This is a genomic window from Microbacterium sufflavum (assembly GCF_023091155.1).
Classification (GTDB): domain Bacteria; phylum Actinomycetota; class Actinomycetes; order Actinomycetales; family Microbacteriaceae; genus Microbacterium; species Microbacterium sufflavum.
The window spans coordinates 112,489-168,559 of the sequence record NZ_JAHWXK010000002.1 but is presented as its reverse complement, the minus strand read 5'-3'; the positions used below and the strand labels follow the sequence as shown (position 1 = coordinate 168,559).

Here is a 56,071-nt window from a genome sequence, read left to right as displayed (position 1 = left end):
CGGCGCCGAGGTGACGGTCGACCCAGGCGTTGTCCTCTCCCAGCCCCGAGCGGTTCGACAGCAGCTGCTCCCCCGTCACCGTGCACTCCCGGCCGTCGTGGAGCAGTCGCACGCCCGGTACCGACGTGGTGATCGGCGCGTGCAGGTCGAGCAGTCCGCGGTCGCGCAGCACCAGGACCGTCGCGGCGAGGAAGCTCTTCGACATCGAGGCGATGCGGAACACGGTGTCGCGCGTGGTCGGGCGCCCGTCGCCGTGCGGGTGTCCGTGCACCGCGACCGCCCGCACCGTGCCCCGGTCGCACACCGCCGCGACGGCCGCGGGGGCCCCGCGCCGCGCGTCGTCATCCAGCCCGAGCCGGAGGACGCCCTCGTCCGTCGCCTCCGCCGGCCCGCGGGGCCCGGGGGACGTCATGCCGAGACCCCGGCAAGCACCTCGTCGGCGAAGGCCTCGATGAGCGCGCGGCTCGCGGCGGTGTTGTGGTCGTGCACGCGTTCGGCCTCCGCGATCAGGGCCGGCAGCGACCGTCCCTCGCCACGCAGCGCCGCGTCGTCCCAGCGCTCCAGGTCGGCGGCGGACGCCTCGGGGTGGAACTGCACGCCGCGCACGTGCGCGCCCAGCCGGAAGGCCTGGTTCTCCACCGCCGCGCTGGAGGCCATCAGCACGGCCGCGGGCGGGAGAGCCGTGATCATGTCCTGATGGTTCTCGATCATGGGGGCCTCGTCACCGAGGGCGGCGAACACCGCGTCCTCGCGCCCCGCGTCCGTGGGCTGGATGGGCGTGGCCCCGCGTTCGACCGGCCCGGTCTTGGCCCGCACCTCGCCCCCCGCCACGTGCGCGAGCAGCTGACCGCCGAGGCAGATGCCGAGTGTCGGAAAATCGCGGGCGATCGCCTCGGCGGCGAGCGCGCGCTCGGCCGCCAGCCACGGCGCGCGGTCGTCGTCGTCGGGCATGAGTCCCCCGCCGAGGAGCACGAGCCCCGCGTAGCCGTCGAGCGAGGTCGGCAGCGGCTCCTGCGCTCCCACGACCGGGTGGACGTCGAGGCCGCGCTCCGTGAGCCACGCACCCAGACGTCGCGGGCCCGAGCTGGCGGAGTTCACGACCACGAGCACACGGGCGCTCATTCCGCCCCCTCTCGCGCGGTGGTGTCGACCGCGGGCACCAGCGCCGCGGGGGCCGGAGACCCCGCGCGGCCGGCGAGGAACGCCTCGTGGTCGGGGTCGGAGGCGGCGAGCACGCGCAGCACGTTCTCGTGGGCGGCCGCGGCCAGGTCCTCCTCCGACCAGCCGCGTCGCCGGAGCTCGGCGAACAGAGCCGGGTAGCACGAGACGTCGCCGAGACCGTCGGGCATCGCATCGGAACCGTCGTAGTCGGCGCCGATACCGACCGCGTGCGCACCCGCGACGCGCCGGACGTGGTCGAGGTGATCGGCCGCGTCGCTCACCCCGACCGCCGGGGCCTCGCCCGCACCACCCGCCTCCCACCAGTCGCGTCTGGCCTGCGACAGGAACGTCGGCACGAACGGCACCATCACCACGCCGCCCTGCGCACCGATGGCCGCGAGCACGTCGTCCGGCACGTTGCGCGGGTGGTCGCACAGCGCGAGCGCTCCGGAGTGGCTCACGATCACGGGCCGCGTGGTGATCGCGAGCGCGTCGCGCATCGTGCTCGGCGCCACGTGGGACAGGTCGACCAGCACGCCGATGCGGTTCAGCTCGCGCACGACCTCCCGCCCGAACTCCGTCAGTCCGCCGTGACGCGCCTCGTCGGTCGCGGAATCCGCCCAGGCGATCGTGCGCGACCACGTCAGAGTCAGGTAGCGCGCACCGAGCCGCGCGAACTGGCGCAGCACCGCGAGCGAGCCGCCGAGCTGGTCGCCGCCCTCGATGCCGATCAGCGAGGCGATGCGCCCCTCGGCCATCGCCGCCCTGACGTCCGCCGCGGTCCGGGCGAAGGCGAGCCGATCGGGGTGGGAGTCCGCCAGCCGGTGCACGAAGTCGATCTGCTCCAGCGTCGCCACCACCTGCTCCGCACCCTCCAGCACCGGGTCGACCCACACCGACCAGAACTGGGCCGCCACGCCCCCGGCGTCCAGCCGCGGAAGGTCGGTCTGAGTGGCCGCGACCGGCCCGGCCAGCTCGTCCACCCGGTACCCGAGCAGCGTCCTGCTCGCCCAGGCCAGGTCGTTGTGCCCGTCGAACACCCCGTCCAGAGTCCGTCCGTCGCCGGTCATGTCAGTCCTCCCGTGCATCCAGCACCGCGTTCATCCGCGCGGTGAGCTCATGGTCGATCGCCAGGGCCGCGCCGTCGAGGGCGCGCACCGGCACTGCACCGCGTGTGCTGGAGCACAGCCACAGGGCATCCGCCCGCCGCAGATCCTCCCGCGTCACGGGCACGATCGCGGTGCGGCGGTCGGCGAGCCCCGCGAACACATCCCCCTGGGTGGTGCCCGGCAGCACGCCGAACTCCGGCGGCGGGGTGACCAGGGTGTCGTCGATGCGGGCGATCAGGGTCGACCGCGGGCCCTCCAGCACGAACCCGTCTGCGCTGACGAACACCACGTCGTCCGCACCACGGCGTGCGGCCTCCCGCAGCGCCGCCTGGTTGACCGCGTAGGCGAGCGACTTCGCGCCCTGCAGCAGCCAGGGCGCCGTGTGCATCACGTCGTGCCGGTACCCGCGGTCGAGCACCACCGCGGTGACCCCCGCGGCGCGCACGGTCGAGGGGTCGGTGCCCGCGAAGCCGAGCACCCAGCCGGTGGGTCCCGCGTGGTCGAGCTCGTCCCCGCGGGTCATGGCGAACTTGATCGAGGCGATCTCACCGTCGCGCAGCACGCCGGGTCGCGACACCTCCGTGGCCGCCCTGCGCACAGCCGCGCGCCAGCGGTCGAGCGACGGCGCCGGCAGCTCGAGCAGCGCAGCCGACCGTTCCAGCCGGTGCAGGTGCGCCTCCAGCGCCTGGGGCACGCCGTGGCGCACGACCGCGGTCTCGAACACGCCGTCCCCGCGGGTCACCCCCAGGTCGGTGGCGCGGATGATCGGGGTCGCGGGGTCCACCTCGACGACGGCGTCCGCGGGGTCGGTGTCCGGGGACAGCTCCAGCCGGTACAGCAGCAGTGCGCGCATGGGTCCACTCCTCGCAGCGGTCCGGGGCCGTCAGCCGAGCGTGAGGGCGGTGTCGCGCACGTCGGACGCCGCGGAGTCGTACACCCGCGCGGCGTCGCGCTCGATGCGCGCCACCCGCACCTCATGGCCCAGCCCGGGGCCGGTCGGCACCCGCACACGTCCCGCCTGAGCGGTGACGGGCGGCTCGATGATGTCGCTCTCGTAGTACTTGTCCGATCCGGACACGTCGGAGGGCAGCAGGAAGCCGGGCAACGACGACACCGCGACGTTCGCGGCCCTGCCGACGCCGAACTCGTGCATGCCACCGCACCACACGGGGATGCCGGCGTCGAGCGCGATGTCGTGCGCGGCGCGTGCCACCCCGAGCCCGCCCATCCGCGAGACCTTGATGTTGAGGATGCGCCCGGCGCCCAGACGGATCATGGCGCGCAGGTCGCCGAGCGCCACGACCGACTCGTCCAGGCACACGTCCGTGTCGAGGCGCGCCTGCAGCTCCGCGTGGGCCACCAGTTCGTGGGGGCCGAACGGCTGCTCGATCATGGTGAGCCCCTCGCGGTCGAGGCGCGCGAACACCGCGGCCGCCTCGTCGTCGTCGGGGTAGGCGCCGTTGGCGTCGACGTGGAGGTCGAGGTCGGGGTGGGCGGCGCGCACGGCCCGCACGGGCTCCACGTCCCACCCCGGCGCGATCTTGAGCTTGACCCGCGGGTAGCCGGCCGCGCGCTGCAGCTCGACCTGCGCGAGGAGCTCGTCGATCGACGGTTCGATGCCGAGCGAGACCCCCGCGACCACCTCGTCCCTGGTGCCGCCGAGCGCCGCGGCGAGCGCGATGCCGTGCGTGCGGGCGTACAGGTCCCACACCGCGCCGGAGAATCCCGCCTTCGCGAACTCGTGTCCGCGCACGCGCGACCACGTCGACTCCAGGTCGGCCGGGTCGTCGCCCGTCGCTCCGAGCAGGGCGGGGACCAGGTACCGCGTGGCGATCTCCCACGCGGTCACCGTGGTCTCCGCGCCGAAGTAGGGGTCGCTCGGGGACGCGATCTCCCCCCAGCCGGTGCGCCCGTCCGCGTCGGTGACCTCGACGAGGATGTGCTCGATGCCGGACTTGCGGTGCGAGCTGGTCTCGAAGCTGTGCCGCAGCGGCTGGCGCAGCGTGAACAGGCGGATGCGGTCGATCTTCACGCGCCGCCCTCCTCGCTGCGCGGCCGCGGCTGCTCCGGGCCGTAGAGGCCGAGGCGGGCCACGAGCCGGTCGCGCTCGGCCAGGCGGCGACGCGCACCCTTCGCGCTCGCCGTGGTCAGGGCGCTGAGCAGGTGGCAGACCGCCGCGACCGGGGTCGGCGAGTCGGCGTACGACGCCGACCCGGTGCGCACGCGGATGAGCGACGTGGCGATCGGTGCCAGCGGCGCGTCCTCGCTGTCGGTGATCACGACGAGCTGTCCGCCCGCCTCGTGGAACAGCCGTCCGAGCCGCACGGTCTCCTCGCGGTAGCGCCGCAGGGAGAACGCGATCAGCACGTCGGAGGCACGCACATCGGTCAGCACGGTGAGCGGCTGCAGTGCGTGCCCGTCCACGAGGAACACGTTGGACAGCGTGGCGGAGAGATCGGCGGTGAGGAGCTGCGCGTACGCGGCGGCCTTGCCCTCGCCCGCGACGTAGCGACGGCGGGCGCCGAGCAGGAGCGCGGCCGCCTGCGGCACCTGCGCCGAGCGGCTGAGCTCCTCGAACGTCTGCGCGAGGGTGCGCTGCTCGGTCTCGATGATGCGCGCCTGGATGCTCTCGGCCGACTGGTTGGTGCGGATGCGCTCGCCGAAGCGGTCTCGCGGTGAGACGAGGTCGCGGTCCTCGTGGTGGTGGTCGCTCATGCCGGGCCCTCCCCTGGTGTCGCGCGGTAGACCGCCGTCTGATCGTCGAGGCGCGTCGCCGCCACCAGGACCTCCCCGCGGTGGAACACCCCGGTCACGCTGCGCTCGAGGTCGCGGCGCAGCGCCTCGCGCTCGGCCGGGCTCAGGCGGCCGGGGTGCACGGGGATCGCGATCCAGGTGCCGTCCGGTGCGGCGACCGCGCAACCCCAGTCGTCCGGCCCGAGCGCCGGGGCGGACGGCGGCGTGGCACGCGGAGACGGCGTGGCGGCGGTGAGGTCCCACGAGACCACGAGCCGGTCGGTGTCGGGGCGCGCGTAGTAGTCGCGCTCGAACGCGATGCCGACGGCGCCGAGCGAGCTGAGGTTGAAGTGCGCGTTGCGCGCCAGCAGCGGGTCGAAGGTCCAGCGCATGGTGCGCTGCCCCCACCGGAGGGCGACCGCGCGCTGCGCGAGCTTGAGGGCCTGACCGACGCCGCGGCCCTGCTGGGCGGCCTCGACGGCGGCCGCCTGCGAGTAGTGGAACAGCGTGCCGTCGGTGTCGCACCCGGCGAAGCCGTAGGCGAATCCGATGAGCGCGCCGTCGTCGGCGAAGGCCCCGATCGCCGAACCGCCGTTGCGGGCGAGCGCGGTGAGCAGGTTGGCGTTCAGCGCGTACTCGCTCTCGGTGTAGGCGAACACCCTGGCGTACAGCGCCGCGGCCTCTCGAAACTCGGTGTACTGGGTCAGCTCCCGACAGCCGTAGCCGATGCCCGCGTCAGCGGCCACGGAGAAATGAGGCACGATACGTTTCCTAAGATTGAAGAGTCCTGCTGCTCTGAGCGATGTTATCGGCGGCTTGCACCGGGATCAAGAGGCAGATACGGTTCGTAACTGTGACCACTTCTCCGGCGGCGCAGCACGCGGACCACTCTTCTGACGACATCATCGCACTCGTGCGCGAGCTCGTGTCGATCGAGTCGCCGAGCCGCGACACCGCCGCCAGCGCCCGCATCGCCGACGTCCTGAGCGCCCGCTTCGAGGCCATCGGCGGCACCGTCCGCCGCGAGCCCACGAGCGCCGGGACCGACCTGGTGATCGACGTGCCGGGCACGGGCGATCCGCTCCTGTTCATCGGGCACACCGACACCGTGTGGCCCGTCGGCGCCCTCGACGGCGAGGTGCCCTGGGTGGAGGACGGCGACGTCGTCCGCGGACCGGGCGCCTACGACATGAAGGCCGGGATCGCGGTGATGCTCGAGGCTCTGCGCACCCTCCAGCCGCTCGCGGTCGAGCGGCGCCGGGCCGTGCGGGTGGTGCTCGTGTGCGACGAGGAGATCGGCTCCCCCGTGTCCGGGCCGCTGCTGGCGGCACGCGCGCGCGGGGCCGCGGCGGCGATCGGCTTCGAGTCGCCGCACCCCGACGGCGCCCTCAAGGTCGGCCGTCGCGGCAGCGCGCGGGTGCGCCTCTCGGTCACCGGGCGCGCCGCCCACGCCGCCCTCGATCCGGAGCACGGGATCTCGGCCGTGGACGAACTCGTCGACCAGCTGCTCGCGGTGCGACGCATCGTCGCGGATCCCGCCCTGCCCGGTCCGGTGCTGTGCAACGTCGGCACGATCGCCGGAGGAGCCCGCACGAACGTGGTGCCGGCGGAGGCGGCGGCGGAGATCGGCCTGCGCTTCACGGATCCCGTGACCGAACGCCAGGTGCTCGACGCCCTGGCCGCGCTGCACCCGGTGCGCGAGGGCGCGACCGTGACGGCGGAGGTGCTCAGCGCGCGGCCGGCCTGGCGGGCCTCCGCGCAGGACGCCGCCCTGCTGGAGCAGATCTCCGAAGCGGCGGCCGGTGTCGGTCAGCGCATCGAGGGTCGTCCGGCCGCGGGCGCCGGGGACACCAACCTGCTGGGCGGGCTCGGGCTGCCGACCGTCGACGGCTTCGGGCCACGGGGCGGGGGCGCGCACGCGGTGGACGAGCATTTCCTGCGCTCCTCCCTGCACGACCGGGTCGCGCTCCTGCGTGCCGTGCTCACGATCGCCGCGGACTGACGATACGATTCCCGTTCGCGTGCCCCGGGACCCCTGGCGAGGATACGTTCCGGATCTCCACGGTGACGATGCGACGCCGTCTCGGCGGTTCCCGCACGTGCGCATCCTGGCAGCCCCGTGTTTCCGCCGTGTTACACCCGAACGGCGCCGGGGGGTCTTCTCCACGACCGCAGTTTTTCTTCCGCGATACGCATCGAATCTCTTGACCCCGGGCCCGACTTCCGCTTGCATGGTCTCCACCGACCCGGCTTCATCGTGGATCCGGGCGGCGCCCGAAGGGACTTCTTCCATGCGTCTTGCCCCCCGCTCGAAATCAGTGCGAAGTCTGACCGCCGCCGCGATCGCGACCGCGCTTCTCGTCGCCGCGCCGGTCGGTGCCGCCCAGGCGCAGACCGCGAGCGCCGCCACCGAATCCCCCGCATCGGACACCACGCTGCGCATCGCGACGTCCGGGTTCGTCGACACGTTCAACCCGTTCATCTCGATCTACCTCACGCCGACCAACATCATCCGGTACGTGTACGAGTCGCTCGTGCAGAACGACGCCGAGGACGGCTCCCCGACCAAGGGTCTGGCGGACTCGTGGGAGGCCACCGACGGGGGCCAGACCTGGACCTTCACGCTGCAGGACGACCTGGTGTGGTCCGACGGCGAGCCGATCACCTCCGCCGACGTGAAGTACACGTACGACCAGATGCTCACGGTGCCCGCGCTGGGCACCGCCAACGGCAACCTGGTGTCGAACTTCGACACGGTCGAGACGCCCGACGACAAGACCGTCGTCATCACCCTGAAGACCCCGCAGGCCCCGAACCCCGGCTCCGAGATCCCGATCGTGCCGAAGCACATCTGGGAGAAGGTCGACGACCCGACCACGTTCGCCAACGACTCCGAGGTCGTCGGCTCCGGCCCGTTCGTGCTCGACAGCTACTCCGCCAACCAGTCCATCACCCTGAAGGCGAACGAGAACTTCTGGCGCGGCGCCCCCAAGATCGACGCGATCCAGTACGTGTACTACACGAACTCCGACGCGCAGGTGCAGGCCCTCAAGGCGGGCGACGTCGACCTCGTCACCGGTCTCACCCCCACCCAGTTCGAGGCGCTCGACGGCGTCGACGGCGTCACCACCCACTCCGGTGAGGGCCGCCGCTACCACTCGATCAGCATCAACGTGGGCCAGCAGACCCGCGACAACGTCCCTTACGGCACCGGCAACGCCGCGCTCAAGGAGCTCGAGGTGCGCCAGGCCATCCGCCTCGGCACCGACACCGCGACCCTGCTCGACAAGGTGCTCGACGGCGAGGGCACGCTGGCGACGAGCTTCATCCCCGCGTCCTTCCCGAAGTGGCACCTGTCGGAGGACGACGACGTCGTCGGCTTCGACCCCGAGGCCGCGCAGGCGAAGCTCGACGAGGCCGGCTGGACGCCCGGGGCCGACGGCATCCGCGAGAAGGACGGGCAGCGTCTCGCGCTGCGCCTGCTGATCGATGCCGACGACGCGAACGAGCAGTCCATCTCCGACTTCTTCGTGCCGTGGATGAAGGACATCGGCATCGAGATCACGGTCGAGTCCACCGACTCCGACACCATCAGCGCGAAGGCCACGTCCGGCGACTACGACCTGTACTTCAGCGGCTGGTCGGTCAACCCCGACCCCGACTACCAGCTCGGCATCAACACCTGCATGAACCTGCCGACCGCGACCGACGGCACCGGCGGCACCACGCAGGACGGCTACTGCAACCCCGAGTTCGACGAGATGTACGCCCAGCAGCGCTCCGAGATCGACGAGGAGAAGCGGCAGGAGATCGTGCACGACATGCTCGCGCTGAACTACACCGACACCGCGCAGGTCGCCACCTGGTACGCCAACTCGCTCGAGGCGTACCGCTCCGACCGCTTCACCGGGTTCACCCTGCAGCCCAAGGACGGCGGCATCATCGCCAACCAGGCCGGCTACTGGGGCTACCTGACCGTGGAGCCGGTCGAGGGCGCGACGGCCGGCGGCACGGGCACCAACACGGGCCTCATCATCGGCGGAGTCGTCGTGGGAGTGATCGTCGTGGGCGCCCTGGTCTTCTTCCTGATCCGACGCCGCAACATCGCCGACGTCGAATGAGCCCCGTGAGACGTCGCGGGCGGCGGCAGCCCGCCCCCGCGACGTCTCCGGCTCCGCAGCAAGGAGACCCCCATGTCCAACGCGGTACCCCCCTCCACCTCGGCCATCGCCACGAGCGCGGCCGCCGAAGAGCAGCCGACCGGCGTCGGCGCCCTCCGGTACATCCTCGGCAAGCTCGGCGGCGCGGCCATCAGCCTCGCGATGGTGATCCTCCTCGGATTCTTCGCCTTCAAGATCCTGCCCGGCGACCCGGTCGCCTCGATCGCCCGCGAACGCGGCATGAGCGCCGAGCAGGCCGACCAGCTGCGTGAGCAGCTCGGCCTGAACAAGCCGCTGTGGCAGCAGTTCTTCGACTACCTCGGCAACGTCTTCACCCTCAACTTCGGCACGAGCTACGTGTACCGCACGTCGGTGTCCGAGCTGATCGGCCAGTACTTCTGGAACACGATCCTGCTCACCGGGACCGCGGCGGTGATCGCGATCGCGCTCGGCCTGTGGCTCGGCCAGAAGGCGGCGTGGAAGCACGGCTCCACCTTCGACCGCATCGTCTCCGGCACCTCGCTCGTGTTCTGGTCGGTGCCGACGTTCTGGCTGGCCCTGCTGCTGCTGATGATCTTCGGCGGCACGCTGCACTGGTTCCCCACCGGCGGCATGGTGTCTCCCAACCCGCCGACCGACCCGGTGGGCATCGTGCTCGACGTGATCTCGCACATGGTGCTGCCGGTGATCACGATGGTCGCCGTGGTGTACGCGCAGTACCTCATGGTGATGCGCAGCTCGCTCCTGGAGGAGATGGGCGCCGACTACCTCACCACCGCACGCGCCAAGGGCCTCCGCGAAGACCTCGTGCGCCGCCGCCACGCCGTGCCGAACGCGCTGCTTCCCACCGTCACCCTCGTGTTCATGCACATCGGCGGCCTGATCGCGGGAGCCGTGACCGTGGAGACGGTGTTCTCCTGGCCCGGCCTCGGCAAGCTCACGTTCGAGGCGATCTCCGGCCCCGACCTTCCGCTCCTGCAGGGCACCTTCGTGGTGTTCTCCACGATCATCATCGTGATGAACCTCATCGCGGACCTCATCTACCGTCAGCTCGACCCGAGGGTGAGGCGCGCATGACCACGGCATCCCCGACCATCCGTTCGCCCCGCGCCCTGGCATGGCACCGCCGCGGCGTCGCCTTCACCGGCTTCTGCCGGGAGTTCGCGCACCACCGCGCCGGCATGGTGGGGCTCGTCTTCCTCATCATCGTGGCGCTCGTCGCGATCTTCGCGCCCGTCATCGCCCCCGCGAGCATGCTCGACGTGACGAAGCTCGTCGACGTGCAGCGGTTCGCCCCGCCCTCGTGGGAGCACCCGCTGGGCACCGACCACCAGGGTCGCGAGATCTGGGTGCGCATGGTGTGGGGCGCCAGGGTGTCGCTGCTCGTCGGGCTCGCCGCCACCGCGATGTCGATGATCATCGGCACGCTCGTCGGCATCGCCGCCGGACACTTCACCGGCTTCTTCGGCGGCCTCATGATGCGCATCATCGACTTCTTCCTGGTGCTGCCGTCGCTGATCCTCGCGATCGTGCTGTCGTCGGTGCTGAGCCGCGGAGTGTGGACGATCATCATCGCCATCGGCCTCACCTCCTGGGCGGGCACGGCCCGCGTGGTGCGCGCGCAGACGCTGTCGGTCGAGTCTCGCGACTACATCGAGCGCTCGCGGGCGCTCGGCGCCGGCCACTGGCACATCATCCTCAAGCACCTGCTGCCCGGGGTGCTGCCGCTCGTGCTCGCGAACACGACCCTCACGGTCGGCTCCGCGATCATCTCCGAGTCGACGCTGGCGTTCCTCGGCCTCGGCGACACGACCCTGCAGTCCTGGGGCTCGATCCTGAAGAACGCGATGGACGTCTCCGCCGCGACCAGCGGCTACTGGTGGTACGTGCTCGTGCCCGGTATCGCGATCGTGCTCGTGGTGCTGGCCTTCACCGTGATGGGCCGCGCGGTCGAGAACATCACCAACCCCACGCTGAGGAGCCGCTGAGATGCCCGACCTGATCTTCGACGACGTCTCCATCACCTACCGCACCTCCGGCCGCTCCGGCCGCGACGAGGTCGCCGCGGTGCGCAACGTCTCCCTCACCCTCCCCGCCGGGCAGACCCTCGGCATCGCCGGCGAGTCGGGGTCGGGCAAGAGCACCCTCGCGATGAGCGTGCTGCGCCTGCTCCCCCGCAACGCCCGGCTCAGCGGACGCGTGCTGCTGGGCGACCAGGACGTGGCGACGCTGTCGTTCGGACAGCTGCGCGCCGTGCGGTGGGCGCAGACCTCCATCGTGTTCCAGGGCGCGATGCACTCGCTGAACCCGGTGCGCACGGTCGCATGGCAGCTGAACGAGGCGCTGGAGCTGCACGCCTCCGATCGCTGGAAGACCGAGAAGGCGCGGAAGGAGCGGGTGCGCGAGCTGCTCGACGTCGTCGACCTTCCGCCGCAGAAGGGCGAGGCGTATCCGCACGAGCTCTCCGGCGGGCAGCGGCAGCGCGTCATGATCGCGATGGCTCTCGCGTGCGACCCCGAGGTGATCATCGCGGACGAGCCCACCACCGCGCTCGACGTGATCGTGCAGAAGCAGATCCTCGACATGATCTCCCGGCTGGTCGCCGAGCGCGGCATCTCGATGCTGATGATCAGCCACGACCTGTCGGTGCTCGCGACCGCGTGCGACCGCATCGCGATCATGCGCAACGGCGAGCTGGTCGAGGTCGGCGAGAGCTACGCGGTGTGCACGACGCCCGAGCAGGCGTACACGCGCCAGCTCGCCGACGCGTTCCCCACCATCGGCGACCCCGCCTCCCGCATGGCGCCGGTGACCCGGCACGGACGCGACGCCGACGACGTGCCGGAGATCGTCCACGGCGACGAGGTGCTGCTGGAGGCGAAGGGCCTCAACGTCACCTACCGCTCGGGAGGCCGGCCCGTGCACGCGGTGCGCGACGTCGACCTCGCGGTGCGGCGCGGCGAGATCGTGGCGCTGGTCGGCCAGTCCGGCTCGGGCAAGTCGACCCTCGCCCGCGCCCTCATGGGACTGCAGCCCGCCGACCCGGGGTCGCAGATCCTGTTCGAGGGCTCTCCGATCGCGGCGAAGGGCCGGGCGCTCGCGCAGTTCCGCTCGCAGGTGCAGCTGGTGCTGCAGGACCCGTGGGCGGCGCTCAACCCCAAGCACAGCGTGTACGAGTCGGTCGCCGAGGGCCTGCGCGTGCAGCGCTACCCCGGAGACGAGCGCGAGCGCGTGGCGCAGAGCCTCGCCGACGCCGAGCTGACGCCGCCCGAGCAGTACTTCGGCGCGATCCCGCAGGAGCTCAGCGGCGGTCAGCGGCAGCGCGTCGTGATCGCCGGGGCCCTGGCCGTGCAGCCGCAGATGCTGATCGCCGACGAACCCGTCGCCTCGCTCGACGCCTCGGTGCGCGGCGAGATCCTGGGACTGCTGCTCGACCTGCGCCGCCGCCTCGGGCTCTCGGCGCTCGTCATCACGCACGACCTCGGGCTCGCGTGGAACATCGCCCACACGGTCGCCGTCATGTACCACGGGCAGATCGTGGAGCACGGCCCCACGGAGGAGGTGCTGCTGAACCCTCAGCACGAGTACACGCGGCACCTGCTCTCCGCGGCACCGCGCATCGAGGAGAGGACCGCATGACCGACACGATGGAGGGCACCGCGATCGGCACGGACTCGCCCTACCTGGACTCCGCGCCGCTGCGACCGGGCGACACCGTGGCGATCGTGTCGCCCTCGGGCCCCGGCAACGAGGAGAACACGCAGCGCGCCGTCGACTACTACGAGTCGTGGGGCCTGAACGTGAGGGTGGGAGAGCACGTGCTCACGCCGCACCCGCGCGCCTCCTACCTCGCCGGCCCCGACGACCTGCGCCGCGCCGACCTCGTGGCCGCCTGGCTGGACCCCGAGGTCGACGCGGTCGTCACGGCCCGCGGCGGCTACGGCGCCCTGCGGCTGCTCGACGGCATCGACTGGGCGGCCATGCGGCGGGGAGCCCTCCGGCGGGACGGACGGCCGAAGCTGCTCACCGGCTCGTCCGACGTGACCGCGCTGCACGAGACCTGGCGCGCGCACCTCGGCGTCGCCACGCTGTTCTGTCCGATGGCGGGCAACAACGTGTTCCGCGACTCGCCGACCGTGCGCGACGACGTGCAGCGCTGGCTGTTCGAGCCCTGGCGCGGACGGGAGCTCATCGGCCCGAAGACCGAGATCATGACGCGGGGCCGGGCGGAGGGACGCTTCACCGGCGGCAACCTCAGCCTCCTGGCGGCGGGACTGGGGGCGCCGGAGGCCTCCGTCGCCGCCCCGGGCATCCTGTTCCTGGAGGACATCACGGAGGAGCCGTACCGGCTGGACGGCTTCGTGACGCAGCTGCGCCGGGCCGGGCGGCTCGCCCAGGCCTCGGGCATCGTGCTGGGCTCCTGGCACGAGTGCGGCGACCTTGAACTCGTGCACGCCCTGATGCGCGACGAGTTCCAAGACCGCGGGGTGCCGGTGCTGTGGGAGCAGGGCTTCGGCCACGACCCGCACGCGCTGACGATCCCGCTCGGCGTGGACGGGGTGCTCGACGCGACCGGGGACGAGCCGCGCCTCACGGTCGGGCTGCCGGCATGATCGCCCTCCCCCCGCTCGACCCCCGGGCGACCTGGTCCGTCCGGCTGCTCGACGCGGACACCGGGGCGACCCTGGCCGAGCACGACCCGGACGTGCAGTGCGAGACCGCGAGCATCGGCAAGATCTTCCTGCTCATCGAGGTCGCCCGGCGGCTGGAGGACGGGACGCTCGCGGCGGACGCGCGCATCGACATCCCCGACGAGCACCGTGTCGAGGACTCGGGGCTGCTGTACCGGATGCACGACCAGCGCGTCACCGTGCACGACGCGGCACTCCTCGTCGGCGCCGTGAGCGACAACCTCGCCACGAACGCGCTCCTCCACCTCTGCGGACTCGACGCCGTCCGCGCGGTCGCCCCGGAGCTCGGCTACCGCGACACCGCGCTGCACGACTACATCCGCAACGAGCGCACGCCCGACCTGCCGTGGACGCCGTCGTTCGGCACCGCGGCCGAGCTGTCCGACGTGATGCGGCGGCTCGGCGCCGGCGAGGTCTTCTCCCCCGCCGTGAGTGCGCGCGTGCTGGACTGGCTGGCCGCCGACACCGACACGTCGATGACCGCCGACGCGTTCCTGCTCGACCCCCTCGCGCACGTCGAGGCCGAGTACCAGGGCCTGGTGCTGCGTCACAAGACCGGCAGCGTGGGCTTCGCTCGGGTGGACGTCGGACTGCTGCGCGGCCCGGAGGGCGCGGTCGCCTACGCCGTCGCGGCGAACTGGAAGACCGCGGGCACCGATCTGCGAGCGCCCGTGCTCGACGGCATGCGCGCGGTCGGCGAGCTCATGCGGGCGCACGTGACCGGACGCCCGCGCGACGACGGAGGGGACGCATGAGCGCGATCGACGTGGAGCTGCCGAGCGGGAACGGCACCGTGTGGTCGGTGCTCGTGCAGGACGTCGACACCGGCGAGGTGCTGCTGCGCCACGACCCCGAGGCCGTGCAGGACACCGCGAGCGTTGGCAAGATCTTCCTGCTGCACCGGCTGCTCGCCGAGGTCGACGCGGGCACCCGCACGCTGGAGGAGCGCGTGACCCGGCGCCCCGTGGAGGCCATCGAGGACTCGGGGCTGTGGTACCTGCTGCAGGCCGACGAGCTGTCGCTGTACGACGTGGCGGCGCTGATCGGCGCGGTGAGCGACAACGCCGCCACCAACACCCTGGGCCGCGTGATCGGCATCCCCGTGGTGCAGGAGCACACCCGGGCGCTCGGCTACACCGCCTCCGCGCTCGACGACATCGTGCGGTGGCCGATCCCGCCCGGCGCTCCCCGGACGCTGTCGCACGCGAACGCCGCGGAGCTCGTGCGCTTCATGTCGCGGCTCGCCGACGGCGCCGATCTCTCGCCCGCGTCGGCCGACACGCTGCGGCGGTGGCTCGGTGCCGGCATGGACCTGTCGATGGTCGCCTCGGCGTTCGAGCTCGACCCGCTCGCGCACTGGGGTTTCGACCGTGGCGTGTGGCTGCTGAACAAGACCGGGACGATCTCGCGGGTCCGCGCCGACACGGGCCTCGTCATGTCGCCCACCCGGCGCATCGCCTACGCCGTGCTGGCCACCTGGAACAGCGGTGCGGACGGCCGCGGCCCGGTGCTCGCGGCCATGCGCCGGATCGGCGAGGGCATCCACGCCGCGCTCGCCGACTGAGCACCGCTCGCACCGCGGGACATCCGGGCGCGGTTGCCGTAACACGTCGCGCGTCCGTCCTCCACGGCGACGTTTCCCCCCCCGCCGGTCAGACGACCCCGGCGCGCGCCAGGCGCTCCCGCACCCGATCGATCGGCACCGCGTGCGCCGTCCGCCCCTCGGGGCCCACGGTGGTCTCGGCGGCCAGCACGGAGTTGATCAGCGCCTCCTCGACCGCGTCCATCGTCGCGGCGAACAGCGGCGAGAGCTCGTCGTCCGCCGCGAGCCCGCCCGTCGCCGGGTCGTGCACGGAGAACGCGATGGCGTAGTCGCCGCTGCCCTGCGCGTAGTCGGCACCGACGCCCCGCATCGCGAACACGGCGCGGTTGGCCACGCGCCCGAGCTGGCGGCCGTCGACCGGCGCATCGGTGGCGACGACGATCATGCAGGAGTTCCCGACCGGCTCCGCAGGGTCGTCCGTGAGCAGCTCCTCCGCGGGCAGGGGCACCCCGGCGATGCGCAGCGTGCCACTGAAGTTCGTCTGCACGAGCGCGCCGACCGTGCACGGGGTTCCGGCCACGTCGACCACCCGTGACGCCGTGCCGATGCCGCCCTTGTAGCCGAGGGCGACCGTCCCGGCACCCGCACCGACACAGCCCTCCGCGACGGGACCGGACGCCGCCGCCTCCAGTGCCGCGACCACCTGCTCCTCGCCCACGGCCCGCCGACGGATGTCCGAGAGGAACCCGTCGTTCGTCTCCCCCACCACCGGGTTCAGCGTCGTCGTGTGCGCGTGCGCGGGTGTCGCCAGCAGGTGCCCGAGCAGCGCGTCGGCCACGCGGAACACCGACAGGGTCGACGTGAGGAGGATCGGCGTCTCCAGCGCGCCGAGCTCGCGCAGCTGCGTGGCACCGACGAGCTTGCCGTAGCCGTTGCCCACGGAGAGGTTCGCGGGAAGGCTGCGGCGCCGCGCGGTGAGCGCGTCCGGCACGATCGCCGTGACCCCCGTGTGCAGACCGTCGCCGTGCAGCGTGGCGTGGCCGACCCGCACCCCGGGCACGTCGGTGATCGCGTTCTCCGCACCGCGCGCGAAGGCTCCGGGCGCGACGCCGAGGTCGGCGAGCCGGGGACGGGTGGACGAGGACGACGGCGATGTCATGCTCCGATCCTCCCAGTCGCGGCGGGTGCGGGTCCGCGCCGCGCCGAGTGCCCGCCGCGGTCGAGCGACCCGCCCGCACGCTCGGTAGACTGGGCGGCACCACCCACACTCAGGCACGCTCACACAGTGCCGCATACATCGCTCGAGGAGACCTCCATGTCCGCCATCCCTGACAAGCCCGCACTCGAAGGTCTCGAAGCGAAGTGGGACGCCGCCTGGGCGGAGCAGGGCACCTACCTGTTCGACCGTCTGCGCGCCGCGGAACTCGGCCGTGAGGGCGTGTACTCGATCGACACCCCGCCGCCCACCGCCTCGGGCAGCCTGCACATCGGGCACGTGTTCTCGTACACCCACACCGACGTCAAGGCGCGGTACGAGCGGATGCGCGGCAAGACCGTGTTCTACCCGATGGGCTGGGACGACAACGGCCTGCCCACCGAGCGCCGCGTGCAGAACTACTACGGCGTGCGCTGCGACCCCTCGCTCCCCTACGACCCCGACTTCACCCCGCCGTTCGAGGGCGGAGACAACAAGTCCAGCCGTGCGGCCGACCAGCAGCCCATCAGCCGGCGCAACTTCATCGAGCTGTGCGAGCGCCTCACGATCGAGGATGAGAAGCAGTTCGAGGCACTGTTCCGGCAGCTCGGCCTGAGCGTGGACTGGACGCAGACCTACCGCACGATCTCCGACGACACGATCCGCCAGAGCCAGCTCGCGTTCCTGCGCAACATCGACCGGGGCGAGGCTTACCAGGCCCTCGCGCCGACGCTGTGGGACATCGACTTCCGCTCCGCCATCGCGCAGGCCGAGCTGGAGGACCGCGACCAGCAGGCCGCGTATCACACGATCGAGTTCCCCTTCGCGGACGGCTCCGGCTCGATCGCGATCGACACCACGCGTCCGGAGCTCCTCCCCGCGTGCATCGCGATCGTGACCCACCCCGAGGGCCCGCACAAGCACCTGATCGGCACGAAGGTGCGCACCCCGTTCTTCGGTGCCGAGATCGAGATCCACGGTCACCACCTCGCCCAGCCCGACAAGGGCACCGGTGCCGCCATGGTGTGCACCTTCGGCGACGTGACCGACATCGTCTGGTGGCGCGAGCTGCGCACGACCGATGGTCGCGACCTGCCGAACATGACCACGATCGGCCTCGACGGCCGGTTCCTCCCGGAGGCTCCGTCTCTCGTGGCCGACGCCGACGCCCGCGCCTGGTACGCGGCCGAGGTCGCCGGCAAGACCGTGTTCAGCGCCCGCAAGGCGATCGTCGAGAAGCTGCAGGAGACGGGCGACCTGACCGCGGTCGGCAAGCCCTTCCAGCACGCCGTGAAGTTCTTCGAGAAGGGCGACCGTCCGCTCGAGATCGTGTCCACGCGCCAGTGGTACATCCGCAACGGCGCCCGCGACGGCGAGCTGCGTGACCAGCTACTCGCGCACGGGCAGGAGCTCGCGTGGCACCCCGACTTCATGCGCGTGCGGTACGAGAACTGGGTCGGCGGTCTCACCGGCGACTGGCTCGTGTCCCGGCAGCGCTTCTTCGGCGTGCCGATCCCCCTCTGGTACGCGCTGGATGAGAACGGCGACCGCGACTACGACCGCGTGCTCGTCCCCGACACCGCGAGCCTGCCGATCGACCCGACCACCGACGTGCCGGCCGGGTACACGGAAGACCAGCGCGGCGTGCCGGGCGGGTTCGACGCCGAGGCCGACATCCTCGACACGTGGGCCACGTCGTCGCTCACGCCGCAGCTCGCCGGCGGCTGGCAGCGCGACGAGGAGCTGTGGCAGCTCACGGCCCCGTTCGACCTGCGTCCGCAGGGGCAGGACATCATCCGCACCTGGCTGTTCTCCACCATGCTGCGTTCCACGCTGGAGGACGGCAGGGCCCCGTGGAAGAACGCCGCGATCTCCGGCTTCATCGTCGACCCGGACCGCAAGAAGATGTCGAAGTCGAAGGGCAACGTGGTCACCCCGGCCGACGTGCTCGACGCGCACGGCTCCGACGCGGTGCGGTACTGGGCGGCCTCCAGCCGACTGGGCATGGACGCCGCGTTCGACCCGCAGAATCCGACCCAGGTGAAGATCGGGCGGCGCCTGGCCATCAAGGTGCTCAACGCCGCGAAGTTCGTGCTGTCGTTCCCGGTGCCGGAGGGGGCGCAGGTCACCCACGCGCTGGACGCCTCGATGCTCACGGCCCTCGACGCCGTGGTGGCGGAGGCGACCGCGGCGTTCGACCGCTACGACGCCGCGCGCGCGCTCGAGCTCACCGAGGCGTTCTTCTGGACGTTCTGCGACGACTACCTGGAGCTGGTGAAGGAGCGGGCGTACAACCAGAACGACGTGGGACAGGCGTCGGCGGCACTGGCGCTGCGCCTGGCGCTGTCCACGCTCCTGCGTCTGCTCGCGCCCGTGCTGTCGTTCGCGACCGAGGAGGCGTGGTCGTGGTTCGAGCAGGGTTCCGTGCACACCGCCGCGTGGCCGGAGCCGCTGGGCATCGAGGGCGACGCCGCGGTGCTGGCCGCCGCGAGCGAGGCCCTGATCGGCATCCGTCGTGCGAAGACCGAGGCGAAGGCGTCGCAGAAGACCCCGGTGTCGCGCGCGGCGATCGCCGCCCCTGCCGCGAAGCTCGACGCGCTGCGCGCCGCCGCCGACGACCTCCGCGCGGTCGGCCGCATCGCCGAGCTCGAGTTCACCGAGGCCGAGGAGTTCGCGGTGACCGCGATCGAGCTCGCCCCGGTCGAGGCGTCGTGATGCAGCTCGGCACCCGCTGGGCCACCGGCACGCAGCCGCCCGCGTCGGTCCCGGAGGCGCTGCGCCCCGCGATCGCCGAGGTCGAGGCCCGCGGGCTCACCGGACACTGGACGCTCACCTGGCTGGAGGGCCGGGCGCTCGCCGAGCTCGACGCGGGCTGGGAGGTCGTGCAGACGGCGTCCGGCGAGGTGGTGGCGCGTCCGTTCGAGGACTGAGCGGCCCCCGTGCGACGAGAGCCCCGGATCCTCTGCGGATCCGGGGCTCTCGCGTCCGTGGCAGGGGCCGTCAGCGGCGCGGCGCCCCGAGCTGGGCGAGCAGGTGGTCCACGGCGCGCGGGTCGTGGCGGCGAGCCTGCTGCTCCGCCAGCAGGTCGAGCGCGAGCTGGCGGCGCCGCGCGCGCTCGGCCACGCGATGCTCGACGAGTCCGGTGAGGCGGTCGGCGAGGCGCAGCAGCCCCCGCTCCGTGCGCGTGGGGGCGGAGAGGTGCAGCGTGGCGGCGGTCATGATGCGGACTCCGGCTCGGCCGCACCCGCCGCGGACGGCGGCGTCGGCAGGTCGAACAGCTCGGCGCGCACCGACACCCGCCGCACGTCCGGCCCGGTCTGGCCGCGGTACCGCTCGATCGCCGACTCGATGACGGCCTCCAGCTCCGAGCGCAGGGCGAGTGCCTGGGCGGGGGTCACGTCGAGGTGCGTGGTGAGCGTGATGCCCACGTCACCCCACCCGTCGGGAACCTCGGACGCCGGTCGGTTCAGGTACGACATCAGCGTCTCGTGCCGCAGCCGGAAGAACTCGGAGGTCACGATCTGCGCGGCGGCGCGGTTCGCGGGCGAGGTCATGTCGTCCGGGCCCGGCACGTCGATGCGCCCCTTCGGCCGCTCCCACCAGCGCTCCCTAGCGGTGCCGCGGCCCTCGACCTCGCGGATGAGGTCGTGCGCGGCGAGGGCGCGCAGGTGATAGCTCGTGGAACCCGAGGTCTCCCCCACGAGCGCGGCGAGGGAGCTCGCGGTCTGGGGGCCGCGCGAGGCGAGCAGGTCGAAGATCTTCACGCGAAGCGGGTGGGCGAGGGCCTTCAGCGCTCCGGCGTCGAGCGTTCGCACCTGGGTCTGTTCGGTCATGAATGCAAAGATACCCTTGCAAACGATTCTTTGCAAGAGTTTCTTTGCATCCGGATCCGCTCCCGTCAGCCCACCGCGTCACGCGCCGCCACGAACGCGGCGACGCACTCCTCCACCTGCTCCGGCGTGTGTGCGGCGGACAGCTGCACGCGGATGCGCGCGAGCCCGCGCGGGACGACGGGGAAGCTGAACGCGGTCACGTAGATGCCCCGCTCCTGCATGGCCTGGGCGATCCGCGCCGTCTTCGCCGCATCGCCGAACATCACCGGGACGATCGGGTGCTCCCCCGGCAGCAGCTCGAACCCCTCCTCGGTCATCCGGCGCCGGAACAGCGCCGCGTTCTCGCGCAGTCGCGCCCGCAGCTCGGCGGATCCCTCGACGAGGTCGAGCGCCGTCAGGGTTCCCGCCACGATCGCGGGGGCCAGCGTGTTCGAGAACAGGTAGGGGCGCGACCGCTGTCGCAGCAGTGCCACGATGTCGGCGTGGGAGGCCACGTACCCGCCCGAGGCGCCGCCGAGCGCCTTGCCGAACGTGCCGGTGTAGATGTCGACGCGGTCCGACACCCCGCACAGCTCCGGAGTGCCGCGGCCGTGCTCGCCCACGAACCCGACGGCGTGGGAATCGTCCACGAACACCAGCGCGTCGTAGCGCTCGGCGAGGTCGCAGATCTCGGCCAGCGGCGCGATGTAGCCGTCCATCGAGAACACGCCGTCGGTCACGACCACCCGGAACCGGGCATCGGCCGCCGCCCGCAGCTGCTCCTCCAGGTCGGCCATGTCGCGGTTGCGGTAGCGCAGGCGCCGCGCCTTGGAGAGCCGGATCCCGTCGATGATCGACGCGTGGTTGAGCTCGTCCGAGATGATCGCGTCCTCCGCCGAGAAGAGCGTCTCGAACACCCCGCCGTTCGCGTCGAAGCACGACGAGTAGAGGATCGCGTCGTCCGTCCCGAGGAAGTCCGCCAGGCGCCGCTCCAGCTCCAGATGCTGCTCCTGGGTGCCGCAGATGAAGCGGACGCTCGCGAGCCCGTATCCCCACTCCTGCAGCGCGGCGGTGGCCGACGCGAGGATCCGGGGGTCGTCCGCGAGGCCGAGGTAGTTGTTGGCGCAGAAGTTCAGCACGGGCGTCCCGTCGGCCGTGATCTCCGCGCTCTGCGGTCCGCGGATGCCGCGCTCGCGCTTGGTGAGCCCGGCCTCCTCGATCCCGGCGAGCTCCGCCGCCACATGGGTCTTGAAGTCTCCGTACATCACAGCTCCGTCCAGTCGAGGATGATCTTGCCCGTTCCCGCCGATTCCGCGGCCGCGAAGCCGCGCTCCCACTCGCGCGCCGGCACGACGTCGGCGATCACGCGGCCGATCGCCTCGCGCAGCGCGGCGCTGGTCTGCAGCATCGCGCCCATGGCGTTCCACGTCTCGAACATCTCGCGGCCGTAGATGCCCTTGATCGTGAGCATGTGCGTGACGAGCTTGCCCCAGTCGATCTCGAAGCCGGCGCTCGGCAGCCCGAGCATCGCGATCCGTCCGCCGTGGTTCATGTTGTCGATCATGGCCGGGAGGGCCGACGCCGCGCCGCTCATCTCGAAGCCGATGTCGAAGCCCTCGCGCATGCCGAGCACGCGCTGGGCGTCGCGCACGTCGCGCTGCGACACGTCGACCACCTCGTCCGCGCCCATGCGCCGCGCCATCTCCAACCGCGGTGCGCTCACATCGGTCGCGGCGATGAAACGCGCACCGGCGTGCCGCGCCACCGCGATCGCCATGAGGCCGATCGGGCCGCACCCGGTCACCAGCACGTCCTCACCGACCAGCGGATACGTCAGGGCCGTGTGCACGGCGTTGCCGAGGGGGTCGAAGACGGCCCCGAGTTCCGGGGTCACGTCGGCGTGGTGCACCCAGACGTTCGCGGCAGGCAGCGAGAGGTACTCCGCGAACGCCCCGTCGCGCTGCAGCCCGAGACCGATCGTGCGGATGCACATCTGCCGGCGCCCCGCGCGACAGTTCCGACAGGTGCCGCACACGATGTGCCCCTCGCCGGAGACGCGGTCCCCGACGACGATGTCGTGCACCAGGGGCCCGACCTCCACGACCTCCCCGTAGAACTCGTGCCCGGGGATGAGCGGGGTCGAGATGGCGGAGGCCGCCCAGTCGTCCCAGCGGTGGATGTGCAGGTCGGTGCCGCAGATGCCCGTCCGCAGCACGCGGATGACCACGTCTCCCGGTCCGGCCGTCGGTTCGGGGCGGTCGACGAGGGTGAGTCCGGCGCCCGGCTCCTCCTTGAACAAAGCCTTCATGTCTTCGATCTCAGCGCATCCATCGCTGTAGAACAATCGGCAGATCCTGCATCGTCCCTGTAGTGCTGGCTAAACTATCGCGATGGAGCTCCACCAGTTGCAGATCCTCCGCGAGCTCGGCGCCCTCGGGAGTGTGACCGCGGTCGCCGAGGCCCTGCGCGTCACGCCGTCCGCGGTGTCGCAGCAGCTCGCCGCTCTCCAGCGGGCGTTCCCCACACCGCTCACCCGTCGCGACGGACGCTCGCTCGTGCTCACTGCGGCCGGAGAGGTCCTGGCCGCGGCGGGCACCGAGGCGATCGACGCGATGGCCGCCGCGAGGCACGCCCTCGACGACTTCGAGGAGGCGGCGACGGGCGTGGTGAGCCTCAGCGGCTTCCACAGCGTCGGGCAGGCGCTGTTCGGGCCGCTGCTGCGTGAGCTGTCCGCGCTGGATGCCGCGCCCACCGTGCAGCTCACCGACGAAGATGTCGCCCAGAGCGAGTTCCCCGCCCTCACCTCCCGGTACGACCTGGTGCTCGCGCATCGCATGGAGCACTCCGATCCGTGGCCAACGGCGGGTGTGCGCAGTGTCACGCTCGTGCGCGAGCCGCTCGACGTGGCGGTCGCCGCCGATCATCCCCTCGCCACGCGGTCGAGCCTGAAGCCCGCCGACGTGGCGGCAGAGCGCTGGGTGACCAGCCGCACCGGCTACTCCCCCGACGACGTGCTGCGCGCCGTGTCGGCCGTCGCGGGGCGCCCGGTCGACGTGCTCCACCGCATCAACGACTACGGCGCCGTGTCCGCCGTCGTCGCCGCGGGCGGGGTGCTCGGCATGCTGCCGCGCTTCACGTCGCGCAGCGTCGACGACCGGGACATCGTGCGCATCCCGCTGCGTGGCGTGAGCACGCACCGCATGATCGACGTCCTGGCGCGGCCGGAGAACCTGCGCCGGCGGTCCGTCCGCGTGGTCGTCGACGCGCTGCGCGCCGTGATGGTCGGGCTGCGCACCGAGGCCGACGATGCGCTCGGCACGGGTCGTTAGGCTCGGGGAATGACCGACGCCACGAACCCGCTCCTCCAGCCGTCGTCCCTTCCCTTCGGACTGCCGGACTACCGGGCGATCCGCGCCGAGCACTACCTCCCGGCGTTCCAGGCCGGGTTCGCGGCGCAGCTCGCCGAGGTCGCGAACATCACGCGGGTGCGATCGATGCCCACGTTCGAGAACACGATCGAGGCGCTCGAGCGGTCCGGGGAGCTGCTCGACCGCGTGGCGCACACGTTCTACACGGTCAGCTCGGCCGACGCGACACCGGAGATCCAGGAGATCGACGAGCAGCTCGCGCCGCTCATGGCCGCCCACCAGGACGCGATCACCCTCGACGCGGCGCTCTTCTGGCGCGTCGAACGCGTGCACGAGCAGCGCGACGCTCTGTCCCTCGACCCCGAGCAGCGCTACCTCGTGGAGCGGTACCACCGCGAGATGACGCACGCGGGCGCGGGCCTCGACGACGCGGCCAAGGCGGAGCTCACGACCCTCAACCAGCGCCTGTCCGTCCTCACCAACACCTTCGAGCGCAACCTGCTGAGCGACACGAACGACCTCGCCGTGGTGTTCGACTCCGCGGCCGAACTCGACGGCCTCAGCCAGGGCGAGCTCTCCGCGGCCGCCCGCGCCGCCGCCGACCGCGGGCTCGACGGCCGGTACCTCCTCACCCTGCCGCTGTTCACCGGCCATCCCGCCCTGGCCCGCCTCCGCGTCCGGGAGTCCCGGCGGCGCGTCCTGGCCGCGTCGCGCGCCCGGGGCTCGCGCGACAACGCGAACGACAACCGTCCGGTCCTGCGCGAGATCGTGCGTCTGCGGGCCGAGCGCGCCGCGCTTCTCGGGCACCCCTCGCACGCCGCATACGTCACAGCCGACGAGACGGCGGGCTCTCCCGAGGCGGTCGAACGGATGCTGCGCCGGCTGGCTGCTCCGTCGGCCCGCAACGCGCGCGCCGAGCGCGCGGCGCTCCAGGCGCTGGTCGACGAGTCGGAGCCCGCTCCCTTCCCGGTCGAGGCGCACGACTGGGCGTTCTACACCGAGAAGGTGCGTACGGCCCGCTACGACATCGACACGGCTGCGCTGCGCCCCTGGTTCGAGGCGGAGCGCGTGCTGCAGGACGGCGTGTTCTTCGCGGCGACCCGGCTGTACGGAGTCACCTTCCGCGAGCGCGACGACCTGGTCGCCTACCACCCCGGGGCCCGGGTGTTCGAGGTGCGTAACGCCGACGGTTCCCCGCTCGGCCTCTACGTGCTCGACCTCTACACCCGCGACTCCAAGCGCGGCGGCGCCTGGATGAACGCGATCGTCAGCCAGTCACGACTCCGCGGCAGCGCGCCCGTCGTGGTCAACAACCTCAACGTCCCCCAGCCCGGAGAGGGAGAGCCCACGCTGCTGACGCTCGATGAGGTGACGACGCTGTTCCACGAGTTCGGGCACGCCCTGCACGGTCTGTTCGCGACGGTGACGTACCCCCATTTCGCCGGCACCAACGTGTTCCGCGACGTCGTCGAGTTCCCGAGTCAGGTCAACGAGATGTGGATCCTCTGGCCCGAGGTCCTGGACAACTACGCCCGCCACCACGAGACGGGAGAGCCGCTCGACCCCGCGATCGTCGACCGCCTCCGGGCGACCGAGACCTTCGATCAGGGACACGCGACGAGCGAGTATCTGGCCGCCGCCTGGCTCGACCAGGCCTGGCATCGGCTCTCCGTCGACGACGACGTGGACGACGTCGCGGCGTTCGAGGCCGCGGCACTGGCAGACATCGGGCTCGACGACCCCGCCGTGCCGACGCGGTATTCGTCGACGTACTTCGCGCACGTGTTCTCCGGCGGTTACAGCGCGGGGTACTACTCGTACATCTGGAGCGAGGTGCTCGACGCCGACACGGTCGAGTGGTTCCGGGAGAACGGGGGCCTCACCCGCGAGAACGGCGACCGCTTCCGGGAGCGTCTGCTCGGGGTCGGCGGGTCGAAGGACCCCCTGGAGGCGTATCGCGACTTCCGCGGCCGCGACGCCGAGATCGCGCCCCTCCTGAAGCGCCGTGGACTCGACGGCTGACCCGTGGCACCCTGAGCACATGAACGCCTTCTCCGACGCCCCGTTCGGCCCTGCCGACCGGCTCGACCTCGACCCCGTCCCGCTCGCGGTCATCCGCCACGAGGCGCTCCGTCTCGCCGATCTCCGTGACGCCTTCGACTCCGGGTATCGTGCCATCGGCGACGCGTTCGCCGCCGGCACGCTGCTTCCCGCCGGTCCGGCACTGGCGATCTACCACGGCGACCCGATGGGCGTGTTCGATCTCGAGCTCGGGTTCCCCGTGCAGGCCTCGCCGTCCGACCCCCTCGCCACCGGTGACGGCACCGCCATCGTCGCATCCACGCTTCCGTCCGGATCCGCGGTGGCGACCACCGTCCTCGGCTCCTACGACGGTCTCGGGGCCGGATGGGCGGCTCTGGTCGCACGGGCGGCGGAGGCGGGCCTCCATCCGCGCGGCGTCTGGATCGAGGTGTACGTCTCCGACCCGGACACGGCGCCGGAGGACCTGCGCACCGACCTCATCATGCCGGTCGGTTGACCGCGGTCCGCGGTCGCGCGCGGCGTCGCGTTCCGCCCGTCGCCGCGACCCGTCAGGACCGCAGTAGCTCCTGCGCCTTGTACCAGGTGAGCAGGTGGTAGCTCTGCGTGAGCCGGGTGCCGGCCTCGTCGAGCGGGACCCGCTGCAGCGCGATCATCTCGGTGTCGTCGAGCGACGGCTCCCCCACACGGGTGCAGCCGAGAGCCAGGTAGTGGTGCACACGGTTGGTGTGACTGCCGAAGTTGGCCCAGGTTGCTCCGAGTTCGTGGAGTTCCGTCGCCTCATGGCCGGTCTCCTCACGCAGTTCGCGGACGGCCGCCGCGCGGGGCTCCTCCCCGCTCTCGGCAGCGCCCCCGACTGTCCCGAGGGCGACCACGCCCGCGCCGTGCCGATACTCCTCAGCGAGGATGGCGCATCCCTCGGTGTCCACGGCGAGCACGGAGACCCAGTCGCCGTACTCCAGCACGTAATAGGGGGCGATCCGGCGTCGCTGGGCATCGACGCAGTCGTCCGCACGCAGATGGATCCATCGGTCGGCGATAACGGTCTCCCGCGCGACCGTGCGCCACGGTTGCGGCGTCGCGGTCACGCGCTCTTGCGCTTGCGCTCCATCACCACGGTGGGCGGGGCGCCCTCGTCGACCGCGGCGCGCGTGATGATGACCTTCGCGACGTCGTCGGCGGACGGGATCTCGAACATGACGGGGCCGAGCACGTCCTCGAGGATCGCGCGGAGCCCGCGGGCACCGGTCTTGCGCTCCACCGCGAGGTCGGCGATCGAGCGCAGCGCCTCCTCCTCGAACTCCAGCTGCACGCCGTCGAGCTCGAACATGCGCTGATACTGCTTCACGAGCGCGTTGCGCGGGCCGGTGAGGATGTCGATCAGCGCGGCCTGGTCGAGCGGCGACACGTTGGTCACGACCGGCAGACGCCCGATGAACTCGGGGATGAGCCCGAACTTGTGGAGGTCTTCCGGCAGCACCTCGCTGAACAGGTCGAGGTCCTTGCCCTTGTCGTGGAGCGGGGCGCCGAAGCCGACGCCGTGCTTGCCGACGCGCGCCGACACGATGTCCTCCAGCCCGGCGAAGGCGCCGGCCACGATGAACAGCACGTTCGACGTGTCGATCTGCAGGAACTCCTGGTGGGGGTGCTTGCGGCCGCCCTGCGGCGGGACCGACGCGACCGTTCCCTCGATGATCTTCAGGAGTGCCTGCTGCACGCCCTCGCCCGACACGTCGCGGGTGATCGAGGGGTTCTCGGCCTTGCGGGCGATCTTGTCGACCTCGTCGATGTAGATGATGCCCTGCTCGGCGCGCTTCACGTCGTAGTCGGCGGCCTGGATGAGCTTGAGGAGGATGTTCTCCACGTCTTCACCCACATAGCCCGCCTCGGTGAGCGCGGTGGCGTCGGCGACGGCGAACGGCACGTTGAGGCGCTTGGCGAGCGTCTGTGCCAGGTAGGTCTTGCCGCAGCCGGTCGGCCCGATGAGCAGGATGTTGCTCTTGGCGATCTCGACCTCTTCGGCCTTCTGCTCCGCGGGCTGCAGAGTGCCGTGCGCACGGACCCTCTTGTAGTGGTTGTAGACGGCGACGGCGAGGGCGCGCTTCGCGGGCTCCTGGCCGACCACGTACTCCTCGAGGAACGAGAAGATCTCCCGCGGCTTGGGCAGTTCGAACTCGGCGACGCCCTCGGCGGACGACTCCGCCATGCGCTCCTCGATGATCTCGTTGCACAGCTCGACGCACTCGTCGCAGATGTACACGCCGGGACCCGCGATGAGCTGCTGCACCTGCTTCTGGCTCTTTCCGCAGAAAGAACACTTGAACAGGTCAGCGCTTTCACCGATGCGGGCCATGCGCGTCCTCCTATGGGGGATCAGAGATCGTCCTTCGAGCCTAACCGCTGCATGCGACACCGGGCCGCATTGGCGCGGACTCGCTTCCGCGCGGCCCCGGCATCGAGAAGGGCCCCGCCCGCGGGATGCGCGACGGGGCCCCTCCTGCGGTCCGAGCTCAGACCATGCTCTTGGTGTGCCAGACGGTCTTCACCTCGGTGAACGCGGCGATCCGCTCGGGCGAGGCGACGACCTCGCCCGGAGCGACCACGCGCTTCAGGGTCTCCGCGGCGGCGATCTGCAGGTCGACCCAGTCGAGCGCTCCCGCGCCGGACAGGTCGAGCGCGTTGACGTCCTGGTGCGCGGCGAGCCAGGGCGCCATCTCCGCGGGCGACCCCGTCAGCACGTTCACGACGCCGCCGGGGAGGTCGCTCGTGGCCAGCACCTCCGCGAGGCTGATCGCCGACAGCGGGTGCTGCTCGCTCGCGATCACGACGACCGTGTTGCCCGCGACCAGCGCGGGCGCCACGACCGAGACCAGCCCGAGCAGCGCCGAGTCCTGCGGCGCGACGATCGCGACCACGCCGGTCGGCTCCGGCACGGAGATGTTGAAGTACGGGCCGGACACGGGGTTCGCGTTGCCCGCCACCTGGGCGTACTTGTCGCACCAGCCCGCGTACCAGACCCACAGGTCGATCGCCTCGTCCACCTGCGCGGTGGCCGCCGAGGACGACACGCCCTCCTGCGCCACGATCTCGTCGATGAACTGCGCGCGGCGCCCCTCCAGCACCTCCGCGACGCGGTACAGCACCTGGCCGCGGTTGTACGCGGTCGCCCCCGACCATCCCTTCACGGCCGCGCGCGCCGCGGTGACCGCGTCGCGGGCGTCCTTGCGCGAGGCCTTGGCGGCGTTCGCGAGGAAGCCGCCCTTGCGCGACACCACCTCGTACGTGCGACCCGACTCGCTGCGGGGGAAGGCCCCGCCGATCGCGAGCTTGTAGGTCTTCGGAACGCTCAGTCGCTTGCTCATGCTGCGGCTCCCTTGAGGTACGCGGTGAGCCCCTGGCGGCCGCCCTCGCGGCCGTATCCGGACTCCTTGTAGCCGCCGAACGGGCTCGACGGGTCGAAACGGTTGAACGTGTTGGCCCACACCACACCGGCGCGCAGCCGGTCGGCGACGGCGAGGATGCGCGAGCCCTTGTCGGACCAGATCCCCGCGGAGAGCCCGTACGGCGTGTTGTTCGCCTTCGCGATCGCCTCGGCGGGCGTCCGGAAGGTCAGCACGGACAGCACGGGCCCGAACACCTCGTCGCGCGCGATGCGGTGCGCGGCCTCGACACCGGTGAAGATCGTCGGCGCGAACCAGAAGCCCTGGTCGGGGATGGCGCAGTCGGCGGTCCAGCGCTCGGCACCCTCCGCCTCGCCGATGTCGCTCAGCTCGCGGATCCGCGCCAGCTGGGCGGCGGAGTTGATCGCGCCGATGTCGGTGTTCTTGTCGAGCGGGTCGCCGAGGCGCAGCGTCGACAGCCGGGCCTTGAGCCGGTCGACGACCTCGTCGTGGATGGACTCCTGCACCAGCAGGCGGCTGCCGGCGCAGCACACGTGGCCCTGGTTGAAGAAGATGCCGTTGACGATGCCCTCGACGGCCTGGTCGATCGGGGCGTCGTCGAACACGATGTTCGCCGCCTTGCCGCCCAGCTCCAGCGTCAGCTTCTTGTTCGTCCCAGCGACCGCGCGAGCGATGTCGCGACCCACGCCGGTGGAACCCGTGAAGGCGACCTTGTCCACGTCGGGGTGGCGCACGAGCGCGGCCCCGGTCTGCCCGGCACCCGTGACGATGTTCACGACGCCCGCGGGCAGGTCGGCCTGCTGCAGGATCTCCGCGAACAGCAGGGCCGTGAGCGGCGTGGTCTCGGCCGGCTTCAGCACGACCGTGTTGCCGGCGGCGAGAGCGGGCGCGAGCTTCCACGCGAGCATGAGCAGCGGGAAGTTCCAGGGGATGACCTGTCCGGCGACGCCGAGCGACCGCGGGTTCGCGCCGAGCCCGGCGTAGTCGAGCTTGTCCGCCCAGCCCGCGTAGTAGAAGAACCAGGAGGCGACGAGGGGAACGTCCACGTCGCGGCTCTCCTTGATGGGCTTGCCGTTGTCGAGGCTCTCGGCGACCGCGAGCTCGCGCGCGCGCTCCTGCACCAGGCGCGCGATGCGGAACAGGTACTTGCCGCGGTCGCGGCCGCTCATCCTCGACCACGTCTTGTCGTAGGCGCGGCGGGCGGCGGCGACCGCACGGTCGATGTCCTCCTCGCTCGCGGACGCGATCTCGGCGATGCGCTTCTCGCTCGACGGGGAGATGGTCGTGAAGGGGGTGCCCGAGCCGTCGACGAACTCGCCGTCGATGAACAGGCCGTAGCTGTCCCGGAGGTTCAGGATCGCGGTGGACTCCGGTGCCGGAGCGTATTCCAGAAATGACATGGTCGTCTTCCCGTCAGTCGATGGTGACGTAGTCGGGGCCCGAGTAGTGGCCGGAGCGGAGCTTCTGTCGCTGCAGGAGCACATCGTTGAGGAGGCTGGAGGCGCCGAAGCGGAACAGGTGCGGCTGCAGCCACTCCTCCCCCACGGTCTCCGCCACGGTGACGAGGTACTTGACCGCGTCCTTCGAGGAGCGGATGCCACCGGCCGGCTTCACGCCGATCCGCTCGCCCGTGCCGCGGTACCAGTCGCGCACGGTCTCCAGCATGAGCAGCGTGGTGGGCAGCGTGGCCGCGGGCTGCACCTTGCCGGTCGACGTCTTGATGAAGTCGCCGCCCGCCAGGATCCCGAGCCACGACGCGCGCTTGATGTTGTCGTACGTGTTCAGCTCACCGGTCTCCAGGATCACCTTGAGCGAGGCGTAGGAGCCGTCCTCGCGGCGGCAGGCCTCCTTGACCTGGGCGATCTGGTCGAACACCAGGCCGTACCGGCCGGAGAGGAAGGCACCGCGGTCGATCACCATGTCGATCTCGTCGGCGCCCGCCGCGACCGCCTCGGCGGTGTCGGCCAGCTTGATCGCGAGCGACGACCGGCCGCTGGGGAACGCCGTGGCGACCGCGGCGACCGAGATGAGGCCGTCGTCCGGGTCGCCGTGCACGGAGCCCAGCGCCTCGACCGCGCCGCCGACCATGTCGCCGTAGACGCACACCGCGGCCACGCGCGGCGTGGAGGGGTCGGCGGCGTCGGGGGTCTTCGCCTTGGCGACGAGCGAGCGCACCTTGCCGGGGGTGTCGGCACCTTCGAGCGTCGTGAGGTCGATCAGACGGATGATGGTGTCGAGCGCCCAGGCCTTCGAGGTCGTCTTGATCGAGCGGGTGCCGAGACCGGCCGCCCGCTGCTCCAGCCCGACCGCGTCGACGCCCGGGAGTCCGTGCAGGAAGCGGCGCAGCGTGGCGTCGTCCGGCTCTCCGCCGAGGACGTCCACCGCCGCCCTGCGGCTGAGTTCTGTGGTGGTCACTGTTCCTCCAACAATGCTCGTGCTGTGGTCTCGTCGGTGACCAGCACGCTGCACAGGCCGCTGGTCACCACCGTTCGTGCGATGTCGTGCTTCGCGGGTCCCGCGGTCACGAAGACCGCGCGGTCGGCGCCGCGCAGCCGGTCGAGCGAGACGCCCACGGTGCGGGCGTCGAGCTGCGGGTCGACGATGTTCCCCTCCGCGTCGACGTAGCGGCCGAGCACGTCGCCGACGGCTCCGCGGCGTGCGAGCTCCTCCACGTCGTCCGCGCGGAGGTAGCCGTTCTCGACGTGCGCCGACGACGCGTCGCAGGGACCGGCGGTGAACAGGAATGCCTGCGCCTCCGCGGCCTCCTCGAGCACGGCCGCGACGGTGCGGTCGCCCTCGATGGCCCGCTTGGTCTCGACGTGCTCCAAAATCGCGGGACTCGGCAGCAGTGAGACCTGGCCGGACGCGCGCTGCGCGATCGTGACGGCCAGTCCTGCCGCGCCTCCGGAGCGGCGGTTGAGGCTGACCCCGCCGTTGAGCTGCACGACGGTGACGCCGTTGGCCCAGCCGTCGGGGAGCGCCTCGGCGACGGCGCGGAGGGTCTTGCCCCAGCTCACGCCGAGCGTGCGGGGTACCGGACGCATCGCGGTCAGGAAGTCGGCGGCCGCCTGGGCCACCCGCTCGAGCGTGCCGTCGTCGCCCTCCGGAGCGGGCACGACCACCGCGTCCTTGAGCCCGAAGCGCTCGACGAGCTCTCTCTCGAGCCCGAGGCGACGTGCACGGGGGTGCACGATCTCGATGCGCACGATCCCTCTCTCCCGGGCCTGGGTGAGCAGCCGCCCGACCTTCCAGCGGGAGATCTTGAGGAGGCCGCCGATCTCGTCCTGCGTCTTGTCCTCGTCGTAGTACAGCTCCGCCACGCGCACCATGAGCAGGTCTTCTTCCACGGCATCCTCCTTCCCTGTCCAGGGTAGGCCCGATTCAGCGTTCGCGCACGCTTCTGCTCATATGCGCACCCGATCCCCGTCCCGACGCACATCCGCCGGGCACGCGAAAGGGCGCCCGTCTCTCGACGGACGCCCTCTCGAACGGCGGGGCTTACGCGCGCTTGCGCGACGTGAGCACCTGGTCGACGATGCCGTACTCCAGCGCCTCGTTGGCGGAGAGGATCTTGTCGCGATCGATGTCGCGGTTCACCTGCTCCACGGGCTTGCCGGTGTGACGCGCCATGGTCTCCTCGAGCCAGGTGCGCATCCGGAGGATCTCGGCGGCCTGGATCTCGATGTCCGACGCCTGACCGTGACCGGCCTCGCCCATCGCCGGCTGGTGCATGAGCACGCGGGCGTTCGGCAGGGCCAGACGCTTGCCCGGCGCACCCGCGGCGAGCAGCACCGACGCGGCCGACGCCGCCTGGCCCAGCACCACGGTCTGGATCTGCGGCGCGACGTACTGCATCGTGTCGTAGATCGCGGTCATGGCCGTGAACGAGCCACCGGGCGAGTTGATGTACATCGTGATGTCGCGCTCGGAGTCCTGGCTCTCCAGAACGAGCAGCTGCGCCATCACGTCGTCAGCGGACGCGTCGTCGACCTGCACGCCGAGGAAGATCACGCGATCCTCGAACAGCTTGTTGTACGGGTCCTGGCGCTTGAAGCCGTAGGCCGTGCGCTCCTCGAACTGCGGGAGCACGTAGCGGCTGGACGGCAGGTTTCCGGCGGACTGGAACGTGGGTGTGTACATGGTGTCCTCTCGCATCCTCACTCGGCGCCCGTGCCGCCGCCGCCGGTGACATCACTGGCGTGCTCGCGGATGTGGTCGACGAAGCCGTACTCGAGGGCCTCCTCCGCCGTGAACCAGCGGTCGCGGTCTCCGTCGGCGTTGATCTGCTCGACCGGCTTGCCGGTCTGACCCGCCGTGATCTCCGCGAGACGCTTCTTCATCGACAGGATGAGCTGCGCCTGGGTCTGGATGTCGCTCGCCGTGCCGCCGAAGCCGCCGTGCGGCTGGTGCAGCAGCACACGCGCGTTGGGCGTGATGTAGCGCTTGCCCTTGGTGCCGCTGGTCAGCAGCAGCTGACCCATCGAAGCGGCCATGCCGATGCCGACCGTGACGATGTCGTTCGGCACGAACTGCATCGTGTCGTAGATCGCCATGCCTGCGGTGATCGAGCCGCCGGGCGAGTTGATGTAGAGGTAGATGTCCTTCTCGGAGTCTTCGGCGGCGAGAAGGAGGATCTTCGCGCAGATCTCGTTGGCGTTCTCGTCTCGCACCTCCGAGCCGAGCCAGATGATGCGGTCCTTCAGCAACCTGTCGAAGACGCTTGTCGCGACGAGGGGTTCAGCCATGTCAGCTCCTGCTTCCGTGTTTCAGTGATTCGAATCTACCGGCGTCAACGCAGCACTCAGGTCGTGTTCGCCGTCGGCATATCAGGTGTCGCGCTCGGCCATCTCCTGCGCGTACGCGGTCATCGAACGGTGATAGCGCGGCAGGTGCGGAACCAGCGCCAGCAGCGCCACCGAGAGCCCCTGATGCGGGCGTCCGGCACTCGCGAGGATCAGCGCATGCACCACGGCGACCGCGTCGCGGTACGGGCCGTCGGCGGAGGCCTCCTCCTCGGCGCGGATCACCGCCAGCGCCTCGTCGTACTCCCCCAGGTTGCGCAGCGAGCTCGCCAGCTGGATCACGCACTGCGGGCGATGCTCCTCATCGAGCCCGAGAGCCAGCGCCCGGCGATACAGCTCGACCGCCTCGGCCGGGCGCCCTGCGGAGTCCCTGGCGCCCGCCCGCTCGAACTCCGCCCGCGCGTCGTCCGGGCCGCGCTCGGCGGCCAGGGCGTCGATCCGTGCGATCGTATCGTCGCCGACCTCGTCACCGGTCGCCTCGGCCCACACCTGCTCGACCCGGTCGTCCCACGCGCTCATGCATCCTCCTCGTCGATGCGAAAGAAGAGGGCGGATGCCGCAGCACCCGCCCTCTTCACCGTTCGTGCGATCACTCGCCCTTGTCGGCAGCCTTCTTGGCCGGAGCCTTCTTGGCGGCCGGCTTCTTGGCGGCGGGCTTCTCCTCCGCGTCGGCGTCCTTCTTGGCCGGAGCCTTCTTGGCCGGAGCCTTCTTGGCGGGAGCCTTCTTGGCGGCGGGCTTCTCCTCCGCGGGCGTCTCCTCGGCGGCCTCGTCCTGAGCGGCCTCGTCGTCGGTCACCACGAAGTCGGACAGATCGACGGGCTTGCCGTTGGTGTCGACGACCTTGACCTTGCCCAGCGCGATCGCGAGCGCCTTGTTGCGGGCGACCTCACCGACGAGGGCGGGCAGCTGGTTGGACGACTGCAGCGCCTCGACGAACTCCTGCGGAGCCATTCCGTACTGCGCGGCGGACTGGATGAGGTACTGCGAGAGCTCCTCCTGCGAGACCTGCACGTCGGCCTGCTCGGCGATCGTGTCGAGCAGCACCTGCGTGCGGAACTGCTTCTCGCTCGCCTCGGTGACCTCGGCGCGGTGCACGTCGTCTTCCAGGCGACCCTCGCCCTCGAGGTGGTTGTGCACCTCGTCCTCGATGAGCTGCGGCGGAACCGGGATGTCGATCTGCTCGAGCAGCGTCTCGACGAGCTTGTCGCGGGCGGCGGAACCCTGCGTGAACACGCCCTGCTGCGCGACGCGCTCGGCCAGGCTCGCGCGGAGCTCGGCGATCGTGTCGAACTCGCTGGCGATCTGCGCGAACTCGTCGTCGGCCTCGGGCAGCTCGCGCTCCTTGACGGCCTTGACGGTGACGGAGACCTCCGCCTCCTTGCCGGCGTGGTCTCCGCCGACCAGGGCGGAGCGGAACGTGGTGTCCTCGCCGGCGGTGAGCGACTCCACCGCGTCGTCGATGCCCTCCAGCAGCTCACCGGAGCCGATCTCGTACGAGACGCCCTCGGCGCGGTCGATCTCGGCGCCGTCGATCGTCGCGACCAGGTCGAGCTCGACGAAGTCGCCCTTCGCGGCCGGACGGTCCACGGGGATCAGCGTGCCGAAGCGGGCGCGCATGTTGTCGAGCTCGGCGTCGAGCGCGGCGTCGTCGGCCTCGACGGCGTCGACGGTCAGCGTGACACCCGCGTAGTCGGGGAGCTCGATCTCGGGACGGACATCGACCTCGATGTCGACGAGCAGGTCGCCCGAGAAGTCCTTCTCGTTCGGCCACTGCGTGATCTCGGCGGCCGGGCGGCCGACGATGCGCAGCTTGTGCTCGGTCGTCGCCTCGCGGAAGAACTTGTCGAGGCCCTCGTTGACGGCGTGCTCGATGACCGCGCCGCGGCCGATGCGCTGGTCGATGATCGGCGCGGGGACCTTGCCCTTGCGGAAGCCGGGGATCTGCACGTCCTGGGCGATGTGCTCGTAGGCGTGAGCGATGCTGGGCTTGAGGTCTTCCGGGGTGACCGTGATGCTGAGCTTGACCCGGGTCGGGGTCAGCTTCTCGACGGTGCTGTTCGCCATGCTGGTGTGTTCTCCTTGTGGTTTCCGCGCGGACGCGGCTGAAAAGTCGAGGATCTGAGTCGGGGCGACAGGAGTTGAACCTGCGACCTCCCGCTCCCAAAGCGGGCGCTCTACCAAGCTGAGCTACGCCCCGGGGAATCCGCACGCAGATTCAGCCCCACCGAGTCTAACGGACCGGAGCATGCCCGACCGTCCGCTATGATCGTGGGAGTCCGGACTCCGGTTCCGGGGGTGTAGCTCAATGGTAGAGTCTCAGTCTTCCAAACTGATTGCGCGGGTTCGATTCCCGTCACCCCCTCTCCCACGGCAGAGCGTCAGCGCTCAGAGCCGTTTCCGCATCTGCTGCGTCACGACCGCGTAACCCGCCGCGTCGTACATGCGGATCGCCGCCGCGTTGCCGCCGAACACGTTGAGCTCCAGCGCCTCGGCACCGGCATCGCGCGCCGCGCTCTCCACCGCGGCGAGCAACGCCCTGCCCAGGCCCTCTCCTCGGCGATCCCGCACGACCTCGATGTCATAGAGGAACGCGACGCCGGGCGCCCCTCGCGGGTGGTCGAGCCCCACCCAGGCGCGACCGATCGGACGTCCGTCCTCGTCGAGCCCTCGCAGCACGAGCATGCGCGACGTCGCTGGTCCCTTCGGAAGCATCCGCGCATTCTCCGCCCGCGCGCGATCGACGGCGCCGTCCCGCTCCCACCGGCCGGCAGCGACCTGCTCCGCCGCATACTCGCGGGCGATCGCCCCCATCCATTCCTCGAACTCGTCGGTCGTCATCCGTCGGACGCTCACCTGTGCCATCGACTCATCCTGTCACCGGCCGGTCGCGGGACGCAGCGCCGGTCCAATACGCTGACAGCAGATCTCCGCAGCCCGACCGGAAGGCATCAGCGAATGGGCACGTCGTGACGGACCCCGGCGCCCCGAGCGCCGCACCCGCCGGCCCCCCGGGAGGCGCGGGCCATCGGCTTCCGCCGCGGTTCGCGAGCGCGCCCTCCGCTCCCCTGCTCACCCCGCTCACCCGCCGCCGCCGACGCCGGCCACGGGGCCCCGTCGTCGCCGGCGTGATCGGCGCGGTCGCCGTGGTCGCGGCCCTCGCGATCACCCAGGTGTCGGCAGCGCTCGGTTTCGATGACGCATCGGCGCGCGTCGAAACAGCCGCGCGCGCCGTGGACGCTCAGCGTTCGGAGGTCGATCACCGGTACGCCGCTCTGCTGGAGTCCACGGACGCCGGTCACGTGATCCTCGACACCGGCAGTCCGACTCTCCCGGTGCCGGAGGAATCCTGGTCGGCCCTCACCGCCGCGGTCGCGGACGGCGAGGGGATCGGAGCGGCCGTGGAGGACGCCGTGGCGGCCGATCGACCGCCCGCACGCGACAAACCGGCCTGGTTCTGGGAGCTCTTCGGCACCACCGCCCAGTTGGAGGACGACGAGCGGGCGCTCGTTGAGCTCGACGCGAACCTCGAGCGGGCGTCGGCGGACGCCTCGCGCGGACGGGACGCCGTGGCCGAGAGCGGACTGGCCGTGCTCGCGACGGCAGGGCAGGCGGCGACCGCGTTCGAGGCGGCGCACGTGTCGGCTCGCAACGATGCCGTGATCGCCCTGCGCGACGCCGCGGCCGACGTCGCCGCCGTGACGACCATCGACGACACCGCGGTCGCGGCCTACGTCGCGCTGCAGGATGCGGCGGCCCAGGTCGTCGCCACCGAGGCGGCGGAGTTGAGCGAGAAGGACGGCCCCCTCCGCGGCGCACGCCTCGAGATCGAGGCGTTCGCCCGGTCGCTGGCCCCCGGAGTGCTCCTGGAGTTCGACTGGGCCGCGACCGTCAACGGCGCGGGCGCCAACGGCAGCATGGGCGGCTACACCACGTGGTGGTGGGACGAGCCGGGTCGCGCTGTCATCCAGCTGTCGGACTCGGTCGCCCAGCAGTGGCCCGCCGATCGGAGCAAGGCGCTCGTCGCGCACGAGGTGGGACATGCCATCAGCGTCAAGTGCCAGGGCATGTACGACTCCTCCACGCAGGACAGCATCGAGAAGTGGGCGACGGCCTGGGCGATCAGCATGGGCTTCACCGACGACGCGAACGGCGTCTGGGCCTACGGCTACCCACCGCAGAACTACATCGACGCGGCCGCCGGCTGCCGCTGACGGCAACAGAGAACCGCCACGGATGATCCGTGGCGGTTCTCAGTTCGACTCGGCGTCTGTTCGACTCAGCGGGAGGTCACTGCCCCCGGCGCTCACGCAGCTGCGTCAGCGCGTCTTCGAGGAGCTGTACGGCCTCCTCGTCGGTGCGACGCTCCTTCACATACGCGAGGTGCGTCTTGTAGGGCTCCGTCTTGGCGACGGCGGGAGGGTTCTCCTTGTCGCGCCCCGCGGGAAGGCCCGACTGCGGGTGGTCGATGATCTCGGGGATCTCCTCCTCGGGCAGACCGGCCGCGAAGTAGCGGACCGTCTCATTGCCGAGGCCGTCCCAGTACGTGACGGCGATGCGGTCGGCGTGGTAGCCGTGGTCTTGCTCGCCCATCGGGCCGGAGCCCACCCGGGTACCGCGGATCGCGTTTCCACCGGTAGCCATCAGATCACCTCGAACTTCGTGATGAGGCCCAGCGCGACGATGGCGACGAACCACGTGAGCGCCAGGACGACGGTGAAGCGGTTGAGGTTCCGCTCCGCGAGACCGGAGGAACCCACCGCGGTGGTCATGCCTCCGCCGAACATGTCGGACAGGCCGCCACCGCGACCCTTGTGCAGGAGGATGAGGAGAGTCAGCAGCACGCTGGTGATACCCAGCACGACCTGCAGGACGAACTCGAGAATTGCCACGAGAAAGAGCCTTTCGCTGGGGCCGGAGCGCCCCCGTAACGGTCAAGTATACGGTGCAGCGGGGCCGCAGCCCCGCCGCACTCACACGCCGACGTGCTTCTCGAAACGGATGATCGCGGCGAACTCGTCGACGACGAGGCTCGCCCCGCCGACCAGGGCGCCGTCCACATCGGGCTCCCGCATGAAGCTGGCGATGTTCGCCGCCTTCACCGATCCGCCGTAGAGGATGCGCGTACGCGCCGCCGCCTCGTCGCCCAGGACCTTCGCGATCACCCCGCGCAGCGCGGCGCACACGTCCTGCGCCTGCTGCGGGGTCGCGGCCTGACCGGAACCGATCGCCCACACGGGCTCGTATGCGACGACGATGTCCGCCGACGGCGAGACGCCCTGCAGCGCCGCCTCCAGCTGACCGGCCGGAACCGCGCTCGCCCCGAACTTCTCCAGGTCCCCCGCGGTCTCGCCCACGCAGATCACCGGCACCAGGCCGTGCTTCAGCGAGGCCTTCACCTTGGCGGCGACGACCTCGTCGGTCTCGTCGTGGTACTCGCGACGCTCGGAGTGACCGATGATGACGTAGGTCGCGTCGAGCTTCGACAGGAACGCGCCGGAGATCTCGCCGGTGTACGCGCCCGAGTCGTGCGCCGACACATCCTGCGCACCGAAGGCGAACGGGATCTTGTCGGCGTCGATCAGCGTCTGCACGCTGCGGATGTCGGTGAAGGGCGGGAACACCGCGACCTCCACCGAGCCGTCCTCGTGCTTCGCATCCTTCAACGTCCAGTGCAGCTTCTGCACGAACGCGACCGCCTGCAGGTGGTCGAGGTTCATCTTCCAGTTGCCCGCGATCAGCGGGGTACGGGAGCTCACGCCCATCCGAGGACCTCCAGCCCAGGTAGTTTCTTGCCCTCGAGGAACTCGAGGCTCGCTCCGCCTCCGGTCGAGATGTGACCGAAGCGGTCGTCGGCGAAGCCGAGCTGGCGCACGGCAGCCGCCGAGTCGCCGCCGCCGACCACGCTGAGGCCGTCGACCTCGGTCAACGCCTGCGCCACGGCCTTGGTGCCCGCCGCGAAAGCCGGGAACTCGAACACGCCCATCGGCCCGTTCCAGAACACCGTCTTGGATCCGCGGATCACCTCGGCGAAACGGGCCGCCGTCTCCGGACCGATGTCCAGGCCGATGCCCGACGCTCCGAACGCGGTCTCCTCGATCGCGTCCGCGGCCGCCACCTCGTGCGCCGCGTCCGCCGAGAAGGACGCCGCCACGACCACATCGGTCGGGAGCACCAGTTCGACGCCGCGCTCCTGCGCCTCCGCGATGTAGCCGCGCACCGTGTCGAGCTGATCCTCCTCGAGAAGGCTCGACGCCACCGGGTGGCCCTGCGCCTTGAGGAAGGTGAACAGCATGCCGCCGCCGACCAGGATGCGGTCGACACGCGGCAGCAGGTGCGAGATCACGCCGAGCTTGTCGCTCACCTTGGAGCCGCCGAGCACGACCGCGTACGGCCGCTCCGGGTTCTCGGTGAGGCGGTCGAGCACGTCGAGCTCAGCCGCGATCAGCAGGCCCGCCGCCGAGGGCAGACGCTTCGCGAGCTCGTACACGCTCGCCTGCTTGCGGTGCACCACGCCGAAGCCGTCCGAGACCAGCACGTCTCCCAGCTCGGCGAGCTGACCGGCGAACGCCTCGCGCTCCGCCTCGTCCTTCGACGTCTCCCCCGGGTTGAACCGGAGGTTCTCGATCACCACGACCCCGCCGTCCTCCAGGGAGGCGACCGCGTCCTTCGCGGATTCCCCGACGGTGTCGCGCGCGAACGCGACGGGAGCGCCGAGGAGCTCGGACAGACGCTGAGCCACGGGCTCCAGGCTGTACTGCGGGTCGGGGGCACCGTCGGGGCGGCCGAGGTGCGAGCAGACGATCACGCGGGCGCCCGCGTTGATCAGCGTGTTCAGGGTCGGCAACGAGGCCCGAACGCGGCCATCGTCCGTGATGACCCCGTCCCGCAGGGGGACATTGAGATCACAACGGACGATGACGCGCTTGCCCTCGAGCGACCCCAGGGAGTCCAGGGTGCGCAGAGTCATGTGTCTGAGCTTAGAGGCGCTCGGCCACGTACTCGGTCAGGTCGACCAGACGGTTGGAGTAGCCCCACTCGTTGTCGTACCAGCTCGAGACCTTGATCAGGTTGCCGCTGACGTTGGTGAGCGTGGCGTCGAAGATCGACGAGTGCGGGTTGTGCACGATGTCGCTCGACACGATCTGGTCCTCGTTGTACTGCAGGTAGCCCGCGAGACGACCGTCGGCGGCAGCCTTCTTGTAGGCCTCGTTGACCTCCTCGACCGTGAGGTTCTCGCGGTCGGTGATCAGCGTGAGGTCGACGATCGAGCCCGTGGGGACCGGAACGCGGTACGACGAGCCGCTGAGCTTGCCGTTCAGCTCGGGCAGCACGAGACCGATCGCCTTGGCCGCACCGGTCGACGCCGGAGTGATGTTGATCGCGGCGGCGCGTGCACGACGCAGGTCCTTATGCGGGCCGTCCTGCAGGTTCTGGTCGGCCGTGTAGGCGTGCGCGGTCATCATGAAGCCGCGGTCGATGCCGAAGGCGTCGTTGAAGACCTTCGCCAGCGGCGCGAGGCAGTTCGTGGTGCACGAGGCGTTGGAGATGATGTGGTCCGTCTCCGGGTTGTACGTCTCCTCGTTGACGCCCATCACGATGGTGCGGTCGTCGCCCGTGGCGGGAGCCGAGATGAGGACCTTCTTCGCGCCGGCCTCAATGTGCTTGCGTGCCGCGTCGGCGTTGGTGAAGAAACCGGTCGACTCGATGACGATGTCGACGCCCAGCTCGCCCCACGGAAGGTTGGCGGGGTCGCGCTCAGCGAACGCCTTGATCTCCTTGCCGTCGACGGTGATGCTGTCCTCGTCGTAGCTGATCTGCGCGTCGAGGACGCCGCCGACCGAGTCGTACTTCAGGAGGTGCGCCAGGGTCTTGTTGTCGGTGAGGTCGTTGACCGCGACGATCTCAAGGTCTGCTCCCTGCGCGAGCGCCGCGCGGAAGTAGTTGCGTCCGATGCGGCCGAAGCCGTTGATACCGATCTTGACAGACACTCAGGTCTCCCTGTTTCTCATGCGCCGGAGACCGCTGTCGAAGCGGGCGCCATGCGCGGGTTTTTTGGCTGAGATGGCGCCCCGACGAGCCGTGGGCCCGCCGGGACGCGACCCGGTTACGACAGTACCAGCAGGCCGTTCGTCTGCTTGCGGGCGACCTCGAGGCGCTGGGCGACGTTCTCCCAGTTCGCGATGTTCCATGCGGCCTTGACGTAGTCGGCCTTCACGTTCAGGTAGTCGAGGTAGAACGCGTGCTCCCACATGTCGAGCTGGAACAGCGGGATCGTGCCCTGCGCCGTGTTCGACTGCTGGTCGAACAGCTGCTGGATGATCAGGCGCGAACCGATCGAGTCCCAGCTGAGGACGGCCCAGCCGGACCCCTGGATGCCGGTCGCGGCAGCCGTGAAGTGCGCCTGGAACTTCTCGAACGAGCCGAAGTACTCGTCGATGGCGGCCTTCAGCTCGCCCTCCGGCTGACCGCCGCCGTTGGGCGACAGGTTGGTCCAGAAGATCGAGTGGTTGACGTGACCGCCGAGGTTGAACGCGAGGTCCTTCTCGAGCTTGTTCACGTTCGCCAGGTTGCCGCTCTCGCGGGCCTCGGCAAGCTGCTCGAGCGCGGTGTTCGCGCCGGCGACGTAGGTCGCGTGGTGCTTGTCGTGATGCAGCTCCATGATCTTGCCGCTGATGTGCGGCTCGAGGGCTGCGAAGTCGTACGGGAGGTCGGGGAGGGTGTAGGTCGCCATATCGCTTTCATCCAATCCGCGCCGCGCCCGCGGCGCTTGCCGATCCTCCGCGCCACCGATGTGCGGCGTGGAGCGGACGTCTCTCATCCTAGTGAGGACAACACCGGGTCGGACCGGATCCTTCCTCCCGTTGACGACGGCCCGCCACCCCGGGTAGGGGCGACGGGCCGTCGGAGCAGAGGCGGGTGGATCAGACGTCGAGCCCGGCGGGGACAGCGGCCTCCGTGCCGGGGATGCCCTCCTGCTGGGCGCGCTTGTCTGCCATGGCGAGAAGACGACGGATGCGACCGGCGACCGCGTCCTTGGTGAGGGGCGGGTCGGCGTGGTGGCCGAGCTCGTCGAGGCTGGCGTCCCGGTGCGCGAGGCGCAGCTCGCCGGCGACCCGCAGGTGATCGGGAACCTCGTCGGCGAGGATCTCCAGCGCGCGCTCCACACGGGCGCACGCGGCCACCGCCGCCTGCGCGGAACGCCGCAGGTTCGCGTCGTCGAAGTTGACCAGGCGGTTCACGCCCGCGCGCACCTCGCGACGCTGACGCAGCTCCTCCCACGCCAGCGCGGTACGGTGAGCGCCCATCTCGCTGAGAATCGTACGGATCGCCTCGCCCTCGCGCACCACGACGCGGGGCATGCCGCGGACCTCGCGCGCCTTCGCGGCGACGCCCAGACGGTGTGCGGCGCCCACGAGCGCCATCGCCGCCTCGGACGACGGGCAGGCGACCTCGAGCATCGCCGAGCGGCCGGGCTCACTGAGCGATCCGGCGGCCAGGAAGGCCCCACGCCACAGACCAGCGATCTCGGCGCGCGAACCCGTGGTGAGACGGTTCGGCAGGCCGCGGACCGGACGGCGACGCGGGTCGAGCAGGCCGGTCTGGCGGGCGAGGGTCTCCCCCTGCGCGATCACGCGCACGGCCCAGCGGGCGCCGTCGTTCGCGGTGCTCGACTGCACCTGCGCGATCTCCGGGCGCACGCCGTAGATCTCGGCGAGATCCCTGGCGACGCGGCGGGCGAGGGTCTCTGCGTCGACCTCGGCCTCCACGGCCACACGGCCCGCGATGGAGTGCAGTCCACCGGCGAATCGGAGGATGGCTGTCACCTCCGCCACGCGCACCGTCGGGGGTGCATTGCGGATGCTGACGAGCTCAGCCTTGACGTCGGTGGTTAGTGCCACGACACTCCTTCACGTTCACGCGCCGGATCGCGACGCAAACCTCCAGCTTACTCGCCCGGGGGGCTATTCCCTGCCGAGGTCGCGGTGCCGCACGTTCACGGCGACCCCCGGAATCGCGGCGATCCTGCGGGCCAGCTCCTCGGACATCGCGACCGAGCGGTGCTTGCCGCCCGTGCATCCGATCGCGATCGTCGAGTGGCTCTTGTTCTCCCGCTGATACCCCTCGAGCACCGGCACGAGCGCCTTCGCATAGGAATCGAGGAAGTCGGTCGCACCCTCGCGGGACAGCACGTACTCACGGACCGTCTCATCCTGCCCGGTGAGGCCGCGCAGCTCCTCGTTCCAGTACGGATTCGGGAGGAAGCGCATGTCGGCGACCAGGTCGACGTCGGTGGGCAGCCCGTACTTGAAGCCGAAGCTGAGCAGCGTCACCCGATGCCGCGCCTCCCCCTCCTCCGAGAAGATGTCGGAGACCTGCGTCGCGAGCTGGTGGATGTTCAGCGCCGAGGTGTCGATCACCAGGTCGGCGGCCTCGCGGATGGGGGCCAGACGCGTCCGCTCCGTGCGGATGCCGTCGAGCAGAGTGCCATCGCCCTGCAGGGGGTGCGGGCGGCGCACCGACTCGAAGCGACGCACCAGGACGTCGTCGGAGGCGTCGAGGAACAGCACCCGGATCTCGCCGCGCGTGCGCAGCAGTCGGGCGACACCCGGGAAATCGTCGAAGAGGTTGCGGCCGCGCACGTCGACCACGGCGGCGACCTTGGGCAGCGAATCGCCACCCATGCCGGTCAGGTCGAGCAGCGGCCGGAGGATCTGCGGAGGCAGGTTGTCGACGACATACCAGCCGAGATCCTCCAGTGCGTTCGCCGCCGTCGTCCGGCCTGCGCCGGACATCCCAGTGACGATGAGGAACTCGCCCTTCTCCCCGTCAGTCATCGCTCCCTGCTCCTTCTCCCCCTCGGTCTCCCAGCCTAGCGAGTGGACAGGTGCGAATGGATGGTCTGAGCGAGCACCGGACCGATCCCCTGTACCTCCTGGATCTGCGACGGGTCGGCGGCGCGGAGGGCCGTGACCGAGCCGAAGTGCTTGAGCAGCACCTTGATGCGAGAGGCGCCGAGCCCCGGAACCTCGGCGAGCACGCTGCCGATGTCTTTCTTGCGCCTCTTGCGCTGGTGCGTGATCGCGAAGCGGTGGGCTTCGTCTCGCAGTCGCTGGAGAAGGTAGAGGGCCTCGCTGGTGCGGGGCAGGATCACGGGGAAGTCGTCTCCCGGCAGCCACACCTCTTCAAGACGCTTGGCGATGCCGCACACGGCGATCTCGGTGTGCCCCGCGTCGTGGAGCGCGCGCGCGGCGGCCTCCACCTGCGGCTTCCCTCCGTCGACGAGGAGCAGCTGCGGCGGATACGCGAACCGCGGCTTGCGCCGTGCGGTCGCCTCGCCCAGGTCCTCCCCCACGACCTCGTCGGTGGTCGGGTCGAGGACCTCCTGCTCCTCCTCCGGCCGATCCAGGTGTGCGAGCCTGCGGCGCAGAACCTGGTACATCGAGTCGGTGTCGTCTGTCGTCTCGGCGATGTTGAACGACCGGTACTGGTCCTTGCGCGGAAGGCCGTCCTCGAACACGACCATCGAGGCGACCACGTTGGTGCCGCCGAGGTGCGAGATGTCGAAGCACTCGATGCGCAGCGGCGCCTCCTCCATTCCCAGCGCCTCCTGAAGATCGGTCAGCGCCTGGGTGCGCGCCACGTAGTCGCTCGTCCGGCGGGTCTTGTGCCGGATCAGCGCCTGCTGCGCGTTCAGCGTCGCGGTGCGCATCAGGTCGGCACGCTGACCCCGATGTGCGACCGCGATCTCGACCTTCTTGCCACGGCGTTCGCGCAGCCACTGCTCCAGCTCGGTCGCGTCGTCGGGGAGCGTCGGGACGAGGATCCGTCGCGGAACATCCTGCGCGTCGCCGTACGCCTGCTGGAGCACCTGGTCGACGAGCTCAGCGCCCGTGATGTCGATCTCCTTCTCGATCGTGAGGGCACGGACACCGCGCACGCGGCCGCCGCGGATCACGAAGTGCTGCACGGCGGCGGCGAGCTCGTCTTCCGCGATGCCGAACAGGTCGGCGTCCTCATCGGCCGGCAGCACCAGGGCGCTCTTGCCGAGCACGGCCTCGATCGCGGACAGCTTGTCCCGGTACTTCGCGGCGGCTTCGTAGTCCATCGCGGCGGACGCGGCGAGCATGCGCTTCGTGAGCTCGCGGGTGAAGCGCTCGTCTCCGCCCGCCATGAACGCGATGAAGTCGTCGACCATCGCCCGGTGCTCCTCGATGGACACCGTCATCGAGCACGGCCCGCCGCACTTGCCGATCTGCCCGGGGAAGCACGGGCGCCCGGTCTGCATCGCCCTCTTGTAGCTCGCATCGCTGCAGGTGCGGATCGGGAAGGCCCTGATCATCAGGTCGATGGTCTCGTGCACCGCCCACACCTTGGGATACGGACCGAAGTACCGCGCCCCGGGGATCTTCCTGTTCCGGGTGACGATCACGCGGGGCGCCTCATCGGCGAGGGTGACCGCCATGAAGGGGTACGACTTGTCGTCGCGGTAGCGCACGTTGAACGGCGGATCGAACTCCTTGATCCACATGTACTCGAGCTGCAGCGAGTCGACGTCGGTGGGAACGACCGTCCACTCCACCGACGCAGCGGTCGTGACCATGCGCCGGGTGCGCTCGTGCAGCGTGCGCAGCGGGGCGAAGTAGTTCGACAGCCGCTGGCGCAGGTTCTTCGCCTTGCCGACGTAGAGCACCCGTCCGTTGGCGTCGCGGAACCGGTACACGCCGGGGTCGGTCGGGATCTCACCCGTCCGTGGCTTGTACGGGAGCACGTCGGCCATCAGCTGGCCTTCCGCGCGGCGCGCCCCTCACCCAGGATCTCGGCGAGGAACTGCCCGGTGTGGCTCTCCTCGACGCGGGCGATCTGCTCCGGCGTACCGGTCGCGATGATCTGCCCGCCACCCGAACCGCCCTCCGGTCCGAGGTCGATCACCCAGTCCGCCGACTTGATCACGTCGAGGTTGTGCTCGATCACGATCACGGTGTTGCCCTTGTCGACGAGGCCGTTGAGCACCTCGAGGAGCTTGCGGACGTCTTCGAAGTGCAGACCCGTGGTCGGCTCGTCGAGCACGTAGATGCTGCGGCCGTTGCTGCGACGCTGGAGCTCCGTGGCGAGCTTGACGCGCTGCGCCTCGCCGCCCGAGAGCGTCGTGGCCGACTGCCCCAGCCGCACGTAGCCGAGCCCGACGTCGACGAGCGTCTTCATGTAGCGGTGGATCGCCTGGATCGGCTCGAAGAACTCCGCGGCCTCCTCGATCGGCATCTCCAGCACCTCGGCGATGTTCTTGCCCTTGTAGTGCACCGCGAGCGTGTCGCGGTTGTACCGCTTGCCGTGGCAGACCTCGCAGTCGACGTAGACGTCGGGCAGGAAGTTCATCTCGATCTTGATGGTGCCGTCGCCCGAGCACGCCTCGCAGCGGCCGCCCTTGACGTTGAAGCTGAAGCGACCGGGCTGATAGCCCCGCACCTTCGCCTCCGGCGTCTCGCTGAACAGGGTGCGGATGCGGTCGAACACGCCGGTGTACGTGGCCGGGTTCGAGCGCGGGGTGCGGCCGATCGGCGCCTGGTCGACGTGCACGACCTTGTCGAGGTTGTCGAGGCCGGTCACCCTGGTGTGCTTGCCCGGAACGGTCCGCGCACCGTTCAGTCGCGAAGCGAGCACCTGGTACAGGATGTCGTTCACGAGGGACGACTTGCCCGAGCCGCTGACGCCGGTGACGGCCGTGAGCACGCCCAGCGGGAAGTCCGCCGTGACATTGCGCAGGTTGTTCGCCCGCGCGCCGACCACGCTCAGCATGCGCTTCTTGTCGATCTTGCGACGCTTCGACGGCATCGGGATCGCCCGGCGCCCGGACAGGTAGTCGCCGGTCATCGAATCGCTGTCGCCGAGGAGCGCGCTGTACGGCCCCGAGTGCACGACGGTGCCGCCGTTCACTCCGGCGCCGGGACCGATGTCGACCACCCAGTCCGCCGCCTCGATGGTCTCTTCGTCGTGCTCCACCACGATGAGCGTGTTGCCCAGGTCGCGCAGCGTGAGCAGGGTCTCGATCAGCCGGCGGTTGTCGCGCTGGTGCAGGCCGATCGACGGCTCGTCGAGCACGTAGAGCACGCCCGTCAGGCCGGAGCCGATCTGCGTGGCGAGCCGGATGCGCTGCGCCTCGCCACCGGACAGTGACCCCGCCGAACGGCTGAGGTTGAGGTACGACAGCCCCACCTGGAGGAGGAAGTCGAGGCGCAGGCGGATCTCGCGCAGCACCTGGGCGGCGATCTTCGCCTCCCGCTCCGTGAGGTGCAGCTTCTCCATGAAGCCCCGCGCGTCGGCGAGGCTCAGGTGCGACACCTCGGCGATCGAGTGGCCGTGCACCTGCACCGCGAGCACCTCGGGCTTGAGGCGGTCGCCGTTGCACACGGGGCACGGCACCTCACGGAGGTACTCGCCCCAGCGGTTGCGCTGCGTGTCGGACTCGGCCTGGAGGTACTGCCGCTCGATGTATGGCACGACGCCCTCGAACCCGGACGCGTACCGCATCTCCCGGCCGTAGCGGTTCTTCCACTTGACCGTGACCTTGTAGTTCTCGCCGCGGAGCACGGCCTCCTTGACGTCGGAGTGCAGCTCGCGCCACGGCGTGTCGAGCGAGAAGTCGAGGTCGCGCGCCAGCCCCTCGAGCAGGCGCTCGTAGTACTGGAAGAGACCCTTGCCCTGCGTGGTCCAGGGAATGATGACGCCCTCGCGGATCGAGAGATCTTCGTCGCCGAGCATCAGCTCGACGTCCACCGACATGCGCGTGCCCAGCCCGGAGCACGCGGGGCAGGCGCCGAACGGTGCGTTGAAGGAGAACGTGCGCGGCTCGATCTCGGTGAGGGTGAGGGCGTGGCCGTTCGGGCAGGCGAGCTTCTCGGAGAAGGTCTGCCAGGCGTCGTCGCCCTCGCCGTCGACGTAGTTGATCTGCACGACGCCACCCGCGAGTCCCAGGGCCGTCTCCACCGAGTCGGTGACCCGGCCCAGGATGTCGGGCGACGCCACCAGGCGGTCGACGACCACCGCGATGTCGTGCTTGTAGCTCTTCTTCAGCGTGGGCGGCTCGGCCAGCTGGATGAGGTCGCCGTCGACGATCGCGCGGGAGTAGCCCTTGGCGCCGAGCTCGCGGAAGAGGTCGACGAACTCGCCCTTCTTCTGCGACACGATGGGGGCGACGACCTGGTACCGGGTGCGCTCGGGCAGCTCCATGAGCTGGTCGGCGATCTGCTGCACCGTCTGACGCTGGATCTTCTCGCCGCACTCGGGACAGTGCGGCACGCCGATACGCGCCCACAGCAGGCGCATGTAGTCGTAGATCTCGGTGATGGTGCCCACGGTCGACCGCGGGTTGCGGTTGGTCGACTTCTGGTCGATCGACACCGCGGGACTCAGGCCCTCGATGAAATCGACGTCCGGCCGATCCACCTGGCCGAGGAACTGCCGCGCATAGGCGCTCAGCGATTCGACGTAGCGGCGCTGCCCCTCGGCGAAGATCGTGTCGAACGCCAGACTCGACTTCCCCGACCCGGACAGGCCGGTGAACACGACGAGGGAGTCGCGCGGGATGTCGATGTCGACGTTCTGGAGGTTGTGGACGCGGGCACCGCGGACACTGAGTTTTCCGGGGGAGGCAACGGGGACGATGGGCACCGAACAAGTCTACGAGGGGCCACGGACATCGGCTCCGCTAGGGGCGATCCCCTCCCGTCGACGGGGCCGCAACGGCCCGCGGGACGGGGCCGTTCCCCCGGCGCAGGACCAGCCATGCGACGACCACGACGACCAGGAGGAGTGACGCCGCCGCGGGCGCGAGCCATGCCGCCCCGCGCTCGACCTGCCCCGGCGACACCGCCCAGACGCCGAGCGCGATCGACTGGGCCACCAGCTGGATCACGACGAACCGCACCGCCGTCGGCCGGAGCGACCTCAGCGTGAGGCGAGCGGCCGCGGGCACCGTGAGGCTGAGCGCGGCGAGGATGTGGATCGCATGGACGAGCACGAGGGCGACCGCCGTCCGTTCCGGCGCCGGCTCGGACAGCAGCAGCCCGAACGGCAGGCAGGCCGCCCCCACCCATGTTGCGAGCGACCGGGGCAGCACGGCCCCCACGAGAGCCGCGACCACCGCCACACCCCGCCAGAACGGCGTGGGGTGCAGCACCAGCACGCCGAGCAGCACCAGAGCCACGGTCAGGACGCGCAGCGTCACCCCGGGCACCCAGGCGCCCACGTCGCACCCTCGCGTGCGAGCGGTCACCGCGCCACCCTCCGGCTCCGCTGCTGGCGCACCGCCGCCACCCGCAACGCCACGTCGACGCCGTCGTCTGCCCAGGCCACCACCTCGACCCCCGCGCGCCGGAGCTCGGCGAGGATGTCGGCGCGCTCGGCCAGCAGCGTGCGCAGGGCGATGCGCTGCTCCCTGGTGAGCCGTGCGCCGTCGAGCTGCGGCAGCACATCGATCGCGACGACGGCGTGACCGGCGGCCCGCCACTGCGTCGCGAGTCGCGCAGCCACCCCGTCGGCGAAGGTCGAGAGCACGAACACGATCGAGCCCGTCGGTACGACAGGTGAGCGCCGGTAGGACGAGTCGGCACTCGGACCCGTGGCGGCGACGGCGGCGCGCAGCCGCGCGAGGTGCCGGGCTCCCCCGCCGATCGGCACGCTGCGTCCGCCCGGCGAGAGCGCGTGGAACGCGACCCGATCCCCGGCTCCGACCGCGGCGGTCGCCACGGACAGGGCCGCCTCGCGCGCGAGGTCGAGCGAGGTGACACCCGTGCGGTCCGGGTCGTCGGTCCCCCACGCGGCCACCACCGATCCGAGGTCCTCCGCCGTGTCCATCGCGATCACCACCGAGGAGTCGCTCAGCGCGTTCACCCGCCGCACCAGCAGGTCGCCGGGGCGTCGGGCGGCACGAGCCGTCGCGCGCCAATCCACCCTCCGCACCTCATCCCCGGGGACGAACGGGTGGATGTCGTGGAAGTCGCCGCCCTGACCCGCGCGACGCCCCTCGTGCGAGCCGTTCAGCCCCGCGAGGCGCGGAGCCACCGGCAGCCGATCGATCCTCCTCGTCTTCGGTGCGGCGTTCCACCCGATCGCCGTGCGCGGTCCGCGGTCGGAGACCCAGGCGCCGTCGATCGCGGTGCCCCGGGCGATCAGCCCCATCAGCTCGACCGGCCCCGAATGCGACAGCCGCGTCCGAGCGGACAGCACCGCCGTGCCCGGCCGCACCTCCGCGAGCGCGGTGCGACGCCCCCGCCCCTCGACCGCGAGCTGCACGTGCTCGGCGTCGAGGTCGACGTCCGCGGTGACGCGCACCACGGCGTCCTCCCCCGCGTCGGGCGCAGCGTGCAGGGCGACCCGCAACTCCCCGTCGCGCGGACGGCGCAGCAGCGCCCACACCGCCGCGAGGGCGAGCGGCAGACCCACCGCGATCACGTCGGGGCGCGACAGCACCAGTCCGAGGCCCGCGAGCACGGCCGCCCCGGCGAGGCCGAGCGCGATCACGGGCGTCCGATGCCACGTCACCCCCGCGGATGCCGTCGTCGCGGTCTCGTCGGTCATCGCGCGGCCGCGACGGTCGGCGGCACCGGGGTGCGTTCGACCGCCGCCGCCACGACTCCACCCGGATCCACCCCCTGCGCCCAGGCCTGCGGAGTGAGTGTCAGCCGATGCGCCAGCACAGGGACGGCGACGCGTTTGACGTCGTCGGGCCGCACGTACGACCGCCCCTCGAGTGCCGCGACGCCCCTGGCGAGCAGCACGAGCGCCTGGGATCCGCGAGGCGAGGCACCCACCGACACGTTCACCGCCTCGCGGGTCGCCCTCGTCAGGTCCACGGCGTAGCGCACCACGTCCTGATCGACGTTGATGCGCTCGACCGCCGCCTGGAGCGCGAGCAGCCCCTCCGTGTCGACCACGGCGGGCACGCGGACGTCGGGCGTCTGCCGCCGCACCCTGTCGACGATGATGCGCGTCTCGTCGTCCGGGGCGGGGTAGCCCACGGTGAGGCGCACCATGAACCGGTCGAGCTGCGCCTCCGGCAGGGCGTAGGTCCCTTCGTACTCGATGGGGTTGGAGGTCGCGATCACGTGGAAGGGCTGCGGCAGTGGGAAACGGTTCCCCTCCACCGTGACCTGCCGCTCGGCCATCGCCTCGAGCATCGCGGACTGCGTCTTGGGCGTGGTGCGGTTCACCTCGTCGGCGAGGAGCAGACCCGTGAAGATCGGCCCGGGCCGGAAGACGAAGTCCCCCTCGGTCGGGGCGTACACGTACGAGCCCGTCACGTCGCCGGGCAGCATATCCGGCGTGCACTGCAGCCGTCGGAACTCGAGTCCCAGCGCCTGGGCCAGGCTCCGCGCGGCCAGCGTCTTGCCGAGCCCCGGCACGTCCTCGAACAGCACGTGACCCCCGGCCAGGATCGCCGCGAGGGCGAGTGTGAGCGTCTCGTCCATACCGACGACGACGCTGCGCACCCCCTCCAGCACACGGCGACCCGTGGTCGCGATCTCGGTGGTCTCGTCCGTGGTCATGCTGTCTCCTCCGTGTCGGTGGGTATGCGTTCGAGCGCGTCCAACGCTCTCTCGATGTCGTCGCGCCGCACCTCGCGGCGGGACAGTCCCGCGCGGATGCCCTGGCCGAGCAGCGCGTCGATGGCCGCGTGGTCGGCGGGATCGTCGAGGTCGAGGCCGCGGTGCGCGAGCCGCCGGCGGAGCACGTTCTGCACGCGGCGCACGAGGATGGTCCCCGCAACGCCCGAACGTGTGTTGATCGCCCAGGCCAGCCGGGACACCTCGGAGCCCCTGGCCTCGCGCGGCGGACGCTCGGGCGGCCAGAGGACGGGATCGTCGACCAGGACCCCGCGCAGCGCGAGGGACACCGCCGCGGCGACCGTCGTCCACGACACCGCGAACGCCAGCGGGACACCTGCGGCGCGCAGCCCCAGCACGAGGGCGACCGCGAGCAGCACACAGCCCGCGGCGATCGCGACGGTCCGCGCCCTCATCGCCACCCCTCCCTGATGCCGCGCAGACTCGCGGCCGCGGCAGCGCGATCCGCCTCGTCGGCGACGCGGCCGCCGAAGCGCACCTGCTCGTAGAGACCGAGCAGCGTGATCACGTCGTCGCGGATGCCCGCCCGGCGCCCGACGATACGCACCGTGAACTCCGACGGCGTCTCCGTCGCCGAGCGGCCGGCCCCGGCATCCGCCGCCGACTCCTCCAGTCCGACCCAGGCGGAGACGATGGCGTCGGCGGCCCGCGGACGTTCCGCGATCGTTCGGAGCGCTGCGTCGACTCCCCGGCGGATGACCGCATCGTCGGGCGCCGCGTCGACCACAGGCCCGCCGGACGCGGCGTCCGGGACGACCGCGTCCGTGCGCCGCAGGGGACGATCGCGCCACAGATCACGGAGGCGGCGGGCGGCCCACCGTGCCACGACCACGAGCACCAGCACCGCGACGGCGGCGAGCAGCGCTCCGAACACGACGCCGAGGATGTTCTGCAGCACCGAGTCCTCCGGCGGCTCCAGCTCCGGGAGGGGCGAGCTCGTCGTCTCGGGGACGACGACCGCGTCGGGCTGCTGTTCCGGCGGGGGCGGCGACGACGGCGCGAACTGCGGCTGCCCCTGAAGCGCCGCGGCGAGCATCAGCAGAGCGAAGAGACCGACCACCCCGCCGAGGAGCAGGATCCGGCGGAGTGTTCCGCGACCGCTCGCGCGCAGGGCTCCGCGAGTGGTGGCCTCGGTGCGCGACATGAGTCCACCCTAGGGTCGGGCGCGGCGCGGGCGTGGTCAGGCGGACGGCGCTGCCGTGGAGCCGCTGTCGAGCCGGCGCCCGGCGAAAGCGCCGAGTCCGTCGCGGAGCGCACCGACCTCCTGGATGCTCATGCCGACGGCGCGCATGACCTGCACGGGCACGTCGACAGCGCGAGCACGCAGCGCCAGGCCCGCCTCCGTGAGCGTGATCTCGAGCCGACGCTCGTCCTCGGCGCTGCGCTGTCGTGCCACGAGGCCGTCCGTCTCCAGGCGCTTGACGAGGGGCGAGGCCGTCGCCGGCTCCAGCGCGAGGTCTGCGGCGAGGTCGTTGAGGGTGCGCGGCGCCCTTTCCCACAGCGCGAGCATGACCAGGTACTGCGGATGCGTCAGTCCCAGCGGCTCCAGGATCGGGCGGTAGATCGCCACGATGTTGCGAGCGGCCGTGACGATCGCGAAGCACAACTGGTTCTCGAGGCGGAGCAGGTCGTCGGAGGCGGTCACGGATCGACTATACATCTGCACGAATCATTAGTACACTAATGAACATGTCGAACGACTCCACTCGGCCCCCGCTTCGCACCCGCATCCGCGAGGCCGGGGGCCTCTACACCTGGGTCAACACCAACCTGGTCCGTCTCGCCGGTCCCGCGTCCGTCGGACCGTACGAGAAGACGCCGCCTCCTAGCGCTGCCGAGCGCGCCGAGCGGGCCTGCCCGCTGTGCGGGGCGCCGATGACACAGCACGAGATCGACCGATCGGGTCCGAAGACCCTCGTGCACTGCCCCTAGCCCTCGTCGGAAGCCGCCTCGACCGCGGCGCCCGTCGACTCGCGCGCGACATCGAGCCACAGCATCAGCGCGGCATCGTCCTCGATCGCCGACGGCGCGACGTCGAGCCACCCGGAACTCATGGTGCGCGAGCCCATCACCGCGCGGGAGACCCCCGCTTCCGTGAGCATCGCCGCCCCGTTCTCGTCGTCCACGCGGACGAGGAGCACACCGCCCGTGCGCGCGCCGACCAGGATGCGCCCCCCGTCCAGGAACGCCTTGGTTCCGAACATCCGGCGCTCCTCGATCGCGTCGTCCGCGCTCAACAGCGCCCGGATCCGATCGGCGAGGTCGTTCCCTGCGTCATCCATCGCCACTCCACTCAGGCGTGCCCGGCCCGCTCCATCGAGCGGAGCTCCTTCTTGAGGTCTTGCACCTCATCGCGCAGGCGCCCGGCGAGCTCGAACTTCAGCTCGGCGGCCGCCGCGAGCATCTGATCGGTCAGATCCTGGATCGTCGCCTCGAGCTGCTGCGCCCCCTCGGCCGCGATGCCCGTGCGCCGGAGGTTCGGCGTCGGCGACTTGCCCTTGCCCGAGGCCCGGCCACGGCCCGACATCAGGTCGGCGGTGTCGGCGCCCTCGCGGGCGAGCACCTCGGTGATGTCGGCGATCCGCTTGCGCAGGGGCTGCGGGTCGATGCCGTTCTCCTTGTTGTACGCGATCTGCTTCTCGCGACGGCGGTCGGTCTCCTCGATGGCCTTCGCCATGGAGTCGGTCATGTTGTCGGCGTACATGTGCACCTCACCCGAGACGTTTCGCGCGGCACGGCCGATCGTCTGGATGAGCGAGGTGCCGGAGCGGAGGAAGCCCTCCTTGTCGGCGTCGAGGATCGCCACCAGCGACACCTCGGGCAGGTCGAGGCCCTCACGCAGCAGGTTGATGCCCACGAGCACGTCGTACACGCCGGCGCGCAGCTCACTGAGCAGTTCCACTCGGCGGAGCGTGTCGACGTCGGAGTGCAGGTAGCGGACCCGCACGCCGTGTTCACCGAGGAAGTCGGTGAGTTCCTCGGCCATCTTCTTCGTCAGCGTCGTGACGAGTACGCGCTCATCGCGCTCGACCCGAAGCCGGATCTCTTCGAGCAGGTCGTCGATCTGCCCCTTCGACGGCTTCACGATGATCTCCGGGTCGACCAGACCCGTCGGGCGGATGATCTGCTCCACCACGCCGTCGGCGATGCCCATCTCGTACTTGCCCGGCGTCGCCGACAGGTACACGGTCTGCCCGATGCGGTTCTTGAACTCGTCCCACCGCAGCGGGCGGTTGTCCATCGCGCTGGGCAGCCGGAAGCCGTGGTCGACCAGCGTGCGCTTGCGGGAGGCATCGCCCTCGTACATCGCGCCGATCTGCGGCACCGTGACGTGCGACTCGTCGATCACCAGCAGGAAATCGTCGGGGAAGAAGTCGAGCAGCGTGTGCGGGGGCTCGCCCGGCATGCGGCCGTCCATGTGCCGCGAGTAGTTCT

At 70.9% G+C, this 56,071-nt stretch carries 56 protein-coding genes and 2 tRNA genes (2 of these 58 running past the window's edge); 16 read left to right on the top strand and 42 right to left on the bottom strand.

Annotation, left to right across the window (positions count from 1 at the left end; genetic code table 11):
- The 7 genes in view from KZC56_RS15380 to KZC56_RS15350 are tightly spaced (at most 30 nt apart) and all read right to left on the bottom strand, a layout consistent with a single transcriptional unit that may run on beyond the window.
- Positions 1-412, bottom strand: the 5' portion of a protein-coding gene (locus KZC56_RS15380) for a serine hydrolase domain-containing protein (RefSeq protein WP_247638950.1). Its footprint begins 1,112 nt before the window's first position; 412 of the gene's 1,524 nt are visible here — the first part of the coding sequence; the start codon lies at positions 410-412; its stop codon lies off the left edge, out of view.
- Positions 409-1,122 (bottom strand): type 1 glutamine amidotransferase, encoded by a 714-nt coding sequence (locus tag KZC56_RS15375; RefSeq protein WP_247638949.1) that lies wholly within the window; start codon positions 1,120-1,122, stop codon positions 409-411. The genes KZC56_RS15380 and KZC56_RS15375 overlap by 4 nt, the downstream gene beginning before the upstream one ends.
- Entirely contained in the window at positions 1,119-2,231 is a 1,113-nt protein-coding gene (locus tag KZC56_RS15370; protein ID WP_247638948.1) for a dipeptidase, read from the bottom strand. Before KZC56_RS15370 ends, KZC56_RS15375 begins: the two co-directional genes overlap by 4 nt.
- 1 nt (position 2,232) lies before the next feature.
- A complete protein-coding gene (locus KZC56_RS15365) occupies positions 2,233-3,123 on the bottom strand; it encodes an aminotransferase class IV (RefSeq protein WP_247638947.1) in 891 nt (296 codons plus the stop codon).
- A gap of 30 nt (positions 3,124-3,153) precedes the next feature.
- The gene (menC, locus tag KZC56_RS15360; RefSeq protein ID WP_247638946.1) at positions 3,154-4,302 is read right to left on the bottom strand and encodes an o-succinylbenzoate synthase; all 1,149 of its coding nucleotides are present in this window, start codon (positions 4,300-4,302) and stop codon (positions 3,154-3,156) included.
- Complete coding sequence (locus KZC56_RS15355; protein ID WP_136030929.1) at positions 4,299-4,985, bottom strand: MurR/RpiR family transcriptional regulator; 687 nt, start codon at positions 4,983-4,985, stop codon at positions 4,299-4,301. Before KZC56_RS15355 ends, menC begins: the two co-directional genes overlap by 4 nt.
- Positions 4,982-5,764, bottom strand: a complete 783-nt coding sequence (locus KZC56_RS15350) for a hypothetical protein (protein ID WP_247638945.1) — start codon at positions 5,762-5,764, stop codon at positions 4,982-4,984. The genes KZC56_RS15355 and KZC56_RS15350 overlap by 4 nt, the downstream gene beginning before the upstream one ends.
- Positions 5,765-5,856: 92 nt before the next feature.
- Between KZC56_RS15350 and KZC56_RS15345 the strand changes: the two genes are divergently transcribed.
- The 8 genes from KZC56_RS15345 to KZC56_RS15310 all read left to right on the top strand — a co-directional run bounded on the left by KZC56_RS15345 (position 5,857) and on the right by KZC56_RS15310 (position 15,418).
- A complete protein-coding gene (locus KZC56_RS15345; protein ID WP_247638944.1) occupies positions 5,857-7,005 on the top strand; it encodes a M20/M25/M40 family metallo-hydrolase in 1,149 nt (382 codons plus the stop codon).
- A 316-nt stretch (positions 7,006-7,321) separates the two neighbouring features.
- Positions 7,322-9,124 carry an ABC transporter substrate-binding protein gene (locus KZC56_RS15340; RefSeq protein WP_247638943.1) on the top strand — a complete coding sequence of 601 codons (1,803 nt, stop codon included), beginning with the start codon at positions 7,322-7,324 and terminating at the stop codon, positions 9,122-9,124.
- 72 nt (positions 9,125-9,196) lie between these two features.
- Positions 9,197-10,240: an ABC transporter permease gene (locus KZC56_RS15335; protein WP_136035442.1), complete on the top strand. Its 1,044-nt coding sequence runs from the start codon at positions 9,197-9,199 to the stop codon at positions 10,238-10,240.
- Positions 10,237-11,151 (top strand): ABC transporter permease, encoded by a 915-nt coding sequence (locus tag KZC56_RS15330; protein ID WP_136030919.1) that lies wholly within the window; start codon positions 10,237-10,239, stop codon positions 11,149-11,151. Before KZC56_RS15335 ends, KZC56_RS15330 begins: the two co-directional genes overlap by 4 nt.
- A gap of 1 nt (position 11,152) precedes the next feature.
- Entirely contained in the window at positions 11,153-12,802 is a 1,650-nt protein-coding gene (locus tag KZC56_RS15325; protein WP_136030917.1) for an ATP-binding cassette domain-containing protein, read from the top strand.
- Positions 12,799-13,776: a S66 peptidase family protein gene (locus tag KZC56_RS15320; protein ID WP_247638942.1), complete on the top strand. Its 978-nt coding sequence runs from the start codon at positions 12,799-12,801 to the stop codon at positions 13,774-13,776. Before KZC56_RS15325 ends, KZC56_RS15320 begins: the two co-directional genes overlap by 4 nt.
- Entirely contained in the window at positions 13,773-14,609 is an 837-nt protein-coding gene (locus tag KZC56_RS15315; protein ID WP_247638941.1) for a serine hydrolase, read from the top strand. Before KZC56_RS15320 ends, KZC56_RS15315 begins: the two co-directional genes overlap by 4 nt.
- Positions 14,606-15,418 (top strand): serine hydrolase, encoded by an 813-nt coding sequence (locus tag KZC56_RS15310; protein WP_136035491.1) that lies wholly within the window; start codon positions 14,606-14,608, stop codon positions 15,416-15,418. Before KZC56_RS15315 ends, KZC56_RS15310 begins: the two co-directional genes overlap by 4 nt.
- Before the next feature lie 88 nt (positions 15,419-15,506).
- Here KZC56_RS15310 and KZC56_RS15305 read toward each other — a convergent pair whose 3' ends face one another.
- Positions 15,507-16,556 carry a P1 family peptidase gene (locus KZC56_RS15305; RefSeq protein WP_206251091.1) on the bottom strand — a complete coding sequence of 350 codons (1,050 nt, stop codon included), beginning with the start codon at positions 16,554-16,556 and terminating at the stop codon, positions 15,507-15,509.
- A gap of 156 nt (positions 16,557-16,712) precedes the next feature.
- Between KZC56_RS15305 and valS the strand changes: the two genes are divergently transcribed.
- Together valS and KZC56_RS15295 are read left to right on the top strand one after the other, a co-directional pair.
- Positions 16,713-19,307 carry a valine--tRNA ligase gene (valS, locus tag KZC56_RS15300; RefSeq protein WP_247638940.1) on the top strand — a complete coding sequence of 865 codons (2,595 nt, stop codon included), beginning with the start codon at positions 16,713-16,715 and terminating at the stop codon, positions 19,305-19,307.
- A complete protein-coding gene (locus KZC56_RS15295; protein ID WP_136030907.1) occupies positions 19,307-19,522 on the top strand; it encodes a hypothetical protein in 216 nt (71 codons plus the stop codon). The genes valS and KZC56_RS15295 overlap by 1 nt, the downstream gene beginning before the upstream one ends.
- A gap of 70 nt (positions 19,523-19,592) precedes the next feature.
- On the opposite strand, the gene KZC56_RS15290 is transcribed toward KZC56_RS15295, so the two are convergent.
- The 4 genes from KZC56_RS15290 to tdh form a co-directional block, all read right to left on the bottom strand.
- Positions 19,593-19,811 carry a hypothetical protein gene (locus tag KZC56_RS15290; RefSeq protein WP_247638939.1) on the bottom strand — a complete coding sequence of 73 codons (219 nt, stop codon included), beginning with the start codon at positions 19,809-19,811 and terminating at the stop codon, positions 19,593-19,595.
- Positions 19,808-20,425: an ArsR/SmtB family transcription factor gene (locus KZC56_RS15285; RefSeq protein ID WP_136035432.1), complete on the bottom strand. Its 618-nt coding sequence runs from the start codon at positions 20,423-20,425 to the stop codon at positions 19,808-19,810. Before KZC56_RS15285 ends, KZC56_RS15290 begins: the two co-directional genes overlap by 4 nt.
- A 65-nt stretch (positions 20,426-20,490) precedes the next feature.
- Positions 20,491-21,669, bottom strand: a complete 1,179-nt coding sequence (locus KZC56_RS15280; RefSeq protein WP_136035433.1) for a glycine C-acetyltransferase — start codon at positions 21,667-21,669, stop codon at positions 20,491-20,493.
- Positions 21,669-22,712 carry an L-threonine 3-dehydrogenase gene (gene tdh / locus KZC56_RS15275; RefSeq protein WP_136030898.1) on the bottom strand — a complete coding sequence of 348 codons (1,044 nt, stop codon included), beginning with the start codon at positions 22,710-22,712 and terminating at the stop codon, positions 21,669-21,671. Before tdh ends, KZC56_RS15280 begins: the two co-directional genes overlap by 1 nt.
- Before the next feature lie 82 nt (positions 22,713-22,794).
- On the opposite strand from tdh, the gene KZC56_RS15270 reads away from it, so the two are divergent.
- From KZC56_RS15270 to KZC56_RS15260, 3 genes are read left to right on the top strand one after another with little or no spacing between them, the layout of a single operon-like run.
- Positions 22,795-23,733: a LysR family transcriptional regulator gene (locus KZC56_RS15270; protein WP_247638938.1), complete on the top strand. Its 939-nt coding sequence runs from the start codon at positions 22,795-22,797 to the stop codon at positions 23,731-23,733.
- A 9-nt stretch (positions 23,734-23,742) separates the two neighbouring features.
- Positions 23,743-25,794 (top strand): M3 family metallopeptidase, encoded by a 2,052-nt coding sequence (locus KZC56_RS15265; protein ID WP_247638937.1) that lies wholly within the window; start codon positions 23,743-23,745, stop codon positions 25,792-25,794.
- Positions 25,795-25,813: 19 nt separating this feature from the next.
- Entirely contained in the window at positions 25,814-26,311 is a 498-nt protein-coding gene (locus KZC56_RS15260) for a GyrI-like domain-containing protein (protein WP_247638936.1), read from the top strand.
- A 52-nt stretch (positions 26,312-26,363) separates the two neighbouring features.
- On the opposite strand, the gene KZC56_RS15255 is transcribed toward KZC56_RS15260, so the two are convergent.
- From KZC56_RS15255 to KZC56_RS15205, 11 genes are all read right to left on the bottom strand, one after another.
- Positions 26,364-26,900, bottom strand: a complete 537-nt coding sequence (locus KZC56_RS15255; protein ID WP_247638935.1) for an NUDIX hydrolase — start codon at positions 26,898-26,900, stop codon at positions 26,364-26,366.
- The gene (gene clpX, locus KZC56_RS15250) at positions 26,897-28,165 is read right to left on the bottom strand and encodes an ATP-dependent Clp protease ATP-binding subunit ClpX (RefSeq protein WP_136030889.1); all 1,269 of its coding nucleotides are present in this window, start codon (positions 28,163-28,165) and stop codon (positions 26,897-26,899) included. Before clpX ends, KZC56_RS15255 begins: the two co-directional genes overlap by 4 nt.
- Positions 28,166-28,322: 157 nt before the next feature.
- Positions 28,323-29,174 (bottom strand): aldehyde dehydrogenase family protein, encoded by an 852-nt coding sequence (locus tag KZC56_RS15245; RefSeq protein WP_136030887.1) that lies wholly within the window; start codon positions 29,172-29,174, stop codon positions 28,323-28,325.
- Entirely contained in the window at positions 29,171-30,613 is a 1,443-nt protein-coding gene (locus tag KZC56_RS15240) for an aldehyde dehydrogenase family protein (RefSeq protein WP_136030886.1), read from the bottom strand. Before KZC56_RS15240 ends, KZC56_RS15245 begins: the two co-directional genes overlap by 4 nt.
- Positions 30,614-30,626: 13 nt before the next feature.
- Positions 30,627-31,595, bottom strand: a complete 969-nt coding sequence (gene deoC / locus KZC56_RS15235; RefSeq protein WP_372490611.1) for a deoxyribose-phosphate aldolase — start codon at positions 31,593-31,595, stop codon at positions 30,627-30,629.
- Between the two features lie 29 nt (positions 31,596-31,624).
- A complete protein-coding gene (locus tag KZC56_RS15230) occupies positions 31,625-32,560 on the bottom strand; it encodes a sugar-binding transcriptional regulator (protein WP_136030884.1) in 936 nt (311 codons plus the stop codon).
- Positions 32,561-32,711: 151 nt separating this feature from the next.
- Entirely contained in the window at positions 32,712-33,353 is a 642-nt protein-coding gene (locus tag KZC56_RS15225) for an ATP-dependent Clp protease proteolytic subunit (protein WP_025105017.1), read from the bottom strand.
- 17 nt (positions 33,354-33,370) lie between these two features.
- Positions 33,371-33,958 (bottom strand): ATP-dependent Clp protease proteolytic subunit, encoded by a 588-nt coding sequence (locus tag KZC56_RS15220; RefSeq protein ID WP_136030882.1) that lies wholly within the window; start codon positions 33,956-33,958, stop codon positions 33,371-33,373.
- 81 nt (positions 33,959-34,039) lie between these two features.
- A complete protein-coding gene (locus KZC56_RS15215) occupies positions 34,040-34,534 on the bottom strand; it encodes a tetratricopeptide repeat protein (RefSeq protein ID WP_247638934.1) in 495 nt (164 codons plus the stop codon).
- Between the two features lie 70 nt (positions 34,535-34,604).
- The gene (gene tig / locus KZC56_RS15210; protein WP_247638933.1) at positions 34,605-36,080 is read right to left on the bottom strand and encodes a trigger factor; all 1,476 of its coding nucleotides are present in this window, start codon (positions 36,078-36,080) and stop codon (positions 34,605-34,607) included.
- 59 nt (positions 36,081-36,139) lie between these two features.
- A tRNA-Pro gene (locus KZC56_RS15205) sits at positions 36,140-36,213 on the bottom strand.
- A gap of 94 nt (positions 36,214-36,307) precedes the next feature.
- On the opposite strand from KZC56_RS15205, the gene KZC56_RS15200 reads away from it, so the two are divergent.
- Positions 36,308-36,378 (top strand) — tRNA-Gly (locus tag KZC56_RS15200).
- A 23-nt stretch (positions 36,379-36,401) separates the two neighbouring features.
- Here the strand turns inward: KZC56_RS15200 and KZC56_RS15195 are convergent.
- The gene (locus KZC56_RS15195) at positions 36,402-36,878 is read right to left on the bottom strand and encodes a GNAT family N-acetyltransferase (RefSeq protein WP_136030876.1); all 477 of its coding nucleotides are present in this window, start codon (positions 36,876-36,878) and stop codon (positions 36,402-36,404) included.
- A 104-nt stretch (positions 36,879-36,982) separates the two neighbouring features.
- On the opposite strand from KZC56_RS15195, the gene KZC56_RS15190 reads away from it, so the two are divergent.
- Positions 36,983-38,227, top strand: a complete 1,245-nt coding sequence (locus KZC56_RS15190) for a hypothetical protein (protein ID WP_247638932.1) — start codon at positions 36,983-36,985, stop codon at positions 38,225-38,227.
- 76 nt (positions 38,228-38,303) lie between these two features.
- Here KZC56_RS15190 and KZC56_RS15185 read toward each other — a convergent pair whose 3' ends face one another.
- The 16 genes from KZC56_RS15185 to KZC56_RS15110 form a co-directional block, all read right to left on the bottom strand.
- Entirely contained in the window at positions 38,304-38,657 is a 354-nt protein-coding gene (locus KZC56_RS15185; RefSeq protein ID WP_136028839.1) for an RNA polymerase-binding protein RbpA, read from the bottom strand.
- Positions 38,657-38,905: a preprotein translocase subunit SecG gene (gene secG / locus KZC56_RS15180; RefSeq protein WP_101845144.1), complete on the bottom strand. Its 249-nt coding sequence runs from the start codon at positions 38,903-38,905 to the stop codon at positions 38,657-38,659. Before secG ends, KZC56_RS15185 begins: the two co-directional genes overlap by 1 nt.
- Positions 38,906-38,986: 81 nt before the next feature.
- Positions 38,987-39,778: a triose-phosphate isomerase gene (gene tpiA / locus KZC56_RS15175; RefSeq protein WP_247638931.1), complete on the bottom strand. Its 792-nt coding sequence runs from the start codon at positions 39,776-39,778 to the stop codon at positions 38,987-38,989.
- On the bottom strand, positions 39,769-40,983 hold the full coding sequence (locus KZC56_RS15170) for a phosphoglycerate kinase (protein ID WP_136028835.1): 1,215 nt from the start codon (positions 40,981-40,983) through the stop codon (positions 39,769-39,771). The genes tpiA and KZC56_RS15170 overlap by 10 nt, the downstream gene beginning before the upstream one ends.
- 10 nt (positions 40,984-40,993) lie before the next feature.
- Positions 40,994-42,004 carry a type I glyceraldehyde-3-phosphate dehydrogenase gene (gap, locus tag KZC56_RS15165; RefSeq protein ID WP_136028833.1) on the bottom strand — a complete coding sequence of 337 codons (1,011 nt, stop codon included), beginning with the start codon at positions 42,002-42,004 and terminating at the stop codon, positions 40,994-40,996.
- A gap of 116 nt (positions 42,005-42,120) precedes the next feature.
- On the bottom strand, positions 42,121-42,747 hold the full coding sequence (locus tag KZC56_RS15160) for a superoxide dismutase (protein ID WP_017202787.1): 627 nt from the start codon (positions 42,745-42,747) through the stop codon (positions 42,121-42,123).
- A 190-nt stretch (positions 42,748-42,937) separates the two neighbouring features.
- Entirely contained in the window at positions 42,938-43,915 is a 978-nt protein-coding gene (gene whiA, locus KZC56_RS15155; RefSeq protein ID WP_136028831.1) for a DNA-binding protein WhiA, read from the bottom strand.
- 63 nt (positions 43,916-43,978) lie between these two features.
- Positions 43,979-44,851: an RNase adapter RapZ gene (gene rapZ / locus KZC56_RS15150; RefSeq protein ID WP_136028829.1), complete on the bottom strand. Its 873-nt coding sequence runs from the start codon at positions 44,849-44,851 to the stop codon at positions 43,979-43,981.
- Positions 44,852-44,886: 35 nt separating this feature from the next.
- Positions 44,887-46,794, bottom strand: coding sequence for an excinuclease ABC subunit UvrC (gene uvrC, locus KZC56_RS15145; protein WP_136036528.1), 1,908 nt, complete (start codon positions 46,792-46,794; stop codon positions 44,887-44,889).
- Entirely contained in the window at positions 46,794-49,682 is a 2,889-nt protein-coding gene (gene uvrA / locus KZC56_RS15140) for an excinuclease ABC subunit UvrA (protein WP_136028825.1), read from the bottom strand. The genes uvrC and uvrA overlap by 1 nt, the downstream gene beginning before the upstream one ends.
- Before the next feature lie 37 nt (positions 49,683-49,719).
- Positions 49,720-50,286: a hypothetical protein gene (locus tag KZC56_RS15135; protein WP_247638930.1), complete on the bottom strand. Its 567-nt coding sequence runs from the start codon at positions 50,284-50,286 to the stop codon at positions 49,720-49,722.
- A complete protein-coding gene (locus KZC56_RS15130) occupies positions 50,283-51,590 on the bottom strand; it encodes a DUF58 domain-containing protein (RefSeq protein ID WP_247638929.1) in 1,308 nt (435 codons plus the stop codon). Before KZC56_RS15130 ends, KZC56_RS15135 begins: the two co-directional genes overlap by 4 nt.
- Positions 51,587-52,558 (bottom strand): AAA family ATPase, encoded by a 972-nt coding sequence (locus KZC56_RS15125; RefSeq protein WP_136036531.1) that lies wholly within the window; start codon positions 52,556-52,558, stop codon positions 51,587-51,589. Before KZC56_RS15125 ends, KZC56_RS15130 begins: the two co-directional genes overlap by 4 nt.
- Complete coding sequence (locus KZC56_RS15120; protein ID WP_240745375.1) at positions 52,555-53,031, bottom strand: hypothetical protein; 477 nt, start codon at positions 53,029-53,031, stop codon at positions 52,555-52,557. Before KZC56_RS15120 ends, KZC56_RS15125 begins: the two co-directional genes overlap by 4 nt.
- Positions 53,028-53,780, bottom strand: a complete 753-nt coding sequence (locus KZC56_RS15115) for a DUF4129 domain-containing protein (protein ID WP_247638928.1) — start codon at positions 53,778-53,780, stop codon at positions 53,028-53,030. Before KZC56_RS15115 ends, KZC56_RS15120 begins: the two co-directional genes overlap by 4 nt.
- A 36-nt stretch (positions 53,781-53,816) precedes the next feature.
- Positions 53,817-54,281: a MarR family winged helix-turn-helix transcriptional regulator gene (locus tag KZC56_RS15110; protein ID WP_136036534.1), complete on the bottom strand. Its 465-nt coding sequence runs from the start codon at positions 54,279-54,281 to the stop codon at positions 53,817-53,819.
- A 44-nt stretch (positions 54,282-54,325) separates the two neighbouring features.
- On the opposite strand from KZC56_RS15110, the gene KZC56_RS15105 reads away from it, so the two are divergent.
- Entirely contained in the window at positions 54,326-54,568 is a 243-nt protein-coding gene (locus KZC56_RS15105) for a hypothetical protein (RefSeq protein ID WP_205812731.1), read from the top strand.
- On the opposite strand, the gene KZC56_RS15100 is transcribed toward KZC56_RS15105, so the two are convergent.
- A complete protein-coding gene (locus KZC56_RS15100; protein WP_206253332.1) occupies positions 54,565-54,918 on the bottom strand; it encodes a TfoX/Sxy family protein in 354 nt (117 codons plus the stop codon). The genes KZC56_RS15105 and KZC56_RS15100 overlap by 4 nt on opposite strands.
- Before the next feature lie 11 nt (positions 54,919-54,929).
- A protein-coding gene (uvrB, locus tag KZC56_RS15095; RefSeq protein WP_136028809.1) for an excinuclease ABC subunit UvrB crosses the window boundary here: on the bottom strand, positions 54,930-56,071 show its 3' portion. It continues 931 nt past the right edge of the window; only the last 1,142 of its 2,073 coding nucleotides appear in the window; its start codon lies off the right edge, out of view — the gene reads right to left on this strand; its stop codon occupies positions 54,930-54,932.

Coding starts and splice junctions, on each gene's coding strand:
- KZC56_RS15320 (WP_247638942.1), top strand. CDS start 12,799: ATGACCGACACGATGGAGGGCACCGCGATCGGCACGGACTCGCCCTAC.
- KZC56_RS15295 (WP_136030907.1), top strand. CDS start 19,307: ATGCAGCTCGGCACCCGCTGGGCCACCGGCACGCAGCCGCCCGCGTCG.
- rapZ (WP_136028829.1), bottom strand. CDS start 44,851: ATGACTGACGGGGAGAAGGGCGAGTTCCTCATCGTCACTGGGATGTCC.
- KZC56_RS15125 (WP_136036531.1), bottom strand. CDS start 52,558: ATGACCACGGACGAGACCACCGAGATCGCGACCACGGGTCGCCGTGTG.
- KZC56_RS15130 (WP_247638929.1), bottom strand. CDS start 51,590: ATGACCGACGAGACCGCGACGACGGCATCCGCGGGGGTGACGTGGCAT.
- KZC56_RS15335 (WP_136035442.1), top strand. CDS start 9,197: ATGTCCAACGCGGTACCCCCCTCCACCTCGGCCATCGCCACGAGCGCG.
- KZC56_RS15160 (WP_017202787.1), bottom strand. CDS start 42,747: ATGGCGACCTACACCCTCCCCGACCTCCCGTACGACTTCGCAGCCCTC.
- KZC56_RS15245 (WP_136030887.1), bottom strand. CDS start 29,174: ATGAGCAAGCGACTGAGCGTTCCGAAGACCTACAAGCTCGCGATCGGC.
- tdh (WP_136030898.1), bottom strand. CDS start 22,712: ATGAAGGCTTTGTTCAAGGAGGAGCCGGGCGCCGGACTCACCCTCGTC.
- KZC56_RS15105 (WP_205812731.1), top strand. CDS start 54,326: ATGTCGAACGACTCCACTCGGCCCCCGCTTCGCACCCGCATCCGCGAG.
- KZC56_RS15325 (WP_136030917.1), top strand. CDS start 11,153: ATGCCCGACCTGATCTTCGACGACGTCTCCATCACCTACCGCACCTCC.
- uvrC (WP_136036528.1), bottom strand. CDS start 46,794: ATGGCCGACGTGCTCCCGTACAAGCCACGGACGGGTGAGATCCCGACC.
- KZC56_RS15170 (WP_136028835.1), bottom strand. CDS start 40,983: ATGACTCTGCGCACCCTGGACTCCCTGGGGTCGCTCGAGGGCAAGCGC.
- KZC56_RS15115 (WP_247638928.1), bottom strand. CDS start 53,780: ATGTCGCGCACCGAGGCCACCACTCGCGGAGCCCTGCGCGCGAGCGGT.
- KZC56_RS15220 (WP_136030882.1), bottom strand. CDS start 33,958: ATGGCTGAACCCCTCGTCGCGACAAGCGTCTTCGACAGGTTGCTGAAG.
- KZC56_RS15305 (WP_206251091.1), bottom strand. CDS start 16,556: ATGACATCGCCGTCGTCCTCGTCCACCCGTCCCCGGCTCGCCGACCTC.
- KZC56_RS15355 (WP_136030929.1), bottom strand. CDS start 4,985: ATGAGCGACCACCACCACGAGGACCGCGACCTCGTCTCACCGCGAGAC.
- KZC56_RS15100 (WP_206253332.1), bottom strand. CDS start 54,918: ATGGATGACGCAGGGAACGACCTCGCCGATCGGATCCGGGCGCTGTTG.
- KZC56_RS15370 (WP_247638948.1), bottom strand. CDS start 2,231: ATGACCGGCGACGGACGGACTCTGGACGGGGTGTTCGACGGGCACAAC.
- KZC56_RS15185 (WP_136028839.1), bottom strand. CDS start 38,657: ATGGCTACCGGTGGAAACGCGATCCGCGGTACCCGGGTGGGCTCCGGC.
- valS (WP_247638940.1), top strand. CDS start 16,713: ATGTCCGCCATCCCTGACAAGCCCGCACTCGAAGGTCTCGAAGCGAAG.
- KZC56_RS15195 (WP_136030876.1), bottom strand. CDS start 36,878: ATGGCACAGGTGAGCGTCCGACGGATGACGACCGACGAGTTCGAGGAA.
- KZC56_RS15280 (WP_136035433.1), bottom strand. CDS start 21,669: ATGTACGGAGACTTCAAGACCCATGTGGCGGCGGAGCTCGCCGGGATC.
- KZC56_RS15240 (WP_136030886.1), bottom strand. CDS start 30,613: ATGTCATTTCTGGAATACGCTCCGGCACCGGAGTCCACCGCGATCCTG.
- KZC56_RS15375 (WP_247638949.1), bottom strand. CDS start 1,122: ATGAGCGCCCGTGTGCTCGTGGTCGTGAACTCCGCCAGCTCGGGCCCG.
- KZC56_RS15330 (WP_136030919.1), top strand. CDS start 10,237: ATGACCACGGCATCCCCGACCATCCGTTCGCCCCGCGCCCTGGCATGG.
- KZC56_RS15270 (WP_247638938.1), top strand. CDS start 22,795: ATGGAGCTCCACCAGTTGCAGATCCTCCGCGAGCTCGGCGCCCTCGGG.
- KZC56_RS15310 (WP_136035491.1), top strand. CDS start 14,606: ATGAGCGCGATCGACGTGGAGCTGCCGAGCGGGAACGGCACCGTGTGG.
- KZC56_RS15260 (WP_247638936.1), top strand. CDS start 25,814: ATGAACGCCTTCTCCGACGCCCCGTTCGGCCCTGCCGACCGGCTCGAC.
- KZC56_RS15285 (WP_136035432.1), bottom strand. CDS start 20,425: ATGACCGAACAGACCCAGGTGCGAACGCTCGACGCCGGAGCGCTGAAG.
- tpiA (WP_247638931.1), bottom strand. CDS start 39,778: ATGGGCGTGAGCTCCCGTACCCCGCTGATCGCGGGCAACTGGAAGATG.
- tig (WP_247638933.1), bottom strand. CDS start 36,080: ATGGCGAACAGCACCGTCGAGAAGCTGACCCCGACCCGGGTCAAGCTC.
- KZC56_RS15225 (WP_025105017.1), bottom strand. CDS start 33,353: ATGTACACACCCACGTTCCAGTCCGCCGGAAACCTGCCGTCCAGCCGC.
- KZC56_RS15215 (WP_247638934.1), bottom strand. CDS start 34,534: ATGAGCGCGTGGGACGACCGGGTCGAGCAGGTGTGGGCCGAGGCGACC.
- KZC56_RS15315 (WP_247638941.1), top strand. CDS start 13,773: ATGATCGCCCTCCCCCCGCTCGACCCCCGGGCGACCTGGTCCGTCCGG.
- KZC56_RS15290 (WP_247638939.1), bottom strand. CDS start 19,811: ATGACCGCCGCCACGCTGCACCTCTCCGCCCCCACGCGCACGGAGCGG.
- clpX (WP_136030889.1), bottom strand. CDS start 28,165: ATGGCCCGCATCGGTGAAAGCGCTGACCTGTTCAAGTGTTCTTTCTGC.
- KZC56_RS15265 (WP_247638937.1), top strand. CDS start 23,743: ATGACCGACGCCACGAACCCGCTCCTCCAGCCGTCGTCCCTTCCCTTC.
- KZC56_RS15365 (WP_247638947.1), bottom strand. CDS start 3,123: ATGCGCGCACTGCTGCTGTACCGGCTGGAGCTGTCCCCGGACACCGAC.
- KZC56_RS15120 (WP_240745375.1), bottom strand. CDS start 53,031: ATGAGGGCGCGGACCGTCGCGATCGCCGCGGGCTGTGTGCTGCTCGCG.